General features: G+C 45.9%; 46 protein-coding genes and 1 riboswitch. Of the genes, 18 read left to right on the top strand and 28 right to left on the bottom strand.

The window, feature by feature from the left end; all coding sequences use genetic code 11:
• Positions 1 to 12 precede the first annotated feature (12 nt).
• Entirely contained in the window at positions 13 to 795 is a 783-nt protein-coding gene (locus tag PSI22_RS11470; protein ID WP_273579860.1) for a GNAT family N-acetyltransferase, read from the top strand.
• Positions 796 to 847: 52 nt separating this feature from the next.
• Here the strand turns inward: PSI22_RS11470 and rpoD are convergent, their stop codons facing one another.
• The 3 genes from rpoD to rpsU all read right to left on the bottom strand — a co-directional run bounded on the left by rpoD (position 848) and on the right by rpsU (position 5,035).
• A complete protein-coding gene (gene rpoD, locus PSI22_RS11465) occupies positions 848 to 2,698 on the bottom strand; it encodes an RNA polymerase sigma factor RpoD (protein WP_273579859.1) in 1,851 nt (616 codons plus the stop codon).
• A 257-nt stretch (positions 2,699 to 2,955) separates the two neighbouring features.
• Positions 2,956 to 4,704 carry a DNA primase gene (dnaG, locus tag PSI22_RS11460; protein WP_273579858.1) on the bottom strand — a complete coding sequence of 583 codons (1,749 nt, stop codon included), beginning with the start codon at positions 4,702 to 4,704 and terminating at the stop codon, positions 2,956 to 2,958.
• Positions 4,705 to 4,819: 115 nt separating this feature from the next.
• Complete coding sequence (gene rpsU, locus PSI22_RS11455) at positions 4,820 to 5,035, bottom strand: 30S ribosomal protein S21 (protein ID WP_001144069.1); 216 nt, start codon at positions 5,033 to 5,035, stop codon at positions 4,820 to 4,822.
• Between the two features lie 470 nt (positions 5,036 to 5,505).
• On the opposite strand from rpsU, the gene tsaD reads away from it, so the two are divergent.
• Positions 5,506 to 6,543, top strand: coding sequence for a tRNA (adenosine(37)-N6)-threonylcarbamoyltransferase complex transferase subunit TsaD (tsaD, locus tag PSI22_RS11450; protein WP_273579857.1), 1,038 nt, complete (start codon positions 5,506 to 5,508; stop codon positions 6,541 to 6,543).
• Positions 6,544 to 6,608: 65 nt separating this feature from the next.
• Here tsaD and PSI22_RS11445 read toward each other — a convergent pair whose 3' ends face one another.
• Both PSI22_RS11445 and plsY read right to left on the bottom strand, forming a co-directional pair.
• Positions 6,609 to 7,583, bottom strand: coding sequence for a methyltransferase (locus PSI22_RS11445; RefSeq protein WP_273579856.1), 975 nt, complete (start codon positions 7,581 to 7,583; stop codon positions 6,609 to 6,611).
• Between the two features lie 441 nt (positions 7,584 to 8,024).
• Positions 8,025 to 8,684 (bottom strand): glycerol-3-phosphate 1-O-acyltransferase PlsY, encoded by a 660-nt coding sequence (gene plsY / locus PSI22_RS11440; protein WP_273579855.1) that lies wholly within the window; start codon positions 8,682 to 8,684, stop codon positions 8,025 to 8,027.
• Between the two features lie 109 nt (positions 8,685 to 8,793).
• Between plsY and folB the strand changes: the two genes are divergently transcribed.
• Positions 8,794 to 9,150, top strand: coding sequence for a bifunctional dihydroneopterin aldolase/7,8-dihydroneopterin epimerase (gene folB / locus PSI22_RS11435; RefSeq protein WP_273579875.1), 357 nt, complete (start codon positions 8,794 to 8,796; stop codon positions 9,148 to 9,150).
• Positions 9,151 to 9,242: 92 nt separating this feature from the next.
• Here folB and PSI22_RS11430 read toward each other — a convergent pair whose 3' ends face one another.
• Together PSI22_RS11430 and PSI22_RS11425 are read right to left on the bottom strand one after the other, a co-directional pair.
• On the bottom strand, positions 9,243 to 10,424 hold the full coding sequence (locus PSI22_RS11430; RefSeq protein WP_273579854.1) for a multifunctional CCA addition/repair protein: 1,182 nt from the start codon (positions 10,422 to 10,424) through the stop codon (positions 9,243 to 9,245).
• A 16-nt stretch (positions 10,425 to 10,440) separates the two neighbouring features.
• Entirely contained in the window at positions 10,441 to 11,061 is a 621-nt protein-coding gene (locus tag PSI22_RS11425; RefSeq protein ID WP_273579853.1) for a TIGR04211 family SH3 domain-containing protein, read from the bottom strand.
• 298 nt (positions 11,062 to 11,359) lie between these two features.
• Here PSI22_RS11425 and PSI22_RS11420 point away from each other — a divergent pair, with 298 nt between their 5' ends.
• The 3 genes from PSI22_RS11420 to hldE all read left to right on the top strand — a co-directional run bounded on the left by PSI22_RS11420 (position 11,360) and on the right by hldE (position 16,727).
• Positions 11,360 to 12,301, top strand: a complete 942-nt coding sequence (locus PSI22_RS11420; protein WP_273579852.1) for a CYTH domain-containing protein — start codon at positions 11,360 to 11,362, stop codon at positions 12,299 to 12,301.
• A gap of 60 nt (positions 12,302 to 12,361) precedes the next feature.
• Positions 12,362 to 15,202, top strand: coding sequence for a bifunctional [glutamate--ammonia ligase]-adenylyl-L-tyrosine phosphorylase/[glutamate--ammonia-ligase] adenylyltransferase (glnE, locus tag PSI22_RS11415; RefSeq protein WP_273579851.1), 2,841 nt, complete (start codon positions 12,362 to 12,364; stop codon positions 15,200 to 15,202).
• Positions 15,203 to 15,302: 100 nt separating this feature from the next.
• Positions 15,303 to 16,727 (top strand): bifunctional D-glycero-beta-D-manno-heptose-7-phosphate kinase/D-glycero-beta-D-manno-heptose 1-phosphate adenylyltransferase HldE, encoded by a 1,425-nt coding sequence (gene hldE, locus PSI22_RS11410; RefSeq protein WP_273579850.1) that lies wholly within the window; start codon positions 15,303 to 15,305, stop codon positions 16,725 to 16,727.
• A gap of 111 nt (positions 16,728 to 16,838) precedes the next feature.
• On the opposite strand, the gene ubiK is transcribed toward hldE, so the two are convergent.
• The gene (ubiK, locus tag PSI22_RS11405) at positions 16,839 to 17,126 is read right to left on the bottom strand and encodes a ubiquinone biosynthesis accessory factor UbiK (protein ID WP_038249286.1); all 288 of its coding nucleotides are present in this window, start codon (positions 17,124 to 17,126) and stop codon (positions 16,839 to 16,841) included.
• A gap of 136 nt (positions 17,127 to 17,262) precedes the next feature.
• Positions 17,263 to 17,470, top strand: a riboswitch (FMN riboswitch).
• Positions 17,471 to 17,587: 117 nt separating this feature from the next.
• Here ubiK and ribB point away from each other — a divergent pair.
• Positions 17,588 to 18,241 (top strand): 3,4-dihydroxy-2-butanone-4-phosphate synthase, encoded by a 654-nt coding sequence (gene ribB, locus PSI22_RS11400; RefSeq protein WP_273579849.1) that lies wholly within the window; start codon positions 17,588 to 17,590, stop codon positions 18,239 to 18,241.
• Between the two features lie 272 nt (positions 18,242 to 18,513).
• On the top strand, positions 18,514 to 19,290 hold the full coding sequence (ygiD, locus tag PSI22_RS11395; RefSeq protein WP_273579848.1) for a 4,5-DOPA-extradiol-dioxygenase: 777 nt from the start codon (positions 18,514 to 18,516) through the stop codon (positions 19,288 to 19,290).
• Positions 19,291 to 19,324: 34 nt separating this feature from the next.
• Here ygiD and PSI22_RS11390 read toward each other — a convergent pair whose 3' ends face one another.
• The 3 genes from PSI22_RS11390 to tolC all read right to left on the bottom strand — a co-directional run bounded on the left by PSI22_RS11390 (position 19,325) and on the right by tolC (position 22,705).
• Complete coding sequence (locus PSI22_RS11390) at positions 19,325 to 20,485, bottom strand: glutathionylspermidine synthase family protein (RefSeq protein ID WP_273579847.1); 1,161 nt, start codon at positions 20,483 to 20,485, stop codon at positions 19,325 to 19,327.
• 6 nt (positions 20,486 to 20,491) lie between these two features.
• Positions 20,492 to 21,157, bottom strand: a complete 666-nt coding sequence (locus PSI22_RS11385; RefSeq protein WP_238126422.1) for a DUF1190 family protein — start codon at positions 21,155 to 21,157, stop codon at positions 20,492 to 20,494.
• 183 nt (positions 21,158 to 21,340) lie between these two features.
• A complete protein-coding gene (gene tolC / locus PSI22_RS11380) occupies positions 21,341 to 22,705 on the bottom strand; it encodes an outer membrane channel protein TolC (protein WP_273579846.1) in 1,365 nt (454 codons plus the stop codon).
• 217 nt (positions 22,706 to 22,922) lie between these two features.
• Here tolC and nudF point away from each other — a divergent pair, with 217 nt between their 5' ends.
• From nudF to folA, 8 genes are all read left to right on the top strand, one after another.
• Positions 22,923 to 23,558: an ADP-ribose diphosphatase gene (gene nudF / locus PSI22_RS11375; protein WP_273579845.1), complete on the top strand. Its 636-nt coding sequence runs from the start codon at positions 22,923 to 22,925 to the stop codon at positions 23,556 to 23,558.
• 104 nt (positions 23,559 to 23,662) lie between these two features.
• Complete coding sequence (cpdA, locus tag PSI22_RS11370) at positions 23,663 to 24,502, top strand: 3',5'-cyclic-AMP phosphodiesterase (RefSeq protein ID WP_273579844.1); 840 nt, start codon at positions 23,663 to 23,665, stop codon at positions 24,500 to 24,502.
• Positions 24,502 to 25,110, top strand: a complete 609-nt coding sequence (gene yqiA / locus PSI22_RS11365; RefSeq protein WP_273579843.1) for an esterase YqiA — start codon at positions 24,502 to 24,504, stop codon at positions 25,108 to 25,110. Before cpdA ends, yqiA begins: the two co-directional genes overlap by 1 nt.
• A gap of 75 nt (positions 25,111 to 25,185) precedes the next feature.
• Entirely contained in the window at positions 25,186 to 27,081 is a 1,896-nt protein-coding gene (gene parE / locus PSI22_RS11360) for a DNA topoisomerase IV subunit B (RefSeq protein ID WP_038249306.1), read from the top strand.
• A gap of 53 nt (positions 27,082 to 27,134) precedes the next feature.
• The gene (parC, locus tag PSI22_RS11355) at positions 27,135 to 29,390 is read left to right on the top strand and encodes a DNA topoisomerase IV subunit A (protein ID WP_273579842.1); all 2,256 of its coding nucleotides are present in this window, start codon (positions 27,135 to 27,137) and stop codon (positions 29,388 to 29,390) included.
• An 88-nt stretch (positions 29,391 to 29,478) separates the two neighbouring features.
• Complete coding sequence (locus PSI22_RS11350) at positions 29,479 to 30,210, top strand: 1-acylglycerol-3-phosphate O-acyltransferase (RefSeq protein ID WP_273579841.1); 732 nt, start codon at positions 29,479 to 29,481, stop codon at positions 30,208 to 30,210.
• A gap of 277 nt (positions 30,211 to 30,487) precedes the next feature.
• Positions 30,488 to 31,909, top strand: a complete 1,422-nt coding sequence (gene ftsP, locus PSI22_RS11345; protein ID WP_273579840.1) for a cell division protein FtsP — start codon at positions 30,488 to 30,490, stop codon at positions 31,907 to 31,909.
• A 259-nt stretch (positions 31,910 to 32,168) separates the two neighbouring features.
• A complete protein-coding gene (folA, locus tag PSI22_RS11340) occupies positions 32,169 to 32,654 on the top strand; it encodes a type 3 dihydrofolate reductase (protein ID WP_038217253.1) in 486 nt (161 codons plus the stop codon).
• Positions 32,655 to 32,769: 115 nt separating this feature from the next.
• On the opposite strand, the gene apaH is transcribed toward folA, so the two are convergent.
• The 6 genes from apaH to lptD all read right to left on the bottom strand — a co-directional run bounded on the left by apaH (position 32,770) and on the right by lptD (position 39,527).
• A complete protein-coding gene (gene apaH / locus PSI22_RS11335) occupies positions 32,770 to 33,588 on the bottom strand; it encodes a bis(5'-nucleosyl)-tetraphosphatase (symmetrical) ApaH (RefSeq protein ID WP_273579839.1) in 819 nt (272 codons plus the stop codon).
• A 2-nt stretch (positions 33,589 to 33,590) separates the two neighbouring features.
• Complete coding sequence (gene apaG / locus PSI22_RS11330) at positions 33,591 to 33,968, bottom strand: Co2+/Mg2+ efflux facilitator ApaG/CorD (RefSeq protein ID WP_273579838.1); 378 nt, start codon at positions 33,966 to 33,968, stop codon at positions 33,591 to 33,593.
• A 37-nt stretch (positions 33,969 to 34,005) separates the two neighbouring features.
• Positions 34,006 to 34,821: a 16S rRNA (adenine(1518)-N(6)/adenine(1519)-N(6))-dimethyltransferase RsmA gene (gene rsmA / locus PSI22_RS11325; protein ID WP_273579837.1), complete on the bottom strand. Its 816-nt coding sequence runs from the start codon at positions 34,819 to 34,821 to the stop codon at positions 34,006 to 34,008.
• Positions 34,814 to 35,806 (bottom strand): 4-hydroxythreonine-4-phosphate dehydrogenase PdxA, encoded by a 993-nt coding sequence (pdxA, locus tag PSI22_RS11320; RefSeq protein WP_273579836.1) that lies wholly within the window; start codon positions 35,804 to 35,806, stop codon positions 34,814 to 34,816. The genes rsmA and pdxA overlap by 8 nt, the downstream gene beginning before the upstream one ends.
• A complete protein-coding gene (gene surA, locus PSI22_RS11315; RefSeq protein ID WP_273579835.1) occupies positions 35,793 to 37,100 on the bottom strand; it encodes a peptidylprolyl isomerase SurA in 1,308 nt (435 codons plus the stop codon). Before surA ends, pdxA begins: the two co-directional genes overlap by 14 nt.
• A 75-nt stretch (positions 37,101 to 37,175) precedes the next feature.
• Positions 37,176 to 39,527: an LPS assembly protein LptD gene (gene lptD / locus PSI22_RS11310; RefSeq protein ID WP_273579834.1), complete on the bottom strand. Its 2,352-nt coding sequence runs from the start codon at positions 39,525 to 39,527 to the stop codon at positions 37,176 to 37,178.
• Between the two features lie 182 nt (positions 39,528 to 39,709).
• Here lptD and djlA point away from each other — a divergent pair, with 182 nt between their 5' ends.
• A complete protein-coding gene (gene djlA, locus PSI22_RS11305) occupies positions 39,710 to 40,519 on the top strand; it encodes a co-chaperone DjlA (RefSeq protein ID WP_273579833.1) in 810 nt (269 codons plus the stop codon).
• A gap of 6 nt (positions 40,520 to 40,525) precedes the next feature.
• Here djlA and rluA read toward each other — a convergent pair whose 3' ends face one another.
• From rluA to PSI22_RS11250, 11 genes are all read right to left on the bottom strand, one after another.
• Positions 40,526 to 41,179 carry a bifunctional tRNA pseudouridine(32) synthase/23S rRNA pseudouridine(746) synthase RluA gene (gene rluA, locus PSI22_RS11300; protein ID WP_273579832.1) on the bottom strand — a complete coding sequence of 218 codons (654 nt, stop codon included), beginning with the start codon at positions 41,177 to 41,179 and terminating at the stop codon, positions 40,526 to 40,528.
• Positions 41,180 to 41,313: 134 nt separating this feature from the next.
• Positions 41,314 to 44,223 (bottom strand): RNA polymerase-associated protein RapA, encoded by a 2,910-nt coding sequence (gene rapA, locus PSI22_RS11295; protein ID WP_273579831.1) that lies wholly within the window; start codon positions 44,221 to 44,223, stop codon positions 41,314 to 41,316.
• Positions 44,224 to 44,441: 218 nt separating this feature from the next.
• A complete protein-coding gene (locus tag PSI22_RS11290) occupies positions 44,442 to 46,787 on the bottom strand; it encodes a DNA polymerase II (protein WP_273579830.1) in 2,346 nt (781 codons plus the stop codon).
• A gap of 231 nt (positions 46,788 to 47,018) precedes the next feature.
• Positions 47,019 to 48,302: a phenylacetate--CoA ligase family protein gene (locus PSI22_RS11285; protein WP_273579829.1), complete on the bottom strand. Its 1,284-nt coding sequence runs from the start codon at positions 48,300 to 48,302 to the stop codon at positions 47,019 to 47,021.
• A 281-nt stretch (positions 48,303 to 48,583) separates the two neighbouring features.
• Entirely contained in the window at positions 48,584 to 49,879 is a 1,296-nt protein-coding gene (locus PSI22_RS11280) for an MFS transporter (RefSeq protein WP_273579828.1), read from the bottom strand.
• A 120-nt stretch (positions 49,880 to 49,999) separates the two neighbouring features.
• Entirely contained in the window at positions 50,000 to 50,947 is a 948-nt protein-coding gene (locus PSI22_RS11275) for a TauD/TfdA dioxygenase family protein (protein ID WP_273579827.1), read from the bottom strand.
• Entirely contained in the window at positions 50,944 to 52,197 is a 1,254-nt protein-coding gene (locus tag PSI22_RS11270; RefSeq protein ID WP_273579826.1) for an MFS transporter, read from the bottom strand. The genes PSI22_RS11275 and PSI22_RS11270 overlap by 4 nt, the downstream gene beginning before the upstream one ends.
• 51 nt (positions 52,198 to 52,248) lie before the next feature.
• Positions 52,249 to 53,433 carry a CaiB/BaiF CoA transferase family protein gene (locus PSI22_RS11265; protein WP_273579825.1) on the bottom strand — a complete coding sequence of 395 codons (1,185 nt, stop codon included), beginning with the start codon at positions 53,431 to 53,433 and terminating at the stop codon, positions 52,249 to 52,251.
• A 33-nt stretch (positions 53,434 to 53,466) separates the two neighbouring features.
• Positions 53,467 to 53,961, bottom strand: coding sequence for a nuclear transport factor 2 family protein (locus PSI22_RS11260; protein WP_273579824.1), 495 nt, complete (start codon positions 53,959 to 53,961; stop codon positions 53,467 to 53,469).
• A complete protein-coding gene (locus PSI22_RS11255; RefSeq protein WP_273579823.1) occupies positions 53,954 to 55,162 on the bottom strand; it encodes an aromatic ring-hydroxylating dioxygenase subunit alpha in 1,209 nt (402 codons plus the stop codon). The genes PSI22_RS11260 and PSI22_RS11255 overlap by 8 nt, the downstream gene beginning before the upstream one ends.
• Positions 55,143 to 56,279 carry a cupin domain-containing protein gene (locus PSI22_RS11250; RefSeq protein WP_273579822.1) on the bottom strand — a complete coding sequence of 379 codons (1,137 nt, stop codon included), beginning with the start codon at positions 56,277 to 56,279 and terminating at the stop codon, positions 55,143 to 55,145. Before PSI22_RS11250 ends, PSI22_RS11255 begins: the two co-directional genes overlap by 20 nt.
• A gap of 797 nt (positions 56,280 to 57,076) precedes the next feature.
• On the opposite strand from PSI22_RS11250, the gene PSI22_RS11245 reads away from it, so the two are divergent.
• Positions 57,077 to 57,671: SDR family NAD(P)-dependent oxidoreductase (locus PSI22_RS11245; RefSeq protein ID WP_273579821.1), on the top strand; the 595-nt coding region annotated here is incomplete at its 3' end.

The following is a 57,671-nucleotide window of genomic DNA, read 5'->3' as shown; positions in this document are numbered from 1 at the left end:
CTGTGAATCAATATGAACAAACATCATTTGTCAGCGGCTATTTTTGACCATCATCAAATAGAAGATAAATTCTTTTCATCTATCAGCCAGATGCATGCGCATATCAGTGAACATGTTCGAGCCTATGTGACTGGGCTTGGAACTTATGCTTTAAATTTTTTGTTAGTGACAAATGGTCACATGAAAACAGAAGAGGCGCTAAAAATGGCTATTCAGTTGATGGATGAAAATGTGAGTGTTCCTTTTGGTATTTTTGCCGTGGAGCCTGATAGCAAAACTCTGGAAGTGATCCAGCAGGCCGGGTTTGTGCCCGATCCCGATAGTATGACGACGGCTATGCGGCTGGATTTGGCTAATTGGCAGATGAGCGAGGGTGCATTTTTGGCGTATGAAATCAGAAATGTTGATCACTGTCTGGCAGACTGGGCTATCCCGATAGAAAGTGCGTTTGAAACAGGAAATATGCTTTCAGGGCAATACCAGGCATGTCATCAAGCTGCTTTGGACACAGGGAAATGTCTGCAACATTATGCATTATATGTGGATGGACAGCCGCTCTGTGCTTTAACGTTGTCGAGGGTGGATAATATTGTTCGTCTTGATGATATTGGCACAGTAGTGGGAAAGCAGAGGAAGGGATATGCTTCTGCTTTAATAAATTATGTTCTGCATGAGGCCAAACAGTATGGTGCGGGCGCGTGTTATCTGGATGCCTCCCAAGATGGCAATGCGCTGTATCAAAGGATTGGGTTTAAGCCATTGTTTGAATATCAGGGGTTTATCCGTGAGTCATAAAAAAACGCCTGTCGGAACAGGCGTTTTTTAGGTTTATGAGCACATTCCCTGATCAGTCATCAAGGAAACTGCGCAGTACTTCTGAACGGCTTGGATGACGCAGTTTCCGCAGAGCTTTCGCTTCGATCTGACGAATACGCTCACGGGTTACGTCAAACTGTTTACCCACTTCTTCCAGCGTATGGTCGGTGTTCATGTCGATACCGAAACGCATGCGCAGCACTTTCGCTTCACGCGCAGTCAGCCCAGCTAGCACATCGTGGGTAGCAGAACGCAGGCTTTCTGATGTTGCAGAATCCAGCGGCAGCTCCAGTGTGGTATCTTCAATGAAATCTCCCAGATGTGAATCGTCATCATCACCTACTGGTGTTTCCATTGAAATTGGCTCTTTGGCGATTTTCAGCACCTTGCGGATCTTGTCTTCTGGCATCAACATACGTTCTGCCAGCTCTTCCGGTGAAGGCTCTCGACCCATTTCCTGCAACATCTGACGGGAAATACGATTGAGTTTGTTGATGGTTTCAATCATATGTACCGGGATACGGATGGTACGAGCCTGATCCGCGATAGAACGCGTGATTGCCTGACGGATCCACCATGTTGCGTAAGTTGAGAATTTGTAACCACGGCGATATTCAAATTTATCAACCGCTTTCATCAGACCAATATTACCTTCCTGAATCAGATCGAGGAATTGCAGGCCACGGTTGGTATATTTTTTCGCAATCGAAATAACCAGACGCAAGTTGGCCTCAACCATCTCTTTTTTCGCACGGCGAGCTTTGGCTTCACCGATGGACATACGACGGTTGATATCTTTGACCTGCTCAATAGTCAGACCGGTTTCTTCTTCAATTTGGCGCAGCTTTTGCAGGCTACGCATCACATCGTCTTCAACTTCTGACAATTTATCAGACCACGGCTTGTTCATCGCTTTTGCTGCGGTGAACCAAGTATCAGTCGTTTCATTGCCAGAGAACAGTGTGATGAAGTTTTTCTTCGGCATTTTGCACAGTTCAACACACATCTTCATGATTTGACGCTCTTGAAGACGTACGCGATCCATCATGGAACGCATATTGTTGACCAGATAATCGAACTGTTTCGGTATTAAACGGAATTGTTTGAATACTTCGGACAGCGTTAAAATTTCTGCTGCGGTATTCGGATGGCTGCGACCGTAACTCTTGATTGACTGACGGGTCGTTTCATATTGGTCGCGCAGTTCCTGAAACTTCTGGCGAGCCAATTCTGGGTCGATGCTGTTATCATCTTCGCTGTCAGTATCGTCTTCACTTTCTTCGTCATCATCATCGTCAGAGTCATCAAGCTCTGCCTGAGGAAGTTCTGAGCCAATGTGAGTGGCTGTCGGTGAAAGATCTTCTTCTGCATTAGGATCAACGAAGCCAGTGATCAAGTCAGACAGACGGCTCTCGCCTGCTTCTACACGGTCGTATTGCTCCAGCAGATATGTGATCGCTTCAGGATATTCGGCGACAGAGCACTGTACTTGGTTGATGCCATCTTCAATGCGTTTTGCAATGTCAATCTCACCTTCGCGAGTCAGTAGCTCAACCGTACCCATTTCACGCATATACATACGAACCGGGTCGGTGGTGCGTCCGATTTCTGACTCGACACTGGATAACACCTGAGCAGCAGCTTCTGCCGCATCTTCATCGGTGTCGTTTGTGTTTTCTGCCAACATGAGATCATCAGCATCAGGTGCTTCTTCCATTACCTGAATGCCCATGTCATTGATCATTTGGATGATATCTTCTATCTGATCAGAATCGACGATATCTTCCGGCAGATGGTCATTGACCTCAGCATAGGTCAGATAGCCTTGCTCCTTACCTCGGGTGACAAGTAGCTTTAGCTGTGACTGCGGGTTTTGCTCCATAAGACGGTATCCACACTTCAGAGTATTGGTTGGTATCGGTCGGCGAAACAAATATGCCAACAATAAGTTTTCTTGTATTGCTGCTTTCTTTAATAGAGGCAACCGTAGGGCTATGACCCTACCTAATGCGGCATTTAAGCCGTGAATTCTGTGTCTTCGTACTAAAATTTTGGTTTAGAACCTATTTCATCAGGCTATATTGCAATAATCACAAATTGCCATATAACCGAGTAATATAGTCCTGTTGAGATAGGCTCTTATTTTCTGCCACCGGACTCCGTGATTAATCTGACTTCTTCACGTTCTTCTGGTGTCAGGCCTTCTGTTCTTTCTTTGGCAATCAGAAAGCTGAAACGTTCATCAAGCGCTGATGCGAAAAGATGATTCAGCGCATCGCTAAAAGTTTTTTCAGCAATCTCATCTACCTGTATATCGTTCCATGCGGCGAGCTTTTCAAGCTGTTTTACGTACTTATTATCGCGATACTGCTCTAAAAGCTGCCCGGTTGTTAAGCCTGGTTGTGCAAGACATGTGTCGACAAGCTCAATGAATAACGGTAATCCCGCTATCTGAACTGAAAACAATCCTTGTAATGAAGGAACTAACGTCGCTAAATGCGGATTTTGTACCAACAATGCGATCAAGATACGCATTGTTGTTGGCTTCAGTTTTAGCGCCTGATAAGTACTGGTATCTCTTTTGACAAGTTTTGCCAAAAATCGTTCCAATTGTGTTGTATCAGGTGTTCCTAACAGGTTACCAAGTTCTTGCAGCAGGTAGAGTCGCAGCGTTTCTCCCGGGACTTGACTGATCAACGGCATAGCAAGCGAGCTGATCTTGGTCGTTCCTTCCGGGGTACTCAAATCAACTTGTGGTAACAGTGATTCGAACAAAAACACAGACAAAGTCAGCGCTTTTTCCATTCTTTGTTCAAATACTTCACGTCCTTCTCTGCGAATCAGTGAATCTGGATCTTCGCCATCAGGCAAGAACATAAAACGTAATTGCCGACCATCATTCAGATAGGGCAGCGCCGTTTCCAGCGCCCGCCAGGCAGCATCACGGCCTGCACGGTCTCCATCGTAACAACAAACGACATTATCGGTTGTTCGAAAAAGTAACTGAATGTGTTCGGCAGTCGTAGATGTTCCTAACGAAGCCACGGCATAGTCAATGCCAAATTGAGCCAGCGCGACAACATCCATATAACCTTCAACCACCAATAGCCTTGAAAGGGAATTGTGGTTCTGCTGTGCTTCATAAAGGCCATATAACTGGCGGCCTTTATGGAAAATCTCTGTTTCCGGTGAGTTCAGGTATTTGGGAAGCGCATCTCCCAGTACCCTGCCGCCGAATGCAATCACACGACCCCGACGGTCGCGGATTGGGAACATCACACGCTCGCGGAAACGGTCATAAGTGCGGCCATTGTCGTTTGTGACCAGCATTCCCGCGTCGTTTAACTGCTTTCGCTCTTCTGCATTATGGGCAAACCGTTTTAGGACGTTATCCCACCCCGCCGGAGCAAAGCCAATAGAGAAGCGGTGGATGACCTCTTCACTGAGCCCGCGTCTGAGTAAATATTGTTGGGCTGGTTGGCCGTTGGGCTCCGCCAGTGAATGTTGATAGAAACTGTTTATCGTATCCATCAACTGATAAAGGTTTTGTCTTTGGTGGCGTTCGATGTGACCGCCGCCTGAGTTTGCTTCGTAGGGCACTTCCAGCCCGTGCATGGCCGCCAGTTCTTCGATAGATTCGACAAAATCGAGCCTGTCATAATTCATCAGAAAATCAATGGCATTTCCATGCGCACTACAACCAAAGCAATGATAAAACTGTTTATCGCTATTAACAGTAAATGAAGGGGTTTTTTCGTTATGAAAAGGACAGCACGCTTGATGATTTTTGCCTTTCTTTTTGAGAGGCACTCTTAAATCGATCAAATCAATGATATCGGTTCTTGCTAATAAGTCATTGATAAATGCGCGTGGAATTCGTCCAGCCATAAGCCCTTTTACGCCTGTTGATGAACGAGAATAAGCCGCGCTTCCTTTGAGGAAAGCACGGCCTTTAACTGCAGTAGTTTGTTAATACAACCACTATGCGGATAGACCGCAAGGATTAGTACAAACGAGTGCGGCGTGCGTTTTCACGAGCGAGTTTTTTAGCGTGACGCTTAACAGCAGAAGCTTTAGCGCGCTTGCGTTCAGTCGTTGGTTTTTCATAGAATTCACGACGACGAACTTCTGCTAATACGCCTGCTTTTTCGCAAGAACGCTTAAAGCGACGCAGTGCTACGTCGAATGGCTCGTTTTCACGTACTTTAATTACTGGCATGTGCCTATCACCTCAATAGAAATCGGGTTTGTCGCTGGCGGGATAGTGCCAGCCGTCTTTAAAATGGTGCGGAATTTTACTTCAATGAACACGGCTTTGTAAAGTGCCGAGGAAAATTGAAACATACAACGCCACGGACTATAGCCCGCTTTTCAGCATATAAAACAAGCAAGCTGACATCGACGTTATTAACATTAACCACACAGGGTATCCAAGTAGGGGACTGATTATAGACTAAACAGAAAAAATAGTCAGCATGTAAATGGAGACAGTTGTGACACTGCTCATTGACGTGAATGTTGGTGTGAATAGTCGCTATAGACGGATGTGGTTATAAACGGATAGTGATACACTGACGCCCGTTGAGGTGGATGCAAAACATACGAATAGCATAGCGTCGATAGAGTAACGAATCGAATAGTAATACATGAAATAGTAATAAATCGAATAGTGACGAGACGAATAGTACAATGCGAGTTTTAGGTATAGAAACGTCCTGCGATGAAACCGGAATCGCAATTTATGATGATAAAGCCGGTCTGCTAGCCAATCAACTGTACAGTCAGGTAAAGCTGCATGCGGATTATGGCGGTGTTGTGCCTGAACTGGCGTCCCGTGACCACATTCGTAAAACGGTTCCCTTGATTCAGGCTGCATTGAAGGAAGCTGGTCTGACGAGCAAAGATATCGATGCTGTAGCTTACACCGCAGGCCCAGGTCTGGTGGGAGCGCTGTTGGTTGGGGCAACCATCGGTCGCTCATTGGCCTTTGCGTGGGATGTCCCTGCCATCCCTGTGCACCATATGGAAGGCCACTTGTTGGCACCGATGTTGGAAGAAAATACACCTGAGTTCCCTTTTGTCGCGTTGCTGGTTTCTGGCGGCCATACTCAACTGATCAGTGTAACCGGTATTGGTGAGTACAAACTGTTGGGTGAATCTGTCGATGACGCAGCAGGTGAAGCATTCGATAAAACGGCAAAATTACTGGGGCTGGATTATCCGGGGGGGCCTGTACTTGCTCGTATGGCACAGCAGGGAGAGGCGGGGCGTTTTGTCTTCCCGCGCCCAATGACGGATCGTCCAGGGCTGGATTTCAGTTTCTCTGGCCTGAAAACCTTCGCCGCCAATACGATTCGCAATCATATTCATGGTCATGATCCCAGCGAAGATGAACAGACCAAAGCGGATATTGCCCGGGCTTTTGAAGATGCGGTTGTGGATACACTGGCAATTAAGTGTAAGCGAGCATTGGAACAAACGGGCTTCAAACGTTTAGTGATGGCAGGTGGTGTCAGTGCAAATCGGACATTGCGTACCAAAATGCAGGAAGTGATGGAAAAACAAGGGGGAGAAGTTTTCTATGCTCGCCCTGAATTCTGTACTGATAATGGTGCAATGATCGCACTTGCCGGTATGATTCGTCTGCAAGGCGGCACTGAAGGTGCGCTGGGTGTGACAGTGAAAGCACGTTGGCCTCTGGCTGATCTCCCTTCTTTGCAAAAATGAAAATTCAACACGACCACACTAATGATCGCTAAAATTTAGCGATCATTGCATCGAATATTGGTTATTTATTTTTTCATTTCAATAACATGTGGTGGTGCTCCTGTTTTGGAGACGCTCATTTTGTACATGTTAGTGATGGTGAATCCGGTCTGTTTTGCCAGCGCTTCAAATTCGGATTGATACCGTTCTTTACCTAACAGAAGAACATCCATGTATAAATCAAAGGATTCTGCTTCTGCATTATTACGTTCTTTAATCATATCGATGATATATAGGGTCGAATCTTTATGCATGGCTTGATAACAATTCTTTAGAATGTCAACGACTTTCTCATCCGGCCAATTATGTAAAACATTTTTCATGCAATAGGCATCATATCCTGCAGGAATAGCGGAAAAGAAATTGCCGTTGATGAAAGTAATGCCTTCTGATTCTTGTTGACTAAAGTCATATTGGTCCATGACAGCACAGTTGATATTGGGGTGATTTTTTTTAATTTCTTTGGCTAAAGCGCCTTTTCCTCCACCGACATCAATGACTGATGAAATATTATGCAGCGGAATATGCTTAATAATATCTTCATTCATTATATTGGTAACTTTAGACATTAAGTTATCGAAGGTATTTTTAAGAACTTTATTCTGCTCATGACCAAAATAATCAAAAAACTTCTCATGATAATGGATTTCAAAAGCCGATTTATTATTTTCTTCATTTAAGGAAGCGTTGTATTTTGTCCAAGAACTCCAACAGATTGGATTTAATTCAAATTTTATATGCAATGTCTCAAGGCTATTCGGATCGCTTAGTGATGAGCACTGTTCGGTAAGATAAAATTTATCGTCTTTTTCCAGTAATACACCAAGTGACTGCATGTAATTGAGTAGTCGATGAAATCTATCGACGGAAACATGACATAGCTTAGCAAGTTGTTCCGCAGTTTTTCCATCTTGAGTGCTTAAATATGTCGGTGCGTGACTTTCAACAAAAGTAAACAGTGCAATAGATTTACGATAGACAGTGGTCATTTCTGTAAGCATTATTGATGTCCTTATGACAATCATTGTAACTATTATTAATTTATGAGGTAGTTATTTAATTTATTTGAAGAATATTTTTTATTATAAACCTTATTAAATGGTAGCTAAGAAATATTATTTTTAATTCATTTTGTTTAAATTTATTTATAATTATTTTTGATAGAGTTATTAAACAATATTGATATCCGCCATTTTTATTTAATATAAAAAGAATGGATATAATCATATTCACTAATTAAGTATGATTAAATGTTTTTGTGTGATTAAAAAATATTGTTTCTTATTAATAAAAGAGGTTGTTTTAAATAAATATGGCAGATAGTTTTCTTTTTGAATAAGGGCTGCTACGGCAATTGAACAGGCTCCAGATGTAGGGCGGTGCTTTTCAGAGTCGCGTTAATAGAAAAGGTAGGTAGCCCCTTAGTGGGGGGCTATCTGTTATTACTCGTCTTGCTGTTCCCGCTCTTTAACAGCTTGAATTCTTTCTTTATCCGTCATTTCCTGTTTCTTTTTCAGCTTCTGCCAAATACGGCTTTCCTGCCCACGCCAAAGGCGCTGAATATTATCGTGATGGCGCAGAAGTATCAGACAGGAAAGCATCGCGACGGGAAAGGTTAATTCAGGTTTAAACCACCAAACGTAGAAAGGAGCGATCAACGCACTGACAATGGCACCCAATGATGAGTAACCGCTCAACAGCACGGTCAGTAGCCATGTACCAGAAATTAATCCCATAAGATCCCAACCAATGGCGGCAATCGCCCCAAATGCAGTCGCAACGCCTTTACCGCCTTTGAAGCGGAAGAACACGGGGTAAATGTGGCCTAAGCAGGCGGCAATGGCGATAATGCCCAAATAGGTGGGTTGAATATTGAGTTTGTACGCCAGCCAAACTGGAATCATCCCTTTCAGGACATCGCAGATAAGCACTGCCAGTGCAGCACCTTTGCCGCCGATGCGCAGTACATTTGTTGCCCCCGGGTTACCGGAACCATTCTGGCGGGGATCGGGTAGTCCTGCCAAACGGCAGATCAATATCGCGCTGGATATGGAGCCACATAGGTACGCGAAGATGATCATGCCAAGTGCGATAGCACTCATAAGATATCTCCAATGAATAAGGGTCGTTTTCTTAACTCTAACAATGGATAATACGCACATTTGGCCGGAAGTGGTATCCGGTGAACCGAAAAACGGGGAAAAGGTCGTGATGGATATCGTATTTATAGAAGAATTAGCGGTCATTACTACAATTGGTGTTTATGACTGGGAACAGACAATTAAACAGAAACTGGTGTTCGATATCGAAATGGGATGGGACAACAAACGCGCGTCTTCCAGCGATAATGTCGAACACTGTCTGGACTATGCCAAAGTCAGCGAAGCGGTGATCCACCACGTGGAAAGCCAGCGTTTTGCCTTGGTTGAGCGGGTGGCAGAAGAGGTAGCGGATATTTTACTGAATCAATTTCATTCACCCTGGGTAAAAATCAAAGTCAGTAAACCGGGTGCGGTTGCTCAGGCAAAAAGTGTTGGCGTGGTGATTGAACGTAGTTTAAATGGCTGATTTGATCAGTTCCCGCATTAAAAAAGTGCCTCAAATTGATAGATTATTTAGGGCGCTTTTACCAATTACCGGAAATGATCAAGCATCAGACATTAATCAGTAGCGTGTTGTTTCCATTTGGTGATGGCGAGTTGGCGTTGCCTATCTAATTCGGTACGGATCTCAGCGCCCTGGAACCCACGGGCAATTACGTCTTGGACATTCACCTGACTGGCAGTGGCAAAGGCGTCACGCAAATAACGCCCCTGCGGATAGCGGGATGCTTCCAGTTCGGCATATGCACGGGCGTCAGCTTGGCTACAAAGAATCAACTGCTCAATTCGTTGGGGCTTGCGCCATGCGTCCACGGCATTAAACAATGCCAGCAGGGTTTCTGGAGGCAACTGTTCGGCAGTGTGTACCCAATCGTGGTACTGCGCCACAATGACAGCAAGATCGCGTGCTGCATTGGGAATGCGCAGTCGTTCGCACATCTGCTTAACCTGCATGGCTTCGGTGTGCGCGCACAATGAGGCGAAACGAATATCGATTTCTTGGCTTAATTGAGTGGCCATGTGTAAGGCTTTCAATGCATGAATGCCTTCATCCATTTGAAGGGGTGATTTCTCCCATGAGGAAATGGAGGCTACACCAAACAGGCGATCGATCTCTGGGAAAAGAATTGCCAGTGCACCACAATCACGTAAAACCTGAAAGTAGATTTGCGGTGAGGGTGACGTAAGTGCCTTTTCGGTTTCCCGCCAGATCCGTTCGGGCGTCAGGGATGACAACTCGCCACTCTTCACCATTTTTGTGATGAGTGATTGGGTTTCCGGCGCAATTGAGAAACTCAGGTGAGCAAAGTAAGCGGCAAAACGAGCCAGACGCAGTACACGCAATGGATCTTCTGAAAATGCGCCAGAGACATGGCGCAAAATGCGATGCTTGAGATCATCAGCACCATGATAAGGATCGATCAACTCGCCTTCGGCAGTTTGTGCAATGGCGTTAATCGTCAAATCTCGACGCAGCAGATCTTCTTCCAAAGTCACGTCGGGAGCGGCATAACAGGTAAAACCGGTATACCCCTGACCGGATTTTCTTTCTGTGCGTGCTAGCGCGTACTCCTCATGGGTTTTTGGATGCAGGAAAACGGGGAAATCCTTCCCGACCTGTTGATACCCTTGTGATAAAAGCTCTTCCGGACTGCCTCCGACTATCACCCAATCTCTTTCTGTCACGGGCAGACCCAAGAGTCGATTGCGAACAGCACCGCCAACCAAATAAACTTTCACTTTCTATTCCCTTAAATTAGCTCATCCAGCGATCTTTGCGTTTGCGGCGTGGAATAATATGTGGCAGTACAAGACCCAGGATGAGGCCGATACCTGCGACTGCGCCACCATAGATGAACCACTGTAAGATAATTTCTCTTTGTTTATCATCTAACTGTAAATTGGCCATATCTACCTTTTTTTCAGCTACAGTCAGTTTGTTTTGGATCTTGGCATTTTCTTTTTTTAGATCGTTAATAATCTTATCGCTGGCAGCCACTTTGTTTTGCATATCTGCGGTACGTTGCTTCCAGTCATTATCAATATTAGCTAGCTTACCCGTCAGAGTTTTGATCTCTTGTTCCATAGCAGGAATGCGTTCATGCAGGCTGGGAATGGTGTTCAGTTCATTGGTTAAGATCCAGCTTATACGCCCTTTGCTATCCTTGACTTGTGAGTAACCATTTTCTGAATTATTACTCAACAAGATGACTTCTTCACCTGAATTCAGCGAACCCATGATACGGTGTTGATTGCTTGGGCCGCTACGAATGTAAGCTGATAACTCATCAGAGACATAACGTTTTTCTTCGGCATGTGCGGATAATGGTAGAGTAAAACCCAGTAACAGGATAAATAATCGATGTAGTTTTTGCATTCTGTGCTCAACTGTTCTTTTCTTTGTGTATAGGACTATTGTGATCAAACTACTCAAACGGATAGTAAAGAGTTAAGTTTGCAGGTGCAATCAGTAAACCAGAATGAGAACTCTCTTAACTGACCGAATACAGGCCTGGTTCGTGGTTTTTTTTGCGAAGTGAGCATAATCATTGTTGAGATAACCCCCTATTGTGGTTTATTTTTTCTCTTTACCCCAACGTTCCCCAAAAGAAGTTACTCGCAGGGAGAAGCGTATTCTCCTGTGGAACCCGCAGTATAAATTGAGAGATAAACATATGCGTTCTGTAGAGGTAGAGTTAAAATTGTCTGTCAAGCCCGATGCGATACCGGCAGTTCGCCAGCAATTGTTTCAGTTTCCTCACCATTATTTTTCACCACAACACCTGACTAATATTTACTTTGAGACGCCAGATAATCAATTGCGTCGCTGGGATATGGGGCTGCGTATCCGTGGTTTTGATGGGCACTATGAAATGACCATCAAAACAGCCGGCAAAGTGCTGGGTGGATTGCACCAGCGGCCTGAATTCAATGTGCCACTTCATCATCCTGAACTGGATTTGGCTCAGTTTCCTGCCCATATCTGGCCTGAAAATACCGATATTACACAATTACAGGCTCAACTGACTGCGTTGTTCAGCACTGATTTTACCCGTGAAAAGTGGATAGTGAACCACGGACAGAGTGAAATTGAAGTCGTATTGGATCAAGGTGTCATTAGTTCTGGTCATCGAACGGCCGCTATTTGTGAGTTTGAACTGGAACTGAAAAAGGGGAATGTGGCAGATATTCTGTTACTGGCGGATAAACTGGCATTGCAAGAGGGGTTGCGGCTGGCAAATAAGAGCAAGGCGGCGCGGGGATATGCCCTTGCGTATGGTTTGACTCAGACCGATTTATCGCAGGTTCCCGAAACGTTGGGATGGCAGCAGCCATTATCTGTTCTTCTGCCTGAAATTTTAGCGCAGTGGCAGGAGCAGGAAGAAGGATGGCTGGCAGGTATACCTGAAGGAAAAACAGGATTAGAGCAGGTTTTGGTGTGGGTAGAGAAGCTTACAGAACAACAGGCGGAAGCGTTGCCTGTATTTGGCGCATTGCCTGCATTAAAAGGGGCTTTATCAGCAGTGAATGTAGATGCAGAAACATTGTGTTACAGCGCATCATGGTTGCAATGTAAGCTGGCGTTAACTCAGTGGTTGATGGCTCAAGCACGATAAAACCAGTCTCTATAAAATAATCGCAATAATAACGACACGATAACGAACGGAAACCCTGCTATGTTGCCACTTTCAGTGCCTTTGGCTCACCAATTACAGCATGTCGTTGCTAATTTCCAACAATCAGCGGGAACAATAAAATCCTTTGCGCCACATGAACAGGCAGTGTTGTCTTTGAGTGACTTTGTGGCGGAAAATCTGCTGTTACATCCGACATGGCTTGATGAAATCCGTCAGAATCCTCCTCAACCGGAGGAAGGGCAACACTATTCTGATTGGTTAAATCAGGCGCTGTCTGTGGCAAGTGATGAAAATTCACTGATGCGAATTCTGCGCCTGTTCCGTCACAGAATGCTGGTCAGGATTGCGTGGTTGCAGGCGCTGCAAGGCAGTACGACAGAACAGATATTGCAACAACTGAGTATGTTGGCCGAAGTTTTGATTGTGGCAGCCCGCGATAGGTTGTATCTGCGTTGCTGTCAGGATTGGGGAACTCCAACCAATCTTGAAGGCGTAGCACAGCCGTTGTTAATCCTTGGTATGGGGAAATTGGGCGGTGGGGAACTCAATTTTTCCTCCGATATCGATCTGATTTTTGCCTATCCCGAAAATGGTGTGACGCAAGGTGGACGGCGCAAAATGGATAATTCCCAGTTTTTTACCCGGCTGGGGCAGAAACTCATTAAAGTGCTGGATCAACAAACGGTGGACGGATTTGTTTATCGTGTAGACATGAGATTGCGGCCATTTGGTGATAGCGGGCCACTGGTGTTCAGTTTTTCGGCACTGGAGGATTATTATCAGGAGCAGGGGCGTGACTGGGAGCGTTACGCTTTGGTGAAAGCGCGGATCTTGGGGTACGGCGAGCAGGCGTATTGCCAGGAACTGCGCCAGATGTTGAGGCCGTTTATTTTTCGCCGTTATATCGATTTCAGCGTGATTCAGTCTTTGCGTAATATGAAAGGCATGATTGAGCGGGAAGTGCGCCGTCGAGGTTTAAAAGACAATATTAAACTGGGTGCAGGTGGGATCCGCGAAATCGAATTTATCACACAGGTATTTCAGCTGATCCGGGGAGGGCGGGAGCCGAGCCTGCAATCCCGTTCATTGCTGCTGACATTGAAAGCGATTGAAGCATTGGCATTGTTAACACCGGAACAGGTGAGAGAGCTTGAAGAAAGTTATCTGTTTTTACGTCGGCTGGAAAACTTGCTTCAATCCATTCGTGATCAACAAACACAGACTTTGCCGGAAAGTACGCTGGATCGCGCTCGCTTGTCTTGGGGCATGGGATTTGCAGATTGGGATGGGTTGTTGGCGGAAACAGAGCACAGAATGCAGGCTGTTCGAAGCATCTTCAGGCAATTGATCGGTGATGAAACTGACGAAAATGTCGAAGAAGCCAGTCATGTGCCGTTTAAGAGTGTATGGCAGGAGGCTTTGAACAGGGATGAATTGATGACGCTTGTTCCTCATCTTGATGAGGTGGGTGCTCAAAAAACGCTCGATGTGATTGCCCTGTTTCGTCACGATGTCAGTAAGCGCACTATTGGCCCACGGGGGCGTGATGTTCTCGATCGGTTGATGCCTCGTCTGCTGGCAAAAATTGGGGTGAGGGAAGATACCAATACGGTTTTGGAACGAATGGTTCCTTTGCTGCTCAATATCGTCAGCCGGACGACTTATTTGGAGTTGATGCTGGAATCAGAACAGGTGATGACTCACGTTATCCGTCTGTGTGCCGCTTCCCCGATGATTGCCAGCCAGCTTACTCTCCATCCTTTATTACTGGATGAACTGCTCGATCCTAAATCGCTGTATGAACCGTTGCCACTCGAAGCCTATCGCGATGAATTGTATCAATATTTACTGCGCATTCCTGAAAATGATGAGGAGCAGTTGCTGGAGGCGTTGCGGCAATTCAAGCAAGCGCAGTTATTGCGGATTGCCGCAGAAGACATTGCGGGTGTACTGCCTGTCATGAAAGTCAGCGATCATCTGACTTATCTGGCGGAAGCGATTATCGGGACTGTGGTACAGCAGGCGTGGAACCAGATGGTAAAACGTTATGGTGCGCCAGCGCACTTATCCCAGCAACAAGGACTGGGTTTTGCCATCATCGGCTATGGCAAGTTGGGAGGATGGGAACTGGGTTATAGTTCCGATCTGGATCTGGTGTTTTTACTGGATTGCCCAATGGACGTAGTGACTGATGGAGAACGCGCCATTGATGCCCGTCAATTTTATTTGCGCCTTGCCCAACGCATTATTCACTTGTTCAGTACCCGGACGGCTTCGGGAGTGCTGTATGATGTTGATGCCCGTTTGCGTCCATCCGGTGAATCGGGCATGTTGGTCAGTACCCTCGATGCTTTCGACGATTACCAGAAACATGAGGCGTGGACATGGGAACATCAGGCATTAATTCGGGCGAGAATGGTTTTTGGTGATGAGAAAATGCGGGGTGATTTTGAACGTATTCGACGTGAAACTCTATGCAGGTCTCGCGATCCGGATCTCTTGTGTCAGCAAGTGCGTGAAATGCGCGAGAAAATGCATCGTCATTTAGGTAGCCACCAACATGACCAGTTTGATATCAAGGCTGATCCGGGTGGGATCACGGACATTGAATTCATCGCCCAGTATCAGGTACTGCGCTATGCACCGGAAAACGCAAAGCTGACTCGTTGGTCTGATAATGTACGCATTTTCGAATCGATGGCGAACTATAACATTATGGATGAACAGGAAGCGATGGCGCTGACGCAGGCTTATATCACCATGCGTGATGAACTGCATCACCTTGCCTTGCAGGCCTTACCCAGTCGTGTTCCTGCCGAAAGCTTCAGCCAGCAGCAAATATTGGTGCGCGATAGCTGGCAGAAATGGCTCGGTCGTTGATAATGTGAGGGGAACTGAGCTTTTCCTGCTGGATTTTGCTGGCATTCAGTCAGGTTATGGTAATATCCGCAACAGTTTATTTTGATATTTGGAGCATGGGATGAAAGTAACACTCCCTGATTTTCACCGCGCAGGTGTTTTGGTTGTTGGCGATGTGATGTTAGACCGCTATTGGTACGGCCCAACCAGCCGCATTTCACCGGAAGCACCGGTGCCTGTGGTTAAGGTGGATACCATCGAAGAGCGCCCTGGTGGGGCGGCCAACGTTGCCATGAATATTGCGTCGCTGGGGGCAAATGCACATCTGATCGGTTTGACGGGCATTGATGATGCTGCGCGGGCATTGAATGAAAAACTCAGTAGTGTGAAAGTCCAGTGTAATTTCGTCGCTGTCCCAACGCACCCAACTATCACGAAACTGCGTGTTTTGTCGCGTAACCAGCAATTAATCCGTCTGGATTTTGAAGAGGGCTTCCAAAATGTGGATGCCCAGCCAATGCTGGAAAAGATCCAACAATCCCTGCCTCATGTCGGGGCGCTGGTGCTTTCAGATTATGCCAAGGGTGCACTGAGTCAGATACAGACAATGATTAAACTGGCTAATGAAGCCCATGTGCCTGTACTGATCGATCCAAAAGGCAGTGATTTTGAGCGCTACCGTGGCGCAACGTTACTCACACCGAATATGTCAGAATTTGAAGCGGTTGTGGGGCACTGTAAGGACGATGACGAACTGGTGGAGAAAGGCACAAAACTGGTTCAGGATCTGGAATTGAATGCCCTGCTTATTACCCGTTCTGAACGAGGAATGAGTTTACTGCGAGTAGGGCAGCCACCTTTGCATCTGCCAACTCAGGCACAGGAAGTCTTTGATGTGACCGGGGCGGGTGATACTGTGATTGGCGTACTCGCAACGGCGCTGGCCGCAGGGAAACCATTGAATGAAGCCTGTTATCTTGCTAATGCGGCGGCAGGTGTTGTTGTCGGCAAACTGGGAACCTCCACTGTTTCGCCAGTGGAATTGGAAAACGCAGTGCGTGGCCGAGCAGAAACCGGGTTTGGTGTGATGAGCGAAGCACAATTGAAAAACGTGGTGGCACAGGCGCGTCAGCGCGGTGAACGCATTGTCATGACCAATGGCTGTTTCGATATCCTGCATGCAGGGCATGTTTCTTACCTGTCCAACGCTCGCAAACTGGGCGATCGCTTAATCGTTGCCGTTAACAGTGATGCTTCTACCAAGCGCCTGAAAGGGGAAACTCGACCCGTGAATCCGTTGGATCAGCGTATGATCGTGTTGTCCGCACTGGAATCGGTGGATTGGGTTGTGGCATTCGAAGAAGATACACCACAGCGCTTAATTGCAGGCGTTCTGCCGGATACCTTGGTCAAAGGCGGTGATTATACGCCAGAAGAGATCGCGGGCAGTCAGGAAGTCTGGGCGGCTGGTGGGGAAGTCATGGTATTGAATTTTGAGGATGGTATCTCGACCAGCAATATCATCAAAGCTATCAAAAACCAGTAAATTTGCTGCATCTTACCGCATCATTATGCCGTTATGTTTCCTGAGGGACATAAACGGCATCGCCTAATTTATGAGGGAGAATTGTGCACAGTGGCAATTCTCCTCACGCAATTATTCCGCTTGCTCAGTTTTCTTTTCAATTCCTGCCTGCGGGTTTCCGATACGGGCCTCCAGTTCGTCCAGACGTTGTTCCATTGCGGCCAGTTTTTCACGGGTACGCAGTAAAACTTGAGTCTGGATATCAAACTCTTCACGGTTGACGAGATCTAATTTGCTCAGCTGGGATTGCAAAACAGTACGCAATTTTTTTTCTACGTCATCACCAAATTCTTTCACGCCTTTCGGCATAGAATTATGGATTTGGCGGGCAATTTGTTCAATTTTCTTTGGATCGAGCATGATAAGCATCCTTTTGTGACATAACGGTGTTGTCGCTATTTTAGTACCTGATAGCGAAAGCATAAATGATTGCGAGCCAGGTTTCATATTTGATTTTGTTGATTGCCCCTACGAATTATTAGAGCTATAGTGCAAATGTTTATCTCAGGGCAGGGTGAAAGTCCCTACCGGCGGTAAAGTGAAAGAACTTTCTGGTGATTTCATGAAGCCCGCGAGCGCTCTGTTTGCAGTTATCTTTTTTGTTGTTCGCTGATGTCTCAGAACAACGATGGATAAAACAGAGGTCAGCAGATCCAGTGTGATTCTGGAGCCGACGGTGATAGTCCGGATGGGAGAGAATAACAGCATCAATCGAGTGCTTGCGCTCGCCTGTTGTTTTGTTGCCGTATTTTTTTGCAGCATCAACTCCTCAAAATTGCCCTGATTCTGGTAACCCATAAATTTAAAGAGGTTTTTTTACCATGAATCAGACGCTACTTTCCTCATATGGCACGCCATTTCAGCGTGTTGAACGTGCAATCGCTGCTTTACGCGCAGGTCGCGGAGTGATGGTACTGGATGACGAAAATCGTGAAAATGAAGGTGACATGATTTTCGCTGCCGAAACGATGACCGTAGAACAAATGGCATTGACCATCCGTCATGGCAGCGGAATTGTGTGTCTTTGCCTGACCGAAGAACGTCGTCAGCAACTGCAATTGCCCATGATGGTGGAAAATAACTCCAGTCAGTATCAGACCGCTTTTACCGTCACCATTGAAGCAGCACAAGGGGTGACAACGGGAGTTTCTGCAGCGGATCGCATTACCACTATTCACGCTGCTATTGCAGAGGGTGCGCAGCCAAATGATCTGAGTCGACCAGGGCATGTTTTCCCCCTGCGGGCACAGCCGGGAGGGGTTTTGACCCGTCGTGGTCATACTGAAGCGACTATTGATTTGGTTAAACTGGCAGGTTTTAAGCCAGCAGGTGTGCTGTGTGAACTGACAAATGATGATGGCTCAATGGCTCGTGCTTCTGAAGTGATTGAATTTGCAAAACAGCATGATATGCCAGTCGTTACCATTGAAGACTTAGTAGACTATCGCCAGCAGATGGCGAAGGCTGCCAGCTAAGTCATATTGTTTTCTGCCATATTGTTTTCTTGGGTGAAATAGAAAGCTGTTCGGAATAGAAAACGTATCGGGATAGAATATATCGGTTATATTGTGTGTACGCTTGAAAGGCCGCAGTCCACACCCTGCGGCCTTCAGTATTTTTGAAATACTCCATCATTTTTGATTGGCTGTATTCAAGGAAGAAAAGTCGTAATCTTGCCATAATATTTTTGTCATTATTGACAATCGACGTAATCCAGAATGTTTAATTTGTTGTATGAGGGACGAAAATGAGTCTCCTGAGAATACCCGCTTTATTCGTTGGTCATGGTAGTCCAATGAATGCCCTTGAAGATAACCGCTACTCACGTACTTGGTTCGAACTGGGGAAAAAATTGCCCAGACCGAGAGCCATTCTGGTGATTTCTGCACACTGGTACACTGATGGGACGGCTGTGACAGCCATGATTCAGCCAAGAACCATCCATGATTTTGGCGCTTTTCCTCAGGCACTGCACGAGATGCAGTATCCGGCTAAAGGTTTTCCTGAATTGGCGGTGTTGGTACAAGATATCCTTGAGCCCATTGAGGTTGAGACCGATTTTGAACAGTGGGGTTTGGATCACGGGTCTTGGGGTATTTTGGCGAAAATGTATCCAGATGCAGATATTCCAGTGATTCAGTTGAGCATGGATCGCAACCAACCGGCTTCTTTTCATTATGAAATCGGTAAGAAATTAGCGGTACTGCGAGATGAAGGCATTTTGATCATGGGCAGTGGTAATGTCGTGCATAACCTGCCTGCCGAAAAACTGGGTGCAGAGCCTTATTCTTGGTCGCTGTCTTTTGAGCAGTTTGTCCGCGAAAGCTTGACTAGCCTTGAAGAACCACATCCCTTGTTCCATGCATTGGACAGGGAAGATGGTAAATTATCCAACCCAACGCCAGAACATTTCCTGCCGCTGTTTTATGTGATGGGAACATGGGACAAAAAAGAGCCGATTTCAACCCCTGTTGAGGGTATTGAAGATGGCTCTTTGAGTATGTTGTCGATTCAAGTCGGATAACTGCAAATCAGCCAACTGACTTAATCCAAAATACTTAGTCTAAAATAATATGCGGGTAAAACCGTGAAAGATCTTGCGTAATCAATTCACGATCTTCACGGATACAAATACCCGCAGATTGATCATCGACCAGCCAGCTGCCGACCAGCGTATAGCTATCGCCAAATTTTGGCAGGGCATGGAATTGCTGTACGATCATGCCTTCTTTCCCATAAGGGCCATCGGCACTGGCGATTTCCCTGCCTTGCTCGATAATGCGAATATTGGCACCTTCACGGGAGAATAAAGGCTTAATGACATAGCTATCCATTTCTGGGTAGTGTTCATCGGCAAAATAAGCCGGCAGCAAGTTCGGATGATTCGGGAACATTTTCCACAGCATCGGCAGCAGCGCCTTGTTGGAGATAATGCTCTTCCATGCAGGTTCCAGCCAGCGGACGCCAGCATCGGCCAGTTTGGTTGAGAAAATCTCACGCAGCATAAATTCCCACGGATACAGTTTAAACAGGTTGCCGATCACTTGATCTTGCAAGTCGGTAAACTGCCCTTTTTCACCCAGACCGATGTCTTCAATAAATAGGAATTCCGTCGGAATACCCGCTTCTAAGGCGCAGTCCTGCAAATACTGAATGGTGCCACGGTCTTCCTCAGTATCTTGGCAGCAAGCCATATGGAGCAGGCCAAACCCATACTTTTCACGTAATTGCCCAAAACGCTCAATCAGCTTTTCCTGCAGGCTATTGAACTGGTCTGCATTAGCAGGCAGATTTCCAGCGTTGAGCTGATCTTCCAGCCAAATCCACTGAAAGAAGGCAGATTCATACAGTGAAGTTGGGGTATCTGCGTTGTTTTCCAGCAGCTTGGGCGGGTTTTTGCCATCATAGGCGAAATCCAAACGGGAATAGAGCGAAGGCTGGCTGGTTATCCATGAAGAACGGATAAACTCCCAGCAATGTTTAGGGATCTGGAATTTAGTCAGTAGCTCTTCGCTATTGACGACCTTTTCCACCACCTGCAAACACATTTGGTGTAGCTCTGCCGTCGCATCTTCAATTTCTTCAATCTGGCTCAGGGAAAATTGGTAATACGCTTCTTCACTCCAGTAGGGCTGGTCATGCATGGTGTGAAAGTTGAAACCATATTCTGCTGCTTTTTCGCGCCAGTCCGGACGCTCGGTAATGCTAATGCGTTTCATTTTTTCTTAACCACCCATAGAGCGGGAAGTGGAACTGGAAGACGAGCGCTGCATGGTAGACTGTTTCGCTACGGAATCACCGAACCCGCCGCGGGTAACGGTGGTTGTCGTCGCTGGTTTTGGGGCCATTGCCGTTTTTGGTACCGTCATGGTGCGACCGCCTGCGGCGGCAGAGCCGTAACTCTTGCCGGTAGCATCAACAAACTTGCCGTTGGCTGGGCTGGTGGCGGATTTTGACGTAAACAACGGTTGTGATGGTGTAGAACTACCGCCCATCAAACGTCCCATCATGTAACCAGCCATCAATGGCATCCAAAAACTCCCGCTGCTGCTTTGAGCCTGAGCCTGGGTTCCAACCCCAGCTTGAGCTGGGGTCTGGGTACATTGTTGTTCACCAAACTCAGCAACACACTCTTCGCGAGAGGCATATTTCGGTGCGGTTTTTTCCGCTTCTTTCAGAGCATTGTTGTAAGCGGTCTTGCATTGCTCACTTTGAGAAGGATTCGCCTGGGAGCACTCATCGGCATTTGTATAGAGTGATACCGTTTCATCGTTCTGTTCACAGGCCGATAGCATGAAAACCGCACTGATAGCGAGTGCCACAGGTGCCAAACGATAATTTCGCCACGTTTTACGGAAAGTATCGTGGTTTATCTCTTTTGTCCGTTTCATTGTCATAGGGGGCATCCACCTTGGAGGTATCTGAATAAGAGCTAATCCCATTAATGGCGCCCAACGGGACGGGCTCTTGGGGATATTCTTAAAAAATAGCCCACACAATTGGCGGGCTGCTTTTCTTTATAGTATAGCGTTTTTAATATAACGTTTTTTAATCAAGAACGGTAGCGCATTAAATCAGCGAGTTGTTGGTGTTTTCATCTCTTTAATAATATTGCTGGAATCCGTTGAGATCTTTGTGCCTAGAATACTATTGAGTGCCGCCAGATCATCTTCATTTAAGGTGCCACGAGCTTGCTTATTCACTAGTTGATTAATCAGATAGTCATAACGTGCCTTGGACAGGCTCTGTTTGGCCTGATACAGCTTGGTTGTGGCATCCAGAACATCAACAATGGTGCGGGTTCCTACCTGATAACCGGCTTCCATTGAATCCAGAGAACTTTGTGCAGAAACGACTGCCTGTTTATTGGCTGTAATGCTGCTGATAGAAGCAGAAAGGTTATTGGAGGAGGAGCGAACATCCTGAATAACCTTGCGATAGGTATTCTCCAAGTCCTGGCTGGCACTGATAAAGTTATATTTTGCCTGTTCGACCTGAGAATTGGTGAGACCGCCGCTATAAAGTGGCAGGCTTAATGATAAACCAACGCTGTTACCGCCATCGTAGGAATTACTTCGTTCGGCACCACGTTCATGTTTGTTGGTGACCCCAGTGCTTGCCGTCAAATTAACGGTAGGCATGTAGCCTGTCCGCGCATCTTTGATAAATTCGCGTTTTAGATCCTGTGTCAAACGTGCTGACAACAGGCTTAAGTTGCGGGTTTCGGCTTCTTTCAGCACAGAATCAACGGGATTAGGTTGATTGGTTTTGAATTGCACAATATTTAATGAAGCCAGTTGTGGGTAGTAGCTTCCTGTCATCAGGCGCAGTCCTTCCAGCGAGTTTTCCAGATTGTTACGATCTGAAACTTCTAGCGCAAGAATGGTATCGTATTGGGCCTGAGCGTTTTGGACGTCGGTAATGGCAACCAGACCGACCTTAAAGCGTTGGCTTGATTGATCCAATTGGCGGTACAGCGAGGCTTTCTGTGCTTCGGTATACGTTAACGCATCAATTTTACTTAAGACATCAAAATAAGCTTTGGCTGTATCCAAAATTAATTTTTGCTGGGCGACTTGGTAACTGATATCAGCGATACCTGCTGATTTTTCAGCCTGATTAAGTTGATACCATTTTGACATGTCGAAAATTGTTTGCGTCAGTTGCAGTTTTGCATTTGTACCATAGCTTTCTGAGTCTGCTTTACTGCGAAAACTTTTGCCGTAGTCAACACCTGCATTCAGCCCCAGTTGTGGTAACAAAGGGCTACGGGCTTCATTAATTTTTTCAACAATTGAATTGCGGTCAGCCTGTGCCTTAAGCAATTCGGGGTTAGTTTCTTTCGCCTGCTTGTAAATTTGTAATAGATCTTCTGCATGGCTTAAAGTGCTGAAACCTACCAGATTCATAGCGATAAAAAGAGAGAGCAATTTTTTCATTTGCGTTCCTTGTTGTGCAGCTATTTTGCTTAATTTGCCTCTGTGTACAGACCAATACCACTGATTTTAGCAGAGAATGCCAGTAAGCTAGGGAGGCTGTTTGTGCCATCTTGCCTTATTTTTCGGCGTGTTTGTATCATCAAAGCGAATTTATTTAGATCAATGTGGAAAAATACATTTTAATAATAGGCAATTAAAAAAATAATTAGGAGACTTTATGAGTGAAAATCTCGTTTCACCGTTCACGTTTACGACGCAGGATGTTGAAATTATCTCCCGAAAAACGCTCTACCGTGGTTTTTTCAAAATGACCGAGTATCAATTCAGGCACCGCCTGTTTCGAGGAGGATGGAGCGATAACATCAAGCGGGAAGTTTTTGAACGGGGCCATGCAGCTGTTCTGCTGCCTTATGATCCGGTACGTGACGAAGTGGTTTTGATTGAACAGATCCGCATTCCAGCAATTGAAACCAGTGAAACGCCTTGGTTGTTGGAAGTGATTGCCGGCATGATTGAAGAAGGCGAAGACGTTGAACAGGTAGTTCGCCGGGAAGCGATGGAAGAGGCCGGTCTTGAAGTCAAACGCTGTCAGCCTGCCCTGAGCTACCTTTCCAGCCCGGGAGGAACGACAGAACGTATGGCGATTTTTGTCGGTGAAGTTGATGCTGCCACGGCTTCAGGAATACATGGACTGGCTGGTGAACATGAAGACATTCGGGTTCTGGTTGTCAGCCGTGAGCAGGCCTACCAGTGGGTGGAAGAAGGGATTATTGATAATGCTGCTTCGGTTATTGCAATACAATGGCTAGCTCTGCACCATGAAAAACTCAAGACAGCATGGTTAGGGAAATAATTCCTAATTTATGCTGTAAAACGGGAAGTGTGTCCCAGTCAGCAGATCTTTTTTGTAAAGAAGCGCTAGAATAATTCTTATGACTGACAGGAAAAGGAAACCATTTGGAAAGCCTGCTTAAAGTACCTGTGGCGGAGGGAGCCACAGCCAGAATACTGCAAATCACTGATACGCACCTTTTCGCCAGTAAAGGCGATGCGCTACTGGGCATCAATACTTACCGCAGTTACCATGCCGTACTGGATGCGATCCTTGAGCAGAGTATTGATATTGACTTGATCGTTGCCACAGGTGATTTGGTTCAGGATCAGACGATCGGCGCCTACCAGAATTTTGCTGAAGGTATTGCCCGTCTGCCTGTTCCCTGTGTTTGGTTGCCCGGTAATCACGATTATCAGCCGGCAATGGTCGATGTGCTGGCGGCGGCAGGAATTTCACCTTCCAAACAGATACTCATCGGGCAGCATTGGCAGCTGGTCATGCTTGACAGCCAGGTGCAGGGCGTTCCTCATGGTGAATTGACGGATTACCAGCTTGAATGGTTGCAAAAATGTCTGGATGAGCATAATGATCGCAATGCAATTGTTATGCTTCACCACCATCCTGTGCCATCGGGGTGCACATGGCTGGATCAGCATAGTTTACGCAATGCTCCGGCCCTGGCAGAATCCCTGAAGGATAAACGACAGGTAAAAGCGATATTGTGCGGGCACATTCATCAGGAACTGGATAAAATGTGGAATGGCATCCGTGTTATGGCAACGCCCTCAACCTGTATGCAATTTAAGCCACATTGTACTAATTTTATGCTTGATACAGTAGCTCCGGGATGGCGTTATCTCGAACTGTCTGTGGCTGGCAATCGGGAAGCGAAACTGCAAACGCAGGTTCACAGGCTGAAGAGTAATGAATTTTGCCCGGATTTAGATTCGGACGGGTATTAATGTCAACGTTACTTTATTTACATGGTTTCAACAGTTCGCCACAATCTGCGAAAGCAAATGCGCTGAAAATGTGGTTACACCAGCAGCACCCGGAAATCGACATGCTCGTGCCGCAACTGCCTCCTTATCCTGAAGATGCGGCCAGTTTGCTGGAAGATTTGGTAATGACTCGCGCCGGCGAAAATATCGGTCTGGTAGGCTCTTCGTTTGGCGGTTATCTGGCCATTTGGCTTTCACAATGCTTTGGCCTGCCTGCCGTAGTCGTCAATCCTGCGGTGCGCCCATTTGACCTTCTTCAGAATTATCTTGGGGAAAACGTGAATCCCTATACCGAAGAGCGGTATACTCTCCAGCAAAGCCACATTTATGATCTCAAAGTAATGCACATTGACCCGCTGGAATCGCCAGATCTTATCTGGTTATTGCAGCAAACAGGAGATGAAGTGCTGGATTATCGTCAGGCCATTGCTTACCTGATGCAATGCAGGCAGACGGTCGAATCAGGTGGGAATCATGCTTTTATTGGTTTCGAACATTACTTCCCTCAAATCATCAACTTCTTGGGGCTAACCAGCGGCAATAACAAAAAAATTGCCAAAAATAGGTAAGTGACTGGTATTATCAACAGTATATATCAGTGCTGATTAGCCCTTTAATCACGAAGCAACCGACAGAATTACAACATGACTCAATCTAGTTACAACGCAGAGGCCATTGAAGTCCTCAGTGGCCTGGAGCCAGTTCGTCGCCGCCCAGGAATGTACACCGATACAACCCGTCCGAACCATCTGGCACAGGAAGTGATCGATAACAGCGTGGACGAAGCTCTAGCGGGTCACGCGAAACATATTGAAGTGATCCTTCACAGCGATCAGTCTCTGGAAGTGATAGATGATGGCCGTGGTATGCCGGTTGATATCCATCCTGAAGAAAAAGTTTCTGCTGTTGAGTTGATCCTCACTCGCCTGCATGCAGGGGGAAAATTCTCCAATAAAAACTACCAATTTTCCGGTGGCCTGCATGGTGTCGGGATCTCTGTGGTCAACGCCCTGTCCAGAAGGGTGGAAGTGACTGTTCGCCGTGACAGCCAAGTCCATCAGATTGCCTTTGAAAATGGCGATAAAGTGCAGGAACTGGAAGTTATCGGCAGTTGTGGGAAACGCAATACGGGGACGAGTGTCCATTTTTGGCCGGATGAGAGTTATTTCGATATCCCCCGTTTCTCTGCATCGCGTTTGACCCACTTGCTGAAAGCAAAGGCGGTATTGTGTCCGGGTGTCGAGATTGTCTTTAAAGATAAGCTCGCTGGTACAGAACAAAAATGGTGCTATGCCGATGGTCTGACTGATTATCTGCTGGAAGCTGTCAATGGGTTGGTGACATTACCACAGGCGCCATTCGTTGGGGTATTGCGCGGGGATACCGAAGCGGTTGACTGGGCGTTGCTTTGGCTGCCAGAAGGCGGTGAATTGCTGGCCGAAAGTTACGTCAACCTGATCCCAACCATACAGGGCGGAACTCACGTTAATGGCCTGCGCCAAGGTTTGCTGGATGCCATGCGTGAATTTTGCGAATTCCGCAACATACTGCCGCGCGGAGTTAAACTCTCTGCCGATGATATCTGGGATCGCTGTGCTTACGTGTTATCCCTCAAAATGCAAGATCCCCAATTTGCCGGCCAGACCAAAGAACGCCTCTCTTCACGTCAGTCTGCGGCCTTTGTTTCCGGTGTGGTGAAAGACGCCTTCAGCCTGTGGCTGAACCAGCACATTCAAGACGCGGAACAACTTGCTGAAATGGCGATTGCCAGCGCACAGCGCAGAATGCGTGCGGCGAAAAAAGTCGTGCGCAAAAAGCTGACCAATGGCCCAGCTCTGCCAGGCAAACTGGCGGATTGTACCTCGCAGGATCTGAAACTTACCGAACTATTTTTGGTGGAAGGGGATTCAGCAGGCGGCTCTGCCAAGCAAGCCCGTGATCGCGAATATCAGGCGATCATGCCACTGCGCGGAAAAATCTTGAACACATGGGAAGTCTCTTCGGATGAAGTGCTGGCTTCGCAGGAAGTGCATGATATCTCCGTCGCTATTGGGATCGATCCAGACAGTGATGATCTCAGCCAATTGCGTTATGGCAAAGTCTGCATATTGGCGGATGCGGATTCCGATGGTTTGCACATAGCAACGCTGCTGTGCGCTTTGTTTGTCCGTCACTTTCTTACGCTAGTGAAACGTGGGCATGTCTATATGGCGATGCCGCCACTGTATCGCATCGATCTTGGCAAAGAAGTGCATTATGCACTGGACGAAGGGGAAAAGGCCGCCATACTGGAACGTTTAAGCCGTAAACGTGGCAAGCCGAATGTTCAGCGCTTCAAAGGGTTGGGGGAAATGAACCCAATACAGTTGCGTGAAACCACACTGGATCCCAATACTCGCCGTCTGGTGCAATTGACTATCGACGATGACAATTATCAGGAAACCTTCTCAGTCATGGATATGCTTCTGGCGAAAAAACGCTCGGAAGATCGCCGCAATTGGCTACAGGAGAGGGGAAGTTCCTTCGATATTGAAGTATAGCGCACAGAATAGAGCGCACAGGTAGTCAACACAGATTCTGAGGAAATTAATACATGAGTGAGATAACTCACGATGGTGTGGAGCGCCAGCCGCTGCACACGTTCACCGAAAACGCCTATTTGAATTACTCCATGTACGTCATCATGGACAGGGCGCTGCCTTTTATCGGTGATGGTTTAAAACCTGTTCAGCGCCGTATTGTGTATGCGATGTCGGAACTGGGGCTGAACAACAGCGCCAAATTCAAAAAATCCGCCCGTACCGTTGGTGATGTGCTTGGTAAATACCACCCACATGGTGATGGCGCCTGTTATGAGGCGATGGTATTGATGGCACAGCCTTTCTCTTACCGCTATCCGCTGGTGGATGGTCAGGGTAACTGGGGGGCGCCGGATGATCCGAAATCTTTCGCGGCGATGCGTTATACCGAATCGCGCTTGTCCAAATATGCCGAATTGCTGCTGAGTGAACTTGGTCACGGCACGGTAGATTGGGCACCAAACTTTGATGGCACGTTGCAGGAGCCGAAAATGCTGCCTGCGCGTCTGCCGAATATCCTGCTGAACGGCACGACGGGTATTGCTGTCGGCATGGCGACAGATATCCCGCCGCATAATGTCCGCGAAGTAGTCAGTGCGCTGGTTGCTATGTTGGATAATCCCAATTGTTCGCTTGATGATGTCATGGAATATGTCAAAGGGCCGGATTATCCCACAGAAGCGGAAATCATCACGTCAAAAGAAGATATCCGCAAGATCTACAAAAATGGCCGTGGCTCGGTGCGTATGCGTGCGGTGTGGTCAAAAGAAGAGAGTAATGTTGTTATTACGGCTCTGCCGCACCAAGTATCGGGTGCGAAAGTGCTGGAACAGATCGCCAGCCAGATGCGGGCGAAGAAACTGCCGATGGTAGATGATCTGCGTGATGAATCCGATCATGAAAATCCAACCCGGCTGGTGATTGTGCCTAAAAACAATCGTGTCGATGTTGAGCAGGTGATGAACCACCTGTTTGTGACGACTGATCTGGAAAAAAGTTATCGCGTTAACCTCAACATGATCGGACTGGATAACCGTCCCAACGTTAAAGGTCTGGTTGAGATCCTCAGCGAATGGTTGGTTTTCCGCCGCGAAACCGTGCGTAATCGCCTGAATTATCGGCTGGAAAAAGTCCTTAAGCGCCTGCACATCCTGGACGGTTTGCTGACGGCCTACCTCAGCATTGATGAAGTGATCCACATCATTCGCAATGAAGATGAACCGAAGCCCGTGTTAATGCAACGTTTTGAACTAACTGAAACCCAAGCCGAAGCGATTTTGGAACTAAAATTGCGTCACTTGGCGAAGCTGGAAGAAGTCAAAATTCGTGGCGAGCAGGATGGATTGGCAAAAGAGCGTGACAAACTTCAGGCGATCCTCGGTTCTGAGCGTAAATTGAGTACTCTGCTGAAAAAAGAGATCATTGCTGATGCTGAGAACTATGGCGATCATCGTCGTTCGCCGTTGAAAGAACGTTCTGAAGCGAAGGCGATGAGTGATCACGATATCCTGCCTTCAGAGCCGATTACGGTTGTGCTGTCAGAAATGGGCTGGGTACGCAGTGCGAAGGGGCATGAAATCGATCCTGCTGGTTTGAATTACAAATCGGGTGACAGCTTCCGTAGTGCAGCACGTGGTAAGAGCAACCAGCCCGTTGTCTTTATCGATACGACAGGGCGCAGTTATTCCGTTGATCCGTTGGATTTGCCCTCTGCCAGAGGGCAGGGTGAACCGCTGACGGGCAAATTATTGGCATTACCGGCGGGAGCATCTGTTGAACACCTTCTGATAGCTAAAGAAGAGCAGAAATTCTTGATGGCATCTGATGCGGGTTATGGTTTTATCTGTACATTCAGTGACCTGATAGCTAAAAACCGTGCGGGTAAGGCGCTTATAACCCTGCCAGAAAATGCTAAGGTCATGCAGCCACTGGAGATCACCAACGAGCAGGATGATATGTTGCTGGCGATCACCAAAGAGGGTCGTATGCTGATGTTCCCTGTGGCGGATCTTCCTCAGCTTTCAAAAGGCAAGGGCAATAAAATTGTTTCCATTCCCGCAGCACAGGCGGCTTCTGGGGAAGATATGTTGAGTTGGTTGTTAGTATTACCAGTACAATCTTCGATCACGCTCTACTTTGGCAAGCGTAAGTTACTGCTTCGTCCAGAAGACTTACAGAAGTTCCGGGCTGAGAGAGGGCGCAAGGGAACCTCGTTACCACGTGGATTACAGCGTGTTGAGCGTATTGAAGTGGAGATGCCCCGGTCATAGGCCGAAGGCAGTAACAAAACGATTTTTGTTACACAACAATCACAATAGCAGGCCAGATTTATTCTGGCCTGCTTTATAAGAGGCGGCTATGTTAGCAATCATTCGTGGAATTATTGTTTTTCTGTTATCAGTCCTGATATGTCTATTTGGTAGTATTTACTGTTTATTCAGCCCCCGTAATCCGGGTCATGTCATGACCTTTGGTCATGCATTTGGCAAATTGCACAAAGTATTTGGCATTAAGATGCTGGAGCGCATTCCTGAAGAGGCGAAGCAATATGGGCCAAGCATCTACATCGGTAATCACCAGAACAATTACGACATGGTCACCATGTCGAATGCCGTACAGCCCCGCACTGTAACCGTGGGTAAAAAAAGCCTGCTATTCATTCCCTTTTTTGGTCCGCTTTACTGGCTGACGGGCAATATTTTGATCAACAGAGAAAACCGCTCAAAAGCACACGGTACGATTTCACAGGTTGTTCAACAAATCAAAAAAAGGCATATTTCTGTCTGGATGTTCCCAGAAGGCACCCGCAGCCGTGGCCGTGGTCTGCTGCCTTTCAAAACAGGTGCTTTTCATGCGGCGATTGCAGCCGGCGTACCCATCGTGCCAGTCTGTGTTTCTTCCACACATGATCGCATCAAATTCAATCGCTGGAATAATGGCACTGTCATTGTTGAAATGCTGCCTCCCATTGATACGACGAAATATACTAAAGATCAGGTTCGTCAGCTGGCAGAGCATTGTCGTCAAATGATGCAAGCCAAAATTGAAGAGCTGAATAACGAAGTCGAAGTAATGGATAAGCGCAGATAATCAAATTGCTGTTGGTTAGGCTAATTTCATAACCTATTTTCTCCTGCTCTTTGGGTGGATTCTGGCTATAAATTTAAGATAGTTTTAGAATTTGCACTTTATTCGCGATATGATTGCGTTTAATAAATTAGTGTTTTTATTAAACGCAATCTGTAGAAAAATCAATCCCAATAGCCTAAATATTGGGTAATTCATCCCAATAATTATTTGAATTGTGAAGTGCTTGCGTTCATATAAGCAATCATTTGGGGATTGCTATTCCTGTCGTGGAGAAAATATGTCACTGAGTCGGCGCCAATTTATACAAGCTTCTGGTTTGGCAATGTGTTTAGGTGCGCTCCCTTTTACGGTTCGGGCCAATAAAGATCAACAAACGGCACTGCCGCTCCCCCCCTTACTGGAATCCCGTGGTGGCCAACCCCTGTTTTTAGCCCTGCAAAAGACCCATTGGTCTTTTGATGGCAAAAATAAGGTGCAAGTTTGGGGAATCAATGGGCGATATTTAGGGCCAACCATTCGGGTTCGTAAAGGGGATAACGTCAAGCTGATATATAGCAATCGCCTGCCTGAACCTGTCTCAATGACTATAGGAGGGCTGTTGGTTCCCGGGACATTGGTAGGAGGCTCGGCGCGTCTGATATCGTCAAATGAAAATTGGTCTCCGGTTATCCCCATTAATCAGCCGGCAGCGACTTGCTGGTATCATGCCAACACGCCAAACCGAATGGCACAGCATGTTTATGCCGGGCTTGCAGGTATGTGGCTGGTGGAAGATGAAGACAGCCGCAGCTTACCTCTACCCAAAAATTATGGCGTTGACGATTTTCCTGTCATTTTGCAGGACAAACGGTTAGATAATTTTGGTGTGCCTCAGTATAACCCAGCGATCAATCAAGGTTTTCTTGGCGATACATTGCTTATTAATGGTGTTGAAAACCCTTTTATTGAGGTTGCCAGAGGCTGGGTCAGGTTGCGTTTATTGAATGCTTCCAATGCTCGCCGATATCAATTGCAACTCAGTGATGGTCGTCCTTTCTATATGATAGGTACTGATCAGGGATTGTTGCCTGCTCCCGTGACGGTACAGCAATTGTCACTTGCTCCAGGGGAACGCCGTGAGGTTTTGGTCGATATGTCGAAAGTGGATAGCGTAGCCATTACCGCAGGAGAGTCGGCAGGCATGCTTGACCGTCTGAAAGGGCTGTTTGAGCCTTCAACCAAATTGCTGTCAACGACCGTCCTGACTATCAAGGCCAGTGGGTTGCTTTCTCTCGTGACAGATCAATTACCGACGCAGCTAGTGGTGGATACTACGGAAATTAACTCATCCATCCATAATCGTCAGTTTGTGTTGGGGGATGCGACTCAGGGGATTAATGGGGTATTGTTGAATAGGAATCGAATCGACATCAGCAGCCAGCAAGGTGCGTGGGAGCGCTGGGTCGTCACTACTTCGGTTCCGCAGCCTTTCCATATCCAAGGGGGGAGATTCAAGGTCATCAGCCATAATGGAAATCGACCACTTCCACAAGATTATGGCTGGAAAGATACGGTTTGGATTGAGGGTAGAACCGAATTGCTGGTGAATATGATGCAGCTGTCTTATGAGGTCTTTCCTTTCAAGTACTACAGCCAAATCCTGGAAATGGCGGATGACGGAGTGGCTGGCCAAATGGTTGTCACTCCAGCCACGGGTTAAGGAAAAACCCAATAATAATAACCACCACTGCTTTGCCTGATGTTGGAATAAGAAAAGTGCTTCAAAGCCCTGTCAGAGCGGATGGGGCCGTTATTTCAGGAAATCTGGGTGATCCTGATGACGCGATCACTCGCTTGGAACTTAGTGTATGAACTCACTATTTGTTCTGAATAAATTGCTAATCTTATCGACTGAGAGTAGCCCTTTCCGTATAGTGTCCAAAATTTTCATACTATTTATTTGCCTGTAAGGTGACTTAATGAATATCAGCTTGATTGCTGCGATGGCTATGGATCGAGTTATTGGTATGGAAAATGCCATGCCGTGGACTCTGCCAGGTGATTTAGCCTGGTTCAAACGCAATACACTCGGAAAACCGGTTGTGATGGGGAGGGTAACTTACGAATCGATAGGACGCCCTTTACCGGGACGCTTGAATATCGTGATCAGCAGTCAGCCAGCACGTGATGATAGTGCCACTTGGGTTCGCACTATCGAAGAGGCTTTGGCCGCAGCAGGTGATGTTGATGAAATTATGGTGATGGGGGGAGGCAAAATTTATGAGCAGTTTATTCCTCTGGCCCACCGTATGTATCTGACTCACATTGATGCGGAAGTGATTGGTGATACCCATTTCCCCGATTACGCACCCGATGAGTGGAATTCAGTCTTTACCGAATATCATGATGCAGACGAGCACAACTCACACGGCTATTGCTTTGAAATTCTAGAACGTCGTGAATGAGCGCCAGCAGTAAAAAACAATCACAAAAACAGCTGTAGTCAACACAACTAATCAAATTTCATCTACGGAGTGTCGTAAGGCACTCCGGCGTCACAGATTTTATTCCGTGGGGTCATTAACGAGTTAGCAATGATGATTGGCTGAAATACTGCTTATCTTCCCAACGCAGCATGGTCAATTTACCTCCCCAACAGCAGCCAGTATCCAGCGCATAGATGCCGGCAGGCGTACCTTTGCCCTCCAGTGCAGCCCAGTGACCGAAAGCAATAGAATATTCTTCAGGGATGTTACGCGGCAATTCAAACCAGGGTTTTAGTGGGGCAGAGACATTTTCGGGTTTCGATTTGCAGATCATATCCAATTGACCATTTGGAAAGCAGTAACGCATTCTTGTCAGTGCATTGGTGCTATAACGCAATCTAGCAAGCCCGCTCAGTTCGGGATCCCAGTTATTGGGCATATCACCGTACATGGCATCGAGAAACAAAGGATAGCTGTCACTGCGGAGAATGGCTTCCACTTCACGGGAACATATCCTGGCGGTGTCTAAATCCCATTGGGGGGCCAATCCTGCATGTGCCATGACCAGTTTTAGTTCATCATCAATCTGTAGCATTGGCTGCTTTCTTAGCCAATTAATCAAATCATCAACATCCGGCGCCGAGAGTAATTCATCCAGTTGGTCTTTCGGCTTATTGCGGCTGATTTTGGCGTAAACGGCCAGTAAATGAAGATCATGGTTGCCCAAGACCAGTTTTACCGCTGGGCCGAGTTGCTTGATATAGCGAAGCACCTCCAGCGAATCAGGGCCACGGGCGACCAGATCGCCCGTGAGCCATAACGTATCTTTGCTGGGATGAAAAGCAACTTGTTGTAATAAAGCGCGAAATTCATGATAACAGCCGTGAATATCGCCAATAAGGTATGTAGCCATAGTTAATTTATCAATGTTGGAATAGCCAGTCTGAACACGGGAATGGCGACACGAAATGGACGACCATCATGATCACGCATTTCATAATGGCCTTCCATTGTGCCTAAAGGCGTTTCCAGAATAGTACCACTACTGTAGCGATAATCTGTTCCGGGAAGGATCACGGGTTGTTTTCCTACAACCCCTTCACCCTGAATTTCTGTTTGGTGCCCATCACTGTTAGTTATACGCCAGTAACGGCTGATAAGTTGCACGGGGGAATGCCCAAGATTGTGAATTGATATTGTATAAGCAAACACAAAACGCTGTTGCTCTGGTTCTGATTGGCTTTCTACGTAAGTACTCTGTACTTGAATATGAATTCTTGGTTCGTTGAGCATAAATGCCTCCTGTTACTGCAGTGGTTGTTTATTGGTCTCAGGCAGTTTTTGACTGAGATGATAACCAATTTGCCATCTTACAGTATTGCTCGACAGAAATGTTTTCAGCCCGTGTGCCCGGATCAACGCCCAGTTCAGATAATTGCTCAACTGAAAAGAGATCGCCAAGGCTATTGCGGATAGTTTTGCGCCGTTGGTTAAATGCCTGAGTGGTAATTCGAGCTAACATGCGAATGTCTTTAACCGGGTAAGGCATAGCTTTGTACGGCATAAGACGCACAATGGCTGAATCCACTTTGGGGGCTGGCGTAAATGCAGTAGGTGGTACTTCAAGAACAGGGATAATCTGACAGTAATATTGTGCCATTACACTCAAACGCCCGTAGGCTTTACTGCCAGGCCCAGCGACCAGACGGTTCACCACTTCTTTTTGCAGCATAAAACTCATATCATCGATAGCGTCAGTATAGCTGAAAAGATGGAACATCAATGGCGTGGAGATGTTATAAGGCAAATTACCAAATACACGCAGGGACTGCCCCTGTTCCTTGGCCAGTTGGCCAAAATCAACGGTCATCGCATCCTGCTGAATGATGGTCAGCTTATCTTTTAGCTTAGGATGAACATGCAGGCGAGCTGCCAGATCACGGTCAAGTTCGACGACAGTCATTTTATCCATGCGCTCACCAACCGGCTCGGTCAGTGCACCTAGGCCAGGGCCTATTTCCACGACAGCCTGACCAGGCTGTGGGTTCATCGCATCGACAATACTTTCAATGATAAACTGATCGGTTAAAAAGTTTTGCCCGAAGCGTTTACGGGCGTAGTGCCCTTGATGGACTTTATTATTCATTACTGTTTTGTATCATCTTAATTGCTAAATTTAATGCGGTAATAAAACTTCCCACATCTGCTTGGCCTGTCCCTGCCAGCTCTAGAGCTGTGCCGTGATCGACAGACGTTCGGATAAATGGCAGTCCGAGAGTGATATTCACAGCTCTGCCAAAACCTTGATATTTTAACACGGGTAACCCTTGATCGTGATACATCGAAAGTACAGCATCAGCATGATCCAAGTACTTAGGCTGGAACAGAGTATCGGCTGGCAGCGGCCCTTCTAGCCAGATACCTTCTGCCCTTAGGCTGTCCAATGCGGGAATAATCACGTCGATTTCTTCATGCCCCATGTGCCCACCTTCCCCTGCATGTGGATTCAGGCCACAAACATAGATATGGGGGCGGCGGATACCGAATTTGGTTTTCAGATCATGGTTGAGAATAGTGACTACTTCTCTCAGGGAATCAAACGTAATCGCCTTGGGAACATCCATAATCGGCAGATGCGTCGTTGCCAGCGCCACCCGTAGCTCTTCTGTTGCCAGCATCATGACTACCCTTGAGCATTGGCTGTGGTCAGCAAAGAACTCAGTATGCCCGGTAAAAGGAACGCCTGCCTCGTTGATGACACCTTTGTGAACCGGGCCTGTCACCAGTGCAGAAAACTCGCCATGCAGACAACCCTCGCAGGCTTTTGCCAGCGTTTCCGTGACATAAATACCGTTTTCCCGGTTCAATTCACCGGCAATGACAGGTGAATGGAGGGAAACAGGTAGAATAGTCAGGGTTCCGGCGGCCTGTGTTGGGGAAATGCATTCAGGGGAGTAAGGTTGTAGTTGAAGGGGCAGGTTGAGTTGCTTGGCTCGTGAGAGCATCAACTCAGGATCAGCACATACAACGAGTTGGATAGGCCACTCTTTTTGTGCGAGGGCAATGACTAAATCAGGGCCAACCCCGGCGGGTTCGCCGGGGGTGATAATGATGGGTTTATTGTTGTGCATCGCTACCATCTAAAATTTTCACGTAAGCGGAGGCACGTAAGTCCTGCATCCAGTTCTGTGTTTCTTCACCGAGTTTACGGTTCAACAGCAGGCGGTAGGCATTATCTTTCTGTGCCGAATCCGTTCTGTCAACCTTTCGGGTATCAATCAGTTGGATTAAGTGCCAGCCGAAAGTAGAGTGAACAGGCTGGCTGAGCTCATCTTTCTTGAGTTTCACTAAGGCATCACGGAAAGCTGGCGCATAAGTACTTGGCACATTCCAGCCCAGTTCACCACCACGCATGGCTGTGCCCGGATCTTCAGAATACTTTTCTGCTGCTGCGTTAAATGTGGTTTTACCACTTAGGATTTCTTCTCTGAGTTTCATCAGAGTGCTGCGGGCTTGATCATCGGTCATGATAGGCGAAGTTTTCAGCAGAATATGACGGGCATTAACTTCAGTGACCGCAACCGGCGGCATATTGCTACCGCGGATATCATTAATTTTCAGGATATGGAAACCAACGCCGGAACGGATTGGGCCAATAATCTGCCCCTTATGTGCTGATTGGAGCTGTTCTGTAAACAGAGAGGGTAATTCCTGCAATTTTCTCCAACCTATATTGCCGCCTTTCAGGGCCTGCGTATCGCCGGAATAGGTGATGGCTAGCTTACCAAAATCGGCGCCATTCTTGAGTTCAGACAAAATCTTGTTTATGATCGCCGTCGCTTTTTCTACCTGTGCTTGACTTGGATTTTCTCGTAGTGGAATCAGAATGTTGCTGACATTCAACTCGGTATTCTGATTATTTTCGCTGCTAAGATTCTTGGCCAGTGTCTCAACTTCCTGTGGCAGGATAGTGACGCGGCGACGAATTTCATTATTGCGTACTTCGGCAATAATCATCTCTTTGCGGACCTGATTGCGGTAGGTATTAAAATTGAGGCCCTCGGCAGTCAGATTTTTTTTCAATTCATCCAGACCCATATGGTTCTGGGCGGCAATGTTTGCGATGGTGGAATCCAGGACTTGATCGGGAATAGTGATCTGCATCTGTTTTGCCATTTGCAAAATGATGTCATCCATAATCAAACGCTCAAGGATCTGGTGACGCAAGGCTGCTTCATCCGGTATTTGCTGACCAGCATGTTTTGCACTGAGTTTAACGGATTGTAATTGCTCGTCGATATCACTTTCCAGTACGACACCATTGTTGACAACGGCAGCAACCCTATTGAGTTCCTGTGGTGCTGCCATTGCGACAGTATTCACTGAAAACATCAATCCGAGAATGAGCGCTCTCCAGTTCTTCATACGTTTCCCATCATATCAATCCCGCCTTGGCGGGGTTATTGTGTTTACATTGTGTTTGCATCATGTTTATCGGTATCAGAATGCGCGCTGGTAAGGCAGAATACCTCTCTCCAGCATCTTCTGGCTACCCAAACTTTGATTGCTGCTTAAGCCACGAAGTTCAACATTGAATGACCATTTGTTGTCATATTCACTGCTGTTGTCCTTCCAGCTGACGATTTTACGTTCATAACCGACATTTACCGCCCAGCAGCAGGTGTTGTATTGGAGGCCAACCAACTGGCTTGCCGGCTGTTTCTCTTTGGTATCGTAATAATACGAACCCACGAACGCCCAACGATCCGCCAGCGGCCAGCTTGCCACCAGCCCGACCTGCGAAATGCCCTGTTGGAATGACGGCGCTTGGCTCCCAAGTGTGGCCTGAATATAGTCGCGGTTAACAAAACGATAATTCAACTGCACCAGACGCTCTGCATCATTGCGGTATTCCACTACCGTATTGCCCATTGCCACACTGTTCAGACGGGTATCGTATTGCAGACCCCCTTTAAATCCCCATGAATCATTGATTTTCCACTCAACATCTCCGGCCCATGTTGTCGCACCCGTACTTTTTTTGGTGTTGAGGATATTTTTGTTTGAGTCTTTAGGGTCAGTATCTTGGGTACGCGGACTTTCAAAGTAGTAGATTTGACCTACGGATAGGCTAAAACGTTCAACTAAATCTTCATCATAAATGCGGGTGGTGATGCCACTGGTAAACTGATTGGCAGATGAAATGCGATCCAGCCCGCTGAAGAAGCGGTCTCGGAACAGCCCGGAATAGTTAGCCTGCAACAGGGAAGAATCGAAGTTGTTAATGTTATCTTGATTCTTATAAGGTACATAAAGGTACTGAACACGGGGTTCCAGTGTCTGAGTGTAATCCTTGTTCATATACATGGTGCGCTCAAACACCATCTTCGCATCGGATTTAAACAGTGGCAGGACACGGTTGACTGTCTTCTCTAGCGCAGAGTTCTGTGTCGTAGCAGGAACATCTTGCTGATAGTGGGTTGCCATCAATTTAAATTCATTATTGAGGCTTGCCCAGCGATTGGAGAGCGGCAGATTGATAGTCGGTTCCACATGCCAACGTGTTGCATCTGGGTAATCTTTGCCTACGCTGGTGAATTTGGCAATTTGAGCGTGGGTTCGGAAATCAAACGGCCCCAGATCATTTTTGTAGTAATTCAGATCAAGTTGAGGCTCTGCACGGTAAGCTTTCCTATCTTTTCCGGCAGTAAAGATCTGGAATTGTTTGCTTGCCAAGGTTGCATCCCAGTTCTGTTGGGCATAGCCAATACTGAATTTCTGGGTGGCATAACCGTCGGTACTGGTGCCGTATTGCGAGGTAAAATCAGTGAAATATTTGGAATCACTGACTTTGGTGTAATCGGCACTGAAACGCCATGCTTGATCGAGTACGCCACTGTGGTTCCAATAGAATAACCAGCGGTTATTGCTCTCCCGATCTGACAGATCCTTATTGAGTTTTTTATCATCTGCATACAGGCGGTCATGCCCAAGCCAATCAAAAGCTACTGTACCGGCTCCGGCTTTTGTTAAGTAACGGAATTCGTTATCCAGCTTAAGACCCCGTTTACTGATCAGATTCGGCGTAATGGTGGCGTCGTAATTCGGGGCAATATTCCAGTAATACGGCAGCTTGAACTGAAAGCCTTCTTTATTGGAGTAGCTGGCATTGGGGATCAGAAAACCAGAACGGCGTTTGTCACCAATGGGAAGTTGCAGGTATGGGCTGTAAAATACCGGCACGTTGGCCACCCTGAAGCGGGCATTCCAGATTTCAGCCACTTCTTCTTTACGGTCGAGGATAACTTCGGAGCCAACAACGCTCCAGCTATCGTTGCCCGGTAGACATGAGGTAAATATCCCGTTATTCAAAATGGTATAGCGGTTTTCATCGCGCACCATCAACTTATCTGCGTTACCGCGCCCTTGACGGCCAACCATCTGGTACTTGCCGTGTTCCATGTCCGTGTCTTTACTGTTCAGGTTAGACCAGGCACGCGGTCCCTTCAAAATAATCTGGGGGTCATCATAGCTAACATTGCCTGTTGCGATCACCGTCCTGACAGGGACTTCATCCTGTGTCTGTTCGAGCCGCACTTTATCGGCTGTCAGCGTTTTATTCCCCTGCTGAATATCAACATTGCCGACGAACTCGACTGCATTGGGATATTCACCGTGTGTATCATCAGACTTAATGTTAATGGGAATTTGGTTGGGATCAGCCGTGATAATGGGTTTATCGTATACAGGTACGCCCAGCATACACTGTGCTGCAAGGTCAGCATGTGCTTGCTGACTGTAAATTGCTGCCCATACCATTGTGGCCAGCAGAGTGGGATAACATTTATTCATAGATAGTTATGCGGTTCCGTCATCAGTGGCATCATGCCGGCAAACGCTCAGAGACTAACGCACTTGATAAATATGCGCCAGAGTAAAGTTAAACTTTACTAATCTTGCTGTTAGGCACGGAGCTTAATGAATAGTATGATAATGCAAAATTGCGCTCAGGGCATTGAGGAATTGAAGAGTATATGCAGTATTGGGGAAAATTATTTGGATTGATATTTGGTATTGCTTCTGGTGCCGGCTTTTGGGGCATTGTAATTGGTCTGTTGCTCGGTCACGTACTTGATAAGGTCAGAATGCGCAATCAAAGACTTTCTGACAAAGGTCCATCCCGGCAGGCGCTGTTTTTTCGCAGCACCTTTCAGGTATTGGGGCATTTGACTAAAGCAAAAGGCCGGGTGACAGAAACGGATATCCAGCTCGCCAGCCAGTTGATGGATAGGATGCAACTGCATGGTGATGCAAGGGTTGCCGCCCAGCAGGCGTTTCGTGAGGGTAAGCAGCCCCAGTTTCCTCTGCGTAAAACACTTCGACAATTGCGACGTGCTTGTTTTGGGCGTTTCGACCTGATTCGGATGTTTTTGGAAATTCAGTTACAGGCTGCGTTTTCAGATGGCGAACTGCATCCGAATGAAAGAATCGTGTTGTTTGTCATTGCTGAAGAACTGGGTATTTCCCGCGCTCAATTTGAGCAGTTCCTCGCCATGATGGAAGGTGGCCGCCATTTTGGTGGGCAATACCAGCAGCATGGCCGTTATCAGGATCATGGGCAGCCGCGGGCGACACTGGCAGATGCCTGCAAGGTGCTGGGTGTTAAGGAACATGACGATGCGACAACCATTAAGCGGGCTTATCGAAAACTGATGAGTGAACATCATCCCGATAAACTGGTGGCAAAAGGTTTACCGCCAGAAATGATGGATATTGCCAAACAGAAAGCGCAGTCCATCCAATCCGCTTATGATTTAATTAAAAAAGAAAAAGGTTTTAAATAACACCTGTCAAAAATCGGCCTTGCATTCAAAATGCATCGGAGTGCCGTAGGCCGGATGAGTAATCGACAACTCTTGTGCATGTAATTGCAGGCGAGGTGCCAGTTCTCTTGCCTGCTGATGAGCATAGAACCTGTCCCCCAGAATGGGATTACCAAGCGCCAGCATATGTACACGTAGCTGATGGGATCGCCCAGTGATGGGAGCAAGCCTGACGCGAGTTGCCTGAGCCTCATATTCCAGTACTTGATACTCTGTCTGTGCCGATTTTCCGGTTTCAAAACAGACCTTTTGCTTCGGGCGGTTCGGCCAGTCGCAGATCAGTGGTAAATCTACCAGACCTTTTTCCGGTTCTAATTTTCCCCATACTCGAGCGATATAGACTTTTTTCGGCTCACGTTCGCGAAACTGACGTTTTAGCTCACGTTCAGCCGCTTTGGTCAGTGCAACAACCATGACACCACTGGTTGCCATATCCAGTCGATGAACAGATTCAGCCGTTGGAAACTCGGCCTGTATCCGCGTCATGATACTGTCCTTATGGTCCTCTGCTTTGCCCGGTACAGAAAGCAACTCACTGGGTTTATTGACAACCATAATGTGCTCGTCTTGATAAAGCACATGTAACCAGGGATCAGTCGGGGGATTATAAGATTCCAGCATAGTGGCTCCAGTTGGGTCGAAAAAATGACGGGGCGGATTCTATCAGCATATGATTTACGGTGTGAGATTAAAATGCAGGGGCATCTCATGGAGATTGCCCCGTATTTCAGGATTGGCTATTTATTAGTGGCTATTTATTGATGAGAAACCACCACCAAGCGAATGGCATCCAGACGCCAGTTTGCCTGATCAAGATTGAGCAGCAAATGCTTATGTTCAGACTCAACCGCTTCCAGCTCATCATCACGGATATTTGGGTTAACCGCTTTCAGCGCTTCCAGCCGTGATAACTCAGCAGACAGCACGTTATCTGCTTCTTTCTTCGCTTTCTCAATCACCTCACGGGCTTGCTGTTCCACCAGCGGTTCAGATTGCTGCAAAATAGCGTGAACTTCTTTTTGCACCGCACTGACCAGTTTACTGGCATTATGGCGATTGATAGCATTTAGCTGGCGGTTGAAACTTTCAAACTCCACTTGAGGTGCCAGATTGGTTCCTTTCAGATCCATTAAGAGGCGCACTGGTGTTGGTGGCAGGAAGCGGGTTAATTGCAGATGTTTCGGCGCTTGGGCTTCAACAACGTAAATTAACTCAACCAACAGCGTTCCGACTGGCAGTGCTTTGTTTTTCAAAATGGAAACGGCACAGCTTCCGGTATCTCCAGACAAAATCAGATCTAAGCCGTTACGGATGATCGGGTGTTCCCAGCTCAGGAATTGGGTATCCTCGCGGGACAGGGCTTTTTCACGATCAAACGTAATTGAGCAACCATCTGCCGGTAAGCCAGGGAAATCCGGCACCAGCATATGATCGGATGGATTCAGGGTAATAATATTGTCGCTGCGATCTTCCTGATTAATGCCAATGATATCGAACAAATTCAGAGCAAAACTCACCAGATCTGTATCGTTATCTTGTGCGGCGATGGTTTCTGCCAGCTTTTGTCCCTGCTCGCCACCGTTGGAATTCATTTCCAGCAGGCGGTCACGACCTTGCTCCAGTTGCTGCCTGAGTTGCTCATGATGCTCACGGCACTCTGTAATGAATGGCGTGAAGCCAGCCTGTTCGTTTGGCTTGGCAAGGAAATTCACCAGAGTTTCATAATATTTGTCATAGATGGGACGACCGGTTGGGCAGGTCTGTTCAAAGGCATTCAAACCCTCGTGATACCAGCGCAGGAGAATCGATTGCGCGGTATTTTCCAGATAAGGTATGCTGATCTTGATATTCCGGCTTTGGCCGATACGATCCAGACGACCGATGCGTTGTTCCAGCAAATCTGGGTTGAAAGGCAGATCAAACATGACAAGCTGGTTAGCAAACTGGAAGTTACGCCCTTCAGAACCAATTTCAGAACAGAGCAGCACTTGCGCTCCTTCATCTTCGGAAGCGAAGTAAGCCGCGGCACGGTCGCGTTCCAGCAGAGATAACCCTTCGTGGAACACGGCACTGCGGATACCTTCACGTTCGCGTAGCACCTGCTCCAGTTGCAGGGCAGTTTCTGCCTTGGCACAGATCACCAGCACTTTTTCATCGCGGTTTGCCAGCAGGAAACCAAGCAGCCATTCCACACGGGGATCGAAGTTCCACCATGTCGCATTTTCGCCTTCAAACTCCTGATAGATCCGCTCCGGGTAGAGCATATCCTTAGCGCGCGCTTCTACGGATTTTTTGGCGCCCATGATTTCAGACACTTTGATTGCCGTCTGATATTGAGCGGGTAATGGCAGCTTGATTTCGTGCAGTTCACGGTGTGGAAAGCCTTTGACGCCGCCGCGGGTATTACGGAACAGCAGGCGGCTAGTACCATGGCGATCCATCAACATAGCGACCAGTTCACGGCGAGCTTTTTCACTCTCTTCATCCTGATGACTGTTTGCCGCTTTCAGCAGAGGTTCAATATCCTGCTCGCTAATCAGTTCGACAATCAGGTTCTGCTGGTCATTGTTCAGCGTTTCGCCAGACAGCAGCAGGGTGACGGCATCAGCGACCGGACGGTACTTCTGCTGTTCATCAATAAACACCTGATAATCGTGGAAACGATTGGGATCGAGCAGACGCAGACGGGCAAAATGGCTTTCCTGTCCTAATTGCTCAGGCGTTGCTGTCAGCAGCAGCACGGATGGGATCTGCTCGGCTAACTCTTCAATGACCTGATATTCGCGACTTGGTGCTTTTTCGCTCCATTCCAGATGATGAGCCTCATCGACGACCATTAAATCCCAACTCGCTTCCAGCAGATGTTCAAAACGCTGTTTATTACGGCGAACAAAATCCAGAGAACAGATAATCAATTGTTCTGTTTCAAATGGATTATCGCTATCGTGCAGGGCTTCGGAATAACGACCATCATCAAACAGGGAAAAGCGCAGGTTGAAACGGCGTAGCATTTCCACCAGCCATTGGTGCTGGAGGCTTTCCGGCACGATGACCAGCACTCGTTCAGCACGACCGGCCATGAGTTGCTGGTGAATAACCATGCCAGCTTCGATGGTTTTACCTAATCCGACTTCATCGGCCAGCAACACACGGGGAGCGTGGCGTTTGCCGACTTCATTGGCAATATGCAACTGGTGAGGGATTAAGCTGGCGCGAATGCCACGCAGCCCACTTTCAGCCAGACGAAACTGCTCACTTTGATGTTTACGGGCGCGAAAACGCAGCGCAAAGCGATCCATTCGGTCAATCTGACCGGCAAACAGACGATCCTGTGGCTTATTAAACGTCAGCTTACTATCCAGAAAAACTTCCCGTAGGGTGATATTTTCCTCTTCAGTATCCAGACGAGTACCGATATAGATTAGCAGGCCATTATCTTGCTGAACTTCATCGACCTTAAGTTTCCAGCCTTCATGACTGGTCAGGGTATCGCCCACATTAAACATAACGCGGGTAATGGGTGAATCATTGCGTGCGTAAAGGCGGTTTTCTCCGCTGGCAGGGAAAAGCAACGTCACCATGCGCGTATCAAGCGCTACGACCGTTCCTAATCCAAGTTCGCTTTCTGTATCGCTTATCCAGCGTTGACCAAGGGTAAATGGCATAAATTTTGGCTCAGTTTTCTGTTAGACAATGTTATTTATGGTTGCAGGATGGCTGCTTTTGTTGGATATCGATCATCATTGGTTATCGATAGGGATAGTTTTCAACGACACTTTTCATCACTCGTTTTTTGGAAACGAGGTCGTAAAAGCACCATTGCCCATTAGAGGGGCGATATGTTAATTCAAGCGGAGCAAGCCGTCACCTGCAAAAGTATCCATTATTCGAAAGATATGCACATCTGCCCTGTCAGCAGGGTCATAAAGTGATCTTGAAGAAATGGCAGGATGGCGTCTGCAATCGGCATCAGCTGTTTATTAATGTAGTGTTCGTAATCCGGCAGCGCGGTCTGGTTTTCCAGTGGCTCAGGCCCTGATTGTGTGATGAGGTAGCTGATCCAACCGCCATTTTGGTATTGCAATGGGCGATTGTTCTGCTGGTTATATTCATCCGCCAGACGTGCTGCCCGGACATGGGGCGGAACATTACGCTGATAATCAGACAGTTTGCGACGTAGCTGTTTGCGGTAAATGAGGCGGTCATCGAATTTTCCCGCCAGCGTGTTGGCAACGTAATCACGGATATAATCTTGGTAAGGCTTCTGGTGAAAAATAAGGGTATACAGTTCATTCTGGAAAATCTGCGCAAGCGGTGTCCAATCCGTTCTTATTGTTTCCAGCCCTTTGAAAATCATCTTATCGCCACTCAATCCGGCATAGCGTTTTTTACTGCCTTGTTCAGTGCCTCTCACGGTTGGCATGAGAAAACGTCGATAATGGGTTTCAAATTCCAGTTCCAGTGTGCTTTCAAGATTGAACTGCGTTTTGAGATGGCTTTGCCACCATTGATTGACAAATTGCGCCAGCGAATGGCCTATTTGACGGGCTTCTGCTTCAGAATGAGGGTGCTTCAGCCAGATAAAAGTCGAGTCCGTATCGCCATAAATCACCTGATATCCTTGTGACTCAATCAATTCACGGGTCTGGTGCATGATTTGGTGCCCGCGCAGGGTAATAGAGGAAGTCAGGCGGGGATCAAAAAAGTGGCAGCCTGACGCACCCAATACGCCATAAAACGCATTCATGATAATTTTCAGAGCTTGGGAGAGCGGGGCGTTTTGTTGCTTTTTGGCTTTGTCACGTTCATGCCAGATTTGCGTGACAATATCAGGTAAACAGTGTTGAGTACGAGAGAAAAACGCTTGCCGAAAACCGGGTATGGCATGTTCACTATCGGGCTGGGCGAGGCCTTCTACCATGCCCACGGGATCAATCAGAAAAGTGCGAATAATAGAAGGATAGAGGCTCTTGTAATCCAAAACCAGCACTGAATCATACAGCCCCGGAAACGAATCCATCACAAAACCGCCGGGGCTATCACCGGAGTCAGTTGCATGAACGGGAGCGACATAGCCGATACGGTGCATTCTCGGCAGATAAAGGTGCGTGAACGCAGCCACTGATCCTCCGCTGCGATCCACTGCCAGCCCTGTCACTGTAGCGCGCTCCAACAGGAACGCCATCAAATCCGTCTTATCAAAAATACGGTTGACCAGAATACAGTCCTGCAAATTATAGTGGGCGAGGGCGGGTTTATCCTCCTGAAAGCGGCGATTGATTTCATCCATCCGATCGTAGGGGCTATCAATGGCTTTTCCTTCTCCCAATAACGTCTGTGCGACAGATTCAAGACTGAACGAAGGAAAATTCCACGTTGCGGTTTTCAGTGCATCAATGCCATCAATAATCAGGCGGCCTTCAGCCGAGGCGAAAAAATGCCCCGGCTTGAAACCGTGCTCCCGCCATTCCAGCAAACCATGATGACGACCGAGTTTCAGCGGCACGTTATAGCGTTCGGCATGTTTCTGTAATACTTTTAAATCAAACTGGATCAGACTCCAGCCAATAATGGCATCGGGATCGTAAAATGCTATCCATTCGTTTAGCTTTTCCAGCATCTGCGGACGGCTGGTGACATACTCCAGCTTGAAATCCCTGTCTTGCCTGCTTCCGTTTTCTGGCCCCAGCATAAACACCGTTTGCTCACCGCAACCCGCCAATCCGATGGAATACAGCTCCCCATGCTGGCTGGTTTCAATATCCAGTGAAACCCATTTCAGCTTAGGGCGATAAGTGGGATTCGGTTTCATTTGATAGCTGCCATCCGGTTTCTGATTGAACCAGACGGGCGCGGTAATAAAACGCTCCATCATAAATCGGTCAGGTGGGCGGATATCGGTTTCGTAGAGCGGAATATCCTGTTCTTTCAGCGCTTTTTCCAGCTGTTGCAATTGACGATATTGCAGGCAATATAAGGCAGTAACAGGTTGGCGATTGAAATCTTTCAACGGCAGAGGTTTGAATTCACAACGCTGTTCTTGGCCGATAATCCGCTTGGCCTTCTGCAAATCATGCTGGGGAATAAAAGCCACCGCTTTTTGGTGAGAAATAGTGATGCGGCGTGCACCCTGATCCGTCGCTAGCCAATAAATTAACTCAATACCGGATGGCGTATCTTTCCAGTGACGGGTGAGTATAAAACCTTGTTCAACATGCTTTTTTTGCATAATATTTCTGCAGCTGTTTTGGTGTTGAGGGCAAAGAGCCGCCTCTACATTGTGATGAATAGTCGTCTAAACTATAGCAGTTGCAGTGGTTATTTATACAGTGGTTTATTTGAGCCTGTACCCGATTTGGGTCATTTCCATTAAAGGTGGCTATTCAGATGGCCCCCGAATTCAATATTGTTTTAATGACCTGTAAGTTAAGCAACTAAACGTTGCTTAACTTACAGGTCATTAAATGTATTCTTTTGGATGACTGATATCAATTAATTGAGGGATTTTAACACCATTTGAGCGGCTAAGAACCGTGCTTTTCAAAGAACCAATAACGTCTTTATTGACAACTCTTACCGTTGGACTAACTGCAATGTGTGTCTGTAGAGCATCAACGATATGATTTGCTATAGAATCATCTGAACAGTTTAAACCTTCTTTAGGTTCTACCCACAATTCTGACTGCTCCCGATCCAGATCATCTTTGTAACGTACGACTATTGTGTTGGAAGCAAGACCACTTTTCTCAGCGATATTGAGAATTAATTCTGGATAGATAGTTTGGCCTTTAACCTTTAACTGGTGATCAACGCGCCCGACAATAGCACCTAACCGAGCACCTGAACGCCCACAATGACAGGGTGAATGGTCTAACCAACTGGCGATATCTCCTGTTGCATATCTTACAGCGGCAAAACCTCTAGGTTGTGTGAGTGTGGTGACGACGACTTCCCCTGAATGACCCTTCTCAGCAGGCTTCCCTGTTTCGGGATCGATGAGTTCGACATAGACATAATCATCGTTAATATGAAAACCATTGTGATACGTACATTCATGGCCTATTGAACCTATTTCACTACACCCGTATTCGTTAAGCATTTCTTCAAATCCCCAAATATCTTTAACTTTTTGCGATGTTGCAGTCAGATTATTGTTCGAATCAAAAGAAGCACAAGCACCTAAATAAGCATATTTGGGCAACATACTCTTATCTGGGAAAGTGTTGCCGAGGGACTCAGCAATATCAATCAGAACAAGAGGATTACCTACGATAAACTGTGGATTATGGTGTTCCATAATGCTTAAGATTCTACTACTTCGTTGAGGAGAACACCTGAAAACACCCACTCCGATATTTTTAGCGGCTTGCCAAACTAACGGGCCCAAAGTGAACATATCATTGTTACTGAGTAACTGAATCATACGATCACCTTGCTTCGCACCTAATTCACGCAGTACGCGAGCCACAGAGTCCACCCAGATTTGTTCCTGCAAACGGTGTACGGGAATATCAACGGGACGGCCTGTCGTCCCTGAGGAACTCACAAAGTCAGTAGCATCTCCATATTCAATAAGCCTATTCCAGTGATCCCGAATATCGGATTTTCTAGTCAAAGGAAGAGTATGAAATAATCCCTCATCAATGAGATGATGGATATCAGATATATTTATTCCCCAGTAAGATTGATAGAATTCACGTCTAAGTGCGTATTCGATTATGAGTTTTAATTTTTTAATGTTCATAGGTAACGTTTATTAATAATAATTTAGTTGTAGCATCGCTTTTTCAGCTTGCCTTCAGTAATCATTTAAACACAGTTAAAATAAATCGATGTCACAGTGAGAGATATTTTACTCCAAATACTCATACAGAACATTCACTAGAAGAAAACGTTAAAATAGGATCTGATTTATTTAGATGATGAGTAAATTTAAAGTATGAACACTCCGCTTTTTCGGGAGGATTACTCTTTTATCTGAACAAATCAAATCTTCAATCATGATAAGTTGTCCTTATGTTATTTTTATAAATGGCGTTGTGGGTTTATTTGTTTTTTACGATTTAATACTGTAGACAGCCCCAACAGAGAAATAGATGCAATGACACAGGGAATTAACAAGGTCATCAGGATCTCTCGATAATCTAACCCTATCTGTATGAGCCATGCTCCAAGCATAGCGCCCAATATTCCGCCTGCACGGCCAATCCCAAGCATCCACGATACCCCTGTGGCTCGGGAAGTTGTCGGGTAGTGAAGTGAAGCGATTGTTCCCATGGATGCCTGTGCGCTGTTCATTGTTGTTCCAGCGAAGAGGATTAAGGCACCTAAACTAATAATGTCATCAACATAGCCAATTGCAAGTAACAGAATACCCGTCATAAAATAGTTAAATGAGACGATTTTATGGGGCGACAATTTATCCATGATAAGGCCTGATATCACCGTACCAACTCCACCACCTAAAGGAAATAACGCGGCCAGAATAGCGGCATAACTTAAGTTAAATCCAGCGTCTTTGATAAGTATGGGCATCCAATTTGTGACGACATAGAAAATCAATAGCCCCATAAAATAGGCGTTCCAAAGAAGTAACGTCGATGCTAAATACCCAGGTGATAAAATTTCATGAATAGGTTTGTTTTCTTTTTTTTGGCTAGCACCTAATGTGAAAGAACTAATGTTTTTATAATTGTCACCGATTAGTTTTTTACAGATTTTCTTAATTTTTTCTTCTGATTGACCTTTATTCATTAAGAATAAAATTGATTCAGGGAGAATAAAAATGATCGGTATAGTCAAAAGTACCGGGATAACACCTCCGAGGATTAACATACTTTTCCAACCAAATGCAGGGATCATATAGGAACCTAGCATCCCTCCCATGGCTGCACCGAAAGGAAAACCACAAAATACAGAGTTAACCATCAGTGATTTGCGTTTTTCAGGTGCATATTCAGAAATCAGCGTTAAGGCATTAGACATAGCAGCTCCAATGCCTATTCCGGTTAACAGACGCCAGACTGATAGCTCATTAATAGTTGTGGAAAATATTGTTGAAATACTACAAATACCGAATATGAAAACTGAGATGACAATGACGGGCTTACGTCCCAATTTGTCTGAAACAGGGCCTGATATAACAGCGCCTATTGCCAGACCAATCAGGGCTGAACTCATCGCTATTCCAAGATCAGTTTTTGAAATTCCCCAATGATCAACGATGGCTGGCGCAATGTAACCGATCAATGCGGTGTCGAAGCCATCTAAGATAAGGATACACAAACACAGCAGCAATATTTTGACATGTAAAGGAGACATTTTAGTAAACCGGATTGCATCTCTGACATCCAATTTTATTGTATGATTCATAGTGTTACTGACCAATATACTCAAAGAGATATAAAAAGGGACTTTAACAGCCCCTTTGTAGTTTTAAGGTTAACTTTCAATTTCAAATTGGCGTTTAGCTCGGCGTGAGTCATTGTGATCATACGTAGGGACTTTGAACTTACGCAGTTGCTCAACAGTTGTCGGTTCTGCCTCACTAATTGGCTTATCGCCACCGACAGTGATACGTTCCATGTAACGATGATGCGGATAGTAGTCATGAACCGCAGCATGCTGCACAGAACGGTTATCCCACATCACTAACATTTTTGGTTTCCACTGGTGACGATATTGATACTCAAGTACAGATGTCGCATTAAATAATTGTGCCAGTAATGCGTCACTATCCCGTTGATCCATATTTTTGATGTAACGAGTGTAATGCGGGTTAACAAATAGCGTTTTCTTCTGCGTGCTAGGATGGATTCGAACAACAGGGTGAGCGATCGGCGGGTACTCTAACTCTTTTCTCTGCAATAATTGTCGCCCTTTTTCCGTATCAGGGAACAGGTATTTGTATGATGCAAAATCATGTACCGCTTCCAACCCTCGGATGAAGTCTTGAGTTTTTGTTGAGAGAAAATCATAGGCGGTAGTCATACTGCTGAAACAGGTATCGCCGCCTATTTCAGGAACAATCCTCGAATAGAGCATTGTTGCCATAGGTGGGCAAAGCTTATAGGTTTCATCTGAGTGCCAACGGTCTGTTAACACGGGCGGGTTACCATCCTTATAATCAAAGACGATTAATTCTGGATTCTTTTCACTGTTCTCAGCAAAAGGATGTACGGTCAGTGGACCGAAATATCGACCTAAGCGCATTAAATCTTCTGATGTTAGATCTTGCTCAGGAAATACTAACACTTCATGCGCTTCCAAATCTGACCGAATAGCCTTAACCATCTCATCATCTAATGGCCCATTCAGATCAATGCCACGTATTTCAGCACAGAAATATGGGCTCAGTTTGCGTATGGTGTATTTATTTTTATCACTCACTTTGTTTTATCTCCAGAAATGTCGCTTATAGTTGTAAGTCCAGAACCTTTTTCTACTTTATTCACTATTGGTTTTTTCATTGCTGCAATAAATAAGATGGTCGAGCACACTGCCATAGGAAGAAATACATAACTTGGGTTCCCGGATATATCCCATGACAGCCCACTAATCACGGGTGTGATAACTGCGCAGGTATAACCCACTGTCAGCATCAATGATGTCGTTCGATGTACTTCATGTGGTTCACTGATCATACTGGGTAATCCCAGCATCAGTATTAAAACGATTGAAGAGAAAAATCCGATAAATGCTGATAAAACAACTATATACTCAGTGCCAAAATACATAATGCCACTTAAAGAAGCAACCAGACCTATCCCTGATAGTAAGTATGGGTATCGTGCTTTCGCTACTGTAGTTCCTGCCATCATAAGAATAATAGAGGCTGGGATCTGACCCAAATTCAACGCGATTAACGAAGAAGAGGTGAGATCTTCAAAATTAGTCTCATGCAGGTAGCGTGGAATAAAAAAGTTGGTTGCAAAATACGTTGCATTTACACACCCCATCATTAGACCCAACTTCCATAAAAGAGGATTATTCCAGTCAGGCATCCATTTGGCACTTTTGTTGATCAATGGCGCTATTTTGTTTTTAGTTTTAGGTGCTGCGATATACACAAGAATTGCGATGATGATTGACACCACAGCCCAAAATACATACGTCAGACGCCAAGAGCCCAACATAGGCAGCAAAATTGACTTTGTTACAGAGACCGGAATAACTTCGCCCCCAAGGAGAAGGCCATTGATGTAGATAGCCGTTGCAAACACAACGTGTTTTGGAAACCAATCCTTCACGATAGAAGGTAGGGCTGGCTGCATAAAAGCAACGCCCAATCCTGTCAGAATGGTTGTCGCGTACATCGCAATCACATCATCTGCTGCGCCGCGAAGTGCAGATCCTAAACCGGTAATCAGTAAGCCAATGATAAGTGTTTTCACTGCACCCGTTCGTGCAATTAATAATGCTCCCAGAATTGCAGCCCCGGCAAACAGAACTGCGGGTAACCCAGAAATAACACCAACCTGAGTTTCCGTTAACTCTAGTTCCTTATGTATGTCAGAAATGATTGGAGGGGTGGCTAGGATGGTCAAACGCATCCCAGCTCCTGCTAACCATAGTAAAAAGAGGTTCACAAGAGTTCTGGCTGACCAAAATCCTTGTGCTTCTGTGTGCTTTGCATACATTGTCTTACCATTACGTTATGAGTTAATAGAAGTGGCTTTTTCTCACTGTTTTTAGATCACTTGCATCTCACGAAATGACGCAATTTCGTCGTCATTAAAACCAAGGTAATTTTTTAATAGATTACCCGTGTGTTGGCCGTGTTCGGGAGCTGGGGTGCGAACAGCATCAAAGTCAGGGAAAGCACTTAAGTGCATGGGTTGACCTACCAATGTCAAATCACCTAAGTGTGGATGATTAATCGGGCACTTCATGTTCAAATAGTTCATTTGTGGATCGGACATCGCTTGTGCAATGTCATAAACATAACCGCTTGGTATTCCACCCGCATTTAACATTTGTATCAGTTGCTTACTCTCATACTTGATCGTCGCAGCTTCAATTTCGCTCATGAGCTGTTTTCTGTGTATTGAGCGACTGTGGATATCTGAGTATTGAGGATTTGAGTAAATCATCGGTATATCAAGAAGATGGCATAGTATTTTAAACTTATCATCTTCTGCGGCTGCGATATTTATCTCACCATCTTTAGTTTTTACGATCCCAGTAGGCATTAACGTAGGATGGTCGTTTCCCATCAATTCAGGTGTTTTTCCATCCGCAAGCCAGCGAGCGACTTGAAAGTCCATAATCGCCAATGTTGATTCAAGAAGAGATGTGTATACCCACTGCCCTTCACCTGTTTTCTCCCGGTGATAGAGTGCGAGTAGTACTGCTTGTGCGAGGTTCATTCCCGCGCTGACATCTGCAATAGCGGCACCTGTTCTTAGTGCGCCACTTTCTTTAGTCCCTGTCACAGACATAAGCCCTGACATACCCTGTACGATTTGATCGACCGCAGGACGGGAGCGATAAGGACCCTCTTGCCCGAATCCACTTATGCTGCCACATATAATACGAGGATTAATCTTCTTCAAAGACTCGTAATTGACACCTAAGCGAAATTTAACGTCAGGCCTGAAATTTTCCAGCACGACATCCGCTTTGCGAACCAAACGCTGGAGAATCTGCTGACCTTGCTCTGTTTTCAGATTGACTGATAAGCTTTTTTTATTTCTGTGAAGGTTTTGATAGTCAAATCCTTCACGGGAGCCTCCCATACTGTCACCTTGATCGGTAGGTTCCTCAATTTTAATAATTTCAGCTCCCCAGTCACCCAATAATCGAGATGTCACTGGACCCGCTCGATGCCGTGTTAAATCAATAACAACAATGCCCGACAAGGGTAAAAAATCCATCTTAGTCCTCACTTGATTGTATAGGCCTGATATTTAAATTGGATATACAATTGAATCAGTAATGATGTCTGGTGTACAAATACAGAGACGTTCCTTAAATAAGGCAACATTATCTTGGTATTCGATGATGTCTTTAGTAGTACCGCTGACCAATAACTTATTTTCCTGACCGCAAATACTTTCATGAATGGCAAATGTTGTCAGTACGTGGGCGAGTATCTTGTTCCCATCATGGTTAACTTCCGTCAGCAATATGTTAGAGACTATTCGCTGCTGTACTCTGTCTCTAAAGTAAATAGAGCCAGATAAAGCGGATGCCCGGTCTTTTGCCATATTCTTACCTTCACAATAAACAAAACAGAGATCCCATCCGTTATCGATATTTTGTTTCGAGGTAACCCGATATATACAGTCATCAGTTAAATAGGATGCCCAATTATTTAAGCGTTTTGCATCTAAGTCTCTGTTGTACAGGCTGTATAATCTGTTAATAGCAAACCAAATTTCAAAATCATTATGGTCATTCAAGGTTCATAACTCCTCGATAGTACTTGTAGAAACCACGGATAGCTGACTCCGTCATCATATGGTCTTCACTAGATTCACCCACGCCAGCTTCTAGAACGATCTCAGAATCAGGTGAGCCTTTTGCGCCTTCCTGAGTAACAGCTAAAATCTCATTGTCATCGATAGTCACTAACCCTGAAGGACCGAGTAGATTTGCTTGCAATAGCCTGCGCTTGGTCAGTTCTTCAGGTTCATCTTCATAACCAAAGAAAGTCCAGATTTTGATGCAACTATCTGTACCATCAGGGATAACGTGGCGCATAGCTAAACAATTTAGCTGTTGTAACAGAATGAGGTTTGGAAATAGGGTCATAATTGCCCCCGTACCGTGCTCATACTCCCGTTGATGATCAATCAATCTCGGATCCAACAACGATAATTCTGTTTTTTTCTCAGCCTTTTTTTCCGTTTCCGCTTTGGTAAAAGACGCGGTTGATACCAGCACGCTACTTTTGCCTGAAGAACACACTTTGACACTGGTTTTCTGATCTGAGCGCCAGATACCGAAGTTTTTAAAGAATGAATGTAAGAGCGCAGCGTGGAATGGGTCTTTTACATTCTCTATTTGCAGTTTCCAGTTGCAATTGACCTTATGCTGCATTTTCCCGATAACTTTCAGTTTCCGGCCATTACATACACGATCGAAGTATGAGAGCATAACGGGATCTAGATACGTATCAAATGGCTCAATATCATATGAGAAGCTGGCAAATACGACCCCGTGCCGTTCGGTGACATTGAGTGCTTGCAGACTGTGTTCTGTCGAATGAAAAAACTCAGACATCCCGCCTTTTCCATCAATACCTTTCCTAAAAGGCATGCCGGAGAATTTACCTTCTAAACTGAAAGCCCACTCATGATAAGGGCATACGAGTACCGTGGTGTTGCCCTTTTGATTATGGCAAATCTTTGCGCCTCTATGAGGGCAACGGTTTACGAATACATTCAACGTTCCTTTCCGATCACGGATTAAAATGACAGGAACATCGCCGACAAATGTTTGTATGTAATCACCGGGCTTTTCAACTTCTGAAGAAAGTCCTACATAGTTCCATGTATTACCACGGAAAATATTGCTGAGTTCTTTTTCATATACATGGTTACATGTATATACTTTGGAAGGCACCCTACGGGTGCCCTTTTTAGACCATTGCAGGGGCATCAACCAACTCCTGACATTCGTCTTCTGTTAGTTCTTCCGAAGCACGGTTCTCATAGACGGTTAAATCGGCAATACGTGACATTACCGTCATCAGCATTGCCCAACCTTTGTTCTGGATTTCGAACAGAGGTTTTCCGTCTTTGATATCGCACTTAGAGATGAATTCATAACCCATACGTACGTGCTCATCGTCGAGAACACTATGAACATCAAAATGGGTTTTAGTGGTGGAGCCATCCATAACCGGCTTAACGTGCTTGTAGAAGAAAGTTGCAGAGGCTTCAACAACTAAGTGAACCAAGACAACTTTTTCTAATTCGGTTGCAGTACTCATCTTATAAGTAAACCATGAACTGGCTGCTTCAAGAATGGGATCAAATACAGGTTCAAAATCTACCCGGCCATTTTTGAGATCACGATTATGACCAAGCTCTTCTTCCAGATGAGACATGGTAATTTCTTCAAAAGTAGAGTCGTTCAATGTTGTTGCACGAGCTAATACCATTTTTTGGAAATAATCAGACCAAACCTGGAAGCAATCGAGGAACTTTTTCTTTGTCTGTGTTTTTTTCAGCAGGCCACGATTGACCAAAGCGAAAAGTTTGTGTTTATCGAAACGCTCCATGTAAATTTCATTACGGGTAAATAGCTGTTCAGCAACGGTATTACCAAGGATGGTGTTGACTTGCTCAGGATGGAAAGTAGCCCAAGGGTCAGTAAAATCTTCATAAAGACCACGAGAATCAAACTGAATAGATAAGCCCCAAAAACCATTTGGGTGGCCACCTTTGAAACCATGAAGGTGACCTGGGGGCACGAGGAGTGCATCACCCGCGTCCATGGCAGCTTGAACATCTCCTGTTGATTCGGCAGAGCCTTCGCAAAGTAAGATCATTGATTCTACCGGGTGGATATGTGGTTCTAATTCTTCACCCGCTTCAAGGCGAACCCATGCCATTGATATACGGTTATCATCCGGTAAAAAATCGAGTAATTGTTTATTCTTCATGAAATCTTTCACGTGCCCTAGCCAATGCTCGACACCATTCACCTCAATAGTGTGAATAGATGGAATATAATCTCTCTTCACTAATGTCACATTAGATAATTTCTTCATTTTTTTATTCTCAATAAATACATTTTTGTGTGTGTAGTACCGTTTTGTAAGATAGATGACTTTAGATGCATTGTTAATTATTTAATTGTCATTATTATTTTTTTTCTTGGTGTGGTTCACATATTTCACATTAATACGGAATTGACTATTTTGTTTTTCTAATGTAATGAAATTTAATGAATTCAATCAATTGATTGATTTTTTATTCTGACATTTTTTATATATTTACGGGTATATATCGTGAATTGATTTATTAACAATAAGTAATGATTTTTATATGAAACTTAATTTATGAGTGATTGGTATTGTTTCATTTAAAAATAATTTCATTTATTTATTTATTTATTTATTTCTTTTGAATTATGAGGAGTAAACTTACAGATATGATTAGATGAAGTTGGAATTATTGGTCTAATCCAGTAAATGTTATTAATTATAGCGCCTATGGTTATTGTGAAAAATAAAATAATATAGAGTTTTTCGTGACGATAATGGGAATAAATATTTCAGATGACTCAGATAGAAATATAGTAATATTGGTATTTCTATATTTCTATATTTCTATATTTCTATATTTATTATTAATTAGTCAATAATGCAGAGTATATCTATATCCTGAAACAGTTCTATACGTGTAATCTTGGCTTTTATAGAGACATTATGCTTTATGTCGAGGAGGGTAAGCAGAAGCAGGTGAAAAAATAGTGATGCGAAAGGCTTATAATGTAGAACATTGAGTTAAAAAATCCATAGCCAGACTGTTCGTTCAATTGAAAAACTGAAGAGGAGAATAGCATATGCAAAAAGTCACCATCATTACGGGCGGCTCCCGTGGTATCGGTAAGGCAACGGCGCTTTGTCTGGCACAACAGGGGCATCATGTCTGTATTGGTTATCGCAGCCGCGAAGATGAGGCTGATGAAGTCGTGGATATTCTGCGTGGCTTCGGTCAGTCGGCGATGGCAGTGCGGGTGGATGTGACTGATGAAAAGCAGATCATGGCGCTGTTCCAACGGACGGAAAAAGAATGGGGTTATATTTCCGGGTTAGTGAACAATGCCGGGGTCTTAAAGCCTCAGGCGACTATCGAACAGTTAACGGCAGAACGATTAAATACAATTTTCGCGACCAATGTAACAGGCTATTTTCTCTGTGCTCGTGAAGCGGTAAAAAGAATGGCTTTTCGTCATGGTGGGCGAGGGGGAGCGATTGTGAATGTTTCCTCGGCGGCTGCAAGATTGGGTTCTCCTCATGAATATATAGATTATGCGGCATCGAAAGGGGCTGTTGATACGTTGACAATTGGGCTGGCTCAAGAAGTTGCAGCACAAGGAATTAGGGTGAATGCAGTTCGTCCTGGGTTCATCTATACCGGCATGCATGCAGATGGAG

The sequence above is a fragment of the Xenorhabdus aichiensis genome (assembly GCF_028598775.1).
GTDB lineage: Bacteria > Pseudomonadota > Gammaproteobacteria > Enterobacterales > Enterobacteriaceae > Xenorhabdus > Xenorhabdus bovienii.
Note: the sequence above shows the minus strand (reverse complement) of the source record. Positions and strands in the feature narration are given on the sequence as shown.

Coding starts and splice junctions, on each gene's coding strand:
- PSI22_RS11385 (WP_238126422.1), bottom strand. CDS start 21,157: ATGAAACGGACAAAAGAGATAAACCACGATACTTTCCGTAAAACGTGG.
- PSI22_RS11265 (WP_273579825.1), bottom strand. CDS start 53,433: ATGGATTTTTTACCCTTGTCGGGCATTGTTGTTATTGATTTAACACGG.
- ribB (WP_273579849.1), top strand. CDS start 17,588: ATGAATCAGACGCTACTTTCCTCATATGGCACGCCATTTCAGCGTGTT.
- tsaD (WP_273579857.1), top strand. CDS start 5,506: ATGCGAGTTTTAGGTATAGAAACGTCCTGCGATGAAACCGGAATCGCA.
- PSI22_RS11350 (WP_273579841.1), top strand. CDS start 29,479: ATGTTAGCAATCATTCGTGGAATTATTGTTTTTCTGTTATCAGTCCTG.
- PSI22_RS11255 (WP_273579823.1), bottom strand. CDS start 55,162: ATGCCCCTGCAATGGTCTAAAAAGGGCACCCGTAGGGTGCCTTCCAAA.
- apaG (WP_273579838.1), bottom strand. CDS start 33,968: ATGCTCAACGAACCAAGAATTCATATTCAAGTACAGAGTACTTACGTA.
- PSI22_RS11420 (WP_273579852.1), top strand. CDS start 11,360: ATGCGTTCTGTAGAGGTAGAGTTAAAATTGTCTGTCAAGCCCGATGCG.
- yqiA (WP_273579843.1), top strand. CDS start 24,502: ATGTCAACGTTACTTTATTTACATGGTTTCAACAGTTCGCCACAATCT.
- plsY (WP_273579855.1), bottom strand. CDS start 8,684: ATGAGTGCTATCGCACTTGGCATGATCATCTTCGCGTACCTATGTGGC.
- nudF (WP_273579845.1), top strand. CDS start 22,923: ATGAGTGAAAATCTCGTTTCACCGTTCACGTTTACGACGCAGGATGTT.
- PSI22_RS11290 (WP_273579830.1), bottom strand. CDS start 46,787: ATGCAAAAAAAGCATGTTGAACAAGGTTTTATACTCACCCGTCACTGG.
- glnE (WP_273579851.1), top strand. CDS start 12,362: ATGTTGCCACTTTCAGTGCCTTTGGCTCACCAATTACAGCATGTCGTT.
- PSI22_RS11280 (WP_273579828.1), bottom strand. CDS start 49,879: ATGTCTCCTTTACATGTCAAAATATTGCTGCTGTGTTTGTGTATCCTT.
- djlA (WP_273579833.1), top strand. CDS start 39,710: ATGCAGTATTGGGGAAAATTATTTGGATTGATATTTGGTATTGCTTCT.
- PSI22_RS11470 (WP_273579860.1), top strand. CDS start 13: ATGAACAAACATCATTTGTCAGCGGCTATTTTTGACCATCATCAAATA.
- PSI22_RS11425 (WP_273579853.1), bottom strand. CDS start 11,061: ATGCAAAAACTACATCGATTATTTATCCTGTTACTGGGTTTTACTCTA.
- folB (WP_273579875.1), top strand. CDS start 8,794: ATGGATATCGTATTTATAGAAGAATTAGCGGTCATTACTACAATTGGT.
- rpoD (WP_273579859.1), bottom strand. CDS start 2,698: ATGGAGCAAAACCCGCAGTCACAGCTAAAGCTACTTGTCACCCGAGGT.
- rapA (WP_273579831.1), bottom strand. CDS start 44,223: ATGCCATTTACCCTTGGTCAACGCTGGATAAGCGATACAGAAAGCGAA.
- surA (WP_273579835.1), bottom strand. CDS start 37,100: ATGAAGAACTGGAGAGCGCTCATTCTCGGATTGATGTTTTCAGTGAAT.
- dnaG (WP_273579858.1), bottom strand. CDS start 4,704: ATGGCTGGACGAATTCCACGCGCATTTATCAATGACTTATTAGCAAGA.
- parC (WP_273579842.1), top strand. CDS start 27,135: ATGAGTGAGATAACTCACGATGGTGTGGAGCGCCAGCCGCTGCACACG.
- lptD (WP_273579834.1), bottom strand. CDS start 39,527: ATGAATAAATGTTATCCCACTCTGCTGGCCACAATGGTATGGGCAGCA.
- apaH (WP_273579839.1), bottom strand. CDS start 33,588: ATGGCTACATACCTTATTGGCGATATTCACGGCTGTTATCATGAATTT.
- PSI22_RS11390 (WP_273579847.1), bottom strand. CDS start 20,485: ATGAAACGCATTAGCATTACCGAGCGTCCGGACTGGCGCGAAAAAGCA.
- folA (WP_038217253.1), top strand. CDS start 32,169: ATGAATATCAGCTTGATTGCTGCGATGGCTATGGATCGAGTTATTGGT.
- rsmA (WP_273579837.1), bottom strand. CDS start 34,821: ATGAATAATAAAGTCCATCAAGGGCACTACGCCCGTAAACGCTTCGGG.
- ygiD (WP_273579848.1), top strand. CDS start 18,514: ATGAGTCTCCTGAGAATACCCGCTTTATTCGTTGGTCATGGTAGTCCA.
- ftsP (WP_273579840.1), top strand. CDS start 30,488: ATGTCACTGAGTCGGCGCCAATTTATACAAGCTTCTGGTTTGGCAATG.
- PSI22_RS11445 (WP_273579856.1), bottom strand. CDS start 7,583: ATGCTTACAGAAATGACCACTGTCTATCGTAAATCTATTGCACTGTTT.
- PSI22_RS11250 (WP_273579822.1), bottom strand. CDS start 56,279: ATGAAGAAATTATCTAATGTGACATTAGTGAAGAGAGATTATATTCCA.
- PSI22_RS11270 (WP_273579826.1), bottom strand. CDS start 52,197: ATGTATGCAAAGCACACAGAAGCACAAGGATTTTGGTCAGCCAGAACT.
- ubiK (WP_038249286.1), bottom strand. CDS start 17,126: ATGCTCGATCCAAAGAAAATTGAACAAATTGCCCGCCAAATCCATAAT.
- parE (WP_038249306.1), top strand. CDS start 25,186: ATGACTCAATCTAGTTACAACGCAGAGGCCATTGAAGTCCTCAGTGGC.
- tolC (WP_273579846.1), bottom strand. CDS start 22,705: ATGAAAAAATTGCTCTCTCTTTTTATCGCTATGAATCTGGTAGGTTTC.
- PSI22_RS11285 (WP_273579829.1), bottom strand. CDS start 48,302: ATGAACATTAAAAAATTAAAACTCATAATCGAATACGCACTTAGACGT.
- pdxA (WP_273579836.1), bottom strand. CDS start 35,806: ATGCACAACAATAAACCCATCATTATCACCCCCGGCGAACCCGCCGGG.
- hldE (WP_273579850.1), top strand. CDS start 15,303: ATGAAAGTAACACTCCCTGATTTTCACCGCGCAGGTGTTTTGGTTGTT.
- rpsU (WP_001144069.1), bottom strand. CDS start 5,035: ATGCCAGTAATTAAAGTACGTGAAAACGAGCCATTCGACGTAGCACTG.
- rluA (WP_273579832.1), bottom strand. CDS start 41,179: ATGCTGGAATCTTATAATCCCCCGACTGATCCCTGGTTACATGTGCTT.